Annotated in this window: 61 protein-coding genes, 2 tRNA genes and 2 pseudogenes (2 of these 65 cut by a window edge); 51 read left to right on the top strand and 14 right to left on the bottom strand. The window is 38.8% G+C overall.

Going from position 1 to position 57,671, the window contains the following annotated elements:
* From mtnK to BrL25_RS07470, 6 genes are all read left to right on the top strand, one after another.
* A protein-coding gene (gene mtnK / locus BrL25_RS07495; RefSeq protein ID WP_018670369.1) for an S-methyl-5-thioribose kinase crosses the window boundary here: on the top strand, positions 1-903 show its 3' portion. It extends 324 nt beyond the left edge of the window; the window shows 903 of its 1,227 coding nt (coding positions 325-1,227); its start codon lies beyond the left edge, outside the window; it ends in the stop codon at positions 901-903.
* Positions 904-1,028: 125 nt separating this feature from the next.
* On the top strand, positions 1,029-1,598 hold the full coding sequence (locus tag BrL25_RS07490) for a GNAT family N-acetyltransferase (RefSeq protein ID WP_018670370.1): 570 nt from the start codon (positions 1,029-1,031) through the stop codon (positions 1,596-1,598).
* 56 nt (positions 1,599-1,654) lie between these two features.
* A complete protein-coding gene (locus BrL25_RS07485) occupies positions 1,655-3,418 on the top strand; it encodes an ABC transporter ATP-binding protein (protein WP_018670371.1) in 1,764 nt (587 codons plus the stop codon).
* On the top strand, positions 3,415-5,529 hold the full coding sequence (locus tag BrL25_RS07480; RefSeq protein WP_018670372.1) for an ABC transporter ATP-binding protein: 2,115 nt from the start codon (positions 3,415-3,417) through the stop codon (positions 5,527-5,529). The genes BrL25_RS07485 and BrL25_RS07480 overlap by 4 nt, the downstream gene beginning before the upstream one ends.
* Positions 5,530-5,604: 75 nt before the next feature.
* Positions 5,605-6,807: an MFS transporter gene (locus BrL25_RS07475; protein ID WP_018670373.1), complete on the top strand. Its 1,203-nt coding sequence runs from the start codon at positions 5,605-5,607 to the stop codon at positions 6,805-6,807.
* A gap of 270 nt (positions 6,808-7,077) precedes the next feature.
* Positions 7,078-8,994: a heavy metal translocating P-type ATPase gene (locus BrL25_RS07470; protein WP_018670374.1), complete on the top strand. Its 1,917-nt coding sequence runs from the start codon at positions 7,078-7,080 to the stop codon at positions 8,992-8,994.
* Positions 8,995-9,086: 92 nt separating this feature from the next.
* Here BrL25_RS07470 and BrL25_RS07465 read toward each other — a convergent pair whose 3' ends face one another.
* A complete protein-coding gene (locus BrL25_RS07465; RefSeq protein ID WP_018670375.1) occupies positions 9,087-9,818 on the bottom strand; it encodes a polysaccharide deacetylase family protein in 732 nt (243 codons plus the stop codon).
* 136 nt (positions 9,819-9,954) lie between these two features.
* Between BrL25_RS07465 and BrL25_RS07460 the strand changes: the two genes are divergently transcribed.
* The 5 genes from BrL25_RS07460 (at position 9,955) to BrL25_RS07440 (ending at position 16,199) form a co-directional block, all read left to right on the top strand.
* Entirely contained in the window at positions 9,955-10,764 is an 810-nt protein-coding gene (locus tag BrL25_RS07460) for a DUF2797 domain-containing protein (RefSeq protein WP_018670376.1), read from the top strand.
* 185 nt (positions 10,765-10,949) lie between these two features.
* Positions 10,950-12,257, top strand: a complete 1,308-nt coding sequence (gene alr, locus BrL25_RS07455; RefSeq protein ID WP_018670377.1) for an alanine racemase — start codon at positions 10,950-10,952, stop codon at positions 12,255-12,257.
* Positions 12,258-13,158: 901 nt separating this feature from the next.
* Positions 13,159-14,448: a helix-turn-helix domain-containing protein gene (locus BrL25_RS07450; protein ID WP_018670378.1), complete on the top strand. Its 1,290-nt coding sequence runs from the start codon at positions 13,159-13,161 to the stop codon at positions 14,446-14,448.
* A 421-nt stretch (positions 14,449-14,869) separates the two neighbouring features.
* Positions 14,870-15,037, top strand: a complete 168-nt coding sequence (locus BrL25_RS07445; protein WP_018670380.1) for an aspartyl-phosphate phosphatase Spo0E family protein — start codon at positions 14,870-14,872, stop codon at positions 15,035-15,037.
* Between the two features lie 511 nt (positions 15,038-15,548).
* A complete protein-coding gene (locus BrL25_RS07440; protein WP_018670382.1) occupies positions 15,549-16,199 on the top strand; it encodes a hypothetical protein in 651 nt (216 codons plus the stop codon).
* A 99-nt stretch (positions 16,200-16,298) separates the two neighbouring features.
* Here BrL25_RS07440 and BrL25_RS26490 read toward each other — a convergent pair whose 3' ends face one another.
* Positions 16,299-16,505 (bottom strand): hypothetical protein, encoded by a 207-nt coding sequence (locus BrL25_RS26490; protein ID WP_418230121.1) that lies wholly within the window; start codon positions 16,503-16,505, stop codon positions 16,299-16,301.
* 366 nt (positions 16,506-16,871) lie between these two features.
* On the opposite strand from BrL25_RS26490, the gene BrL25_RS07425 reads away from it, so the two are divergent.
* The 24 genes from BrL25_RS07425 to sufB all read left to right on the top strand — a co-directional run bounded on the left by BrL25_RS07425 (position 16,872) and on the right by sufB (position 38,402).
* Positions 16,872-18,119 carry a helix-turn-helix domain-containing protein gene (locus BrL25_RS07425; RefSeq protein WP_051088570.1) on the top strand — a complete coding sequence of 416 codons (1,248 nt, stop codon included), beginning with the start codon at positions 16,872-16,874 and terminating at the stop codon, positions 18,117-18,119.
* Between the two features lie 445 nt (positions 18,120-18,564).
* Positions 18,565-18,726 (top strand): aspartyl-phosphate phosphatase Spo0E family protein, encoded by a 162-nt coding sequence (locus BrL25_RS07420; RefSeq protein WP_081621584.1) that lies wholly within the window; start codon positions 18,565-18,567, stop codon positions 18,724-18,726.
* Positions 18,727-19,047: 321 nt separating this feature from the next.
* A complete protein-coding gene (locus tag BrL25_RS07415; RefSeq protein ID WP_018670387.1) occupies positions 19,048-19,611 on the top strand; it encodes a PDDEXK family nuclease in 564 nt (187 codons plus the stop codon).
* A gap of 68 nt (positions 19,612-19,679) precedes the next feature.
* Positions 19,680-20,123, top strand: a complete 444-nt coding sequence (locus BrL25_RS24735; protein ID WP_140576832.1) for a hypothetical protein — start codon at positions 19,680-19,682, stop codon at positions 20,121-20,123.
* Positions 20,124-20,234: 111 nt separating this feature from the next.
* Positions 20,235-20,717, top strand: coding sequence for a hypothetical protein (locus tag BrL25_RS07410; RefSeq protein ID WP_140576829.1), 483 nt, complete (start codon positions 20,235-20,237; stop codon positions 20,715-20,717).
* 595 nt (positions 20,718-21,312) lie between these two features.
* Positions 21,313-21,441, top strand: coding sequence for a hypothetical protein (locus tag BrL25_RS26225; protein WP_018670391.1), 129 nt, complete (start codon positions 21,313-21,315; stop codon positions 21,439-21,441).
* A gap of 478 nt (positions 21,442-21,919) precedes the next feature.
* On the top strand, positions 21,920-22,273 hold the full coding sequence (locus BrL25_RS26485; protein WP_412679209.1) for a recombinase zinc beta ribbon domain-containing protein: 354 nt from the start codon (positions 21,920-21,922) through the stop codon (positions 22,271-22,273).
* Positions 22,274-22,410: 137 nt separating this feature from the next.
* The gene (locus tag BrL25_RS07400) at positions 22,411-22,782 is read left to right on the top strand and encodes an arsenate reductase family protein (protein WP_018670392.1); all 372 of its coding nucleotides are present in this window, start codon (positions 22,411-22,413) and stop codon (positions 22,780-22,782) included.
* A gap of 201 nt (positions 22,783-22,983) precedes the next feature.
* A complete protein-coding gene (locus tag BrL25_RS07395; RefSeq protein WP_003334553.1) occupies positions 22,984-23,529 on the top strand; it encodes a peroxiredoxin in 546 nt (181 codons plus the stop codon).
* A 91-nt stretch (positions 23,530-23,620) separates the two neighbouring features.
* Positions 23,621-24,073 carry a redoxin domain-containing protein gene (locus BrL25_RS07390; RefSeq protein ID WP_018670393.1) on the top strand — a complete coding sequence of 151 codons (453 nt, stop codon included), beginning with the start codon at positions 23,621-23,623 and terminating at the stop codon, positions 24,071-24,073.
* 150 nt (positions 24,074-24,223) lie between these two features.
* Positions 24,224-24,604: a glycine cleavage system protein GcvH gene (gcvH, locus tag BrL25_RS07385; RefSeq protein WP_018670394.1), complete on the top strand. Its 381-nt coding sequence runs from the start codon at positions 24,224-24,226 to the stop codon at positions 24,602-24,604.
* A 148-nt stretch (positions 24,605-24,752) separates the two neighbouring features.
* On the top strand, positions 24,753-26,108 hold the full coding sequence (locus BrL25_RS07380; protein WP_018670395.1) for a hypothetical protein: 1,356 nt from the start codon (positions 24,753-24,755) through the stop codon (positions 26,106-26,108).
* A gap of 48 nt (positions 26,109-26,156) precedes the next feature.
* A complete protein-coding gene (locus BrL25_RS07375; protein ID WP_018670396.1) occupies positions 26,157-26,852 on the top strand; it encodes a response regulator transcription factor in 696 nt (231 codons plus the stop codon).
* A 3-nt stretch (positions 26,853-26,855) separates the two neighbouring features.
* A complete protein-coding gene (locus BrL25_RS07370) occupies positions 26,856-28,244 on the top strand; it encodes a HAMP domain-containing sensor histidine kinase (protein ID WP_018670397.1) in 1,389 nt (462 codons plus the stop codon).
* A gap of 230 nt (positions 28,245-28,474) precedes the next feature.
* The gene (locus BrL25_RS07365; protein WP_018670398.1) at positions 28,475-28,906 is read left to right on the top strand and encodes a hypothetical protein; all 432 of its coding nucleotides are present in this window, start codon (positions 28,475-28,477) and stop codon (positions 28,904-28,906) included.
* Between the two features lie 57 nt (positions 28,907-28,963).
* Complete coding sequence (locus tag BrL25_RS07360) at positions 28,964-29,365, top strand: VOC family protein (protein WP_003334561.1); 402 nt, start codon at positions 28,964-28,966, stop codon at positions 29,363-29,365.
* A 422-nt stretch (positions 29,366-29,787) separates the two neighbouring features.
* Positions 29,788-30,150: an SCP2 sterol-binding domain-containing protein gene (locus BrL25_RS07355; protein WP_018670400.1), complete on the top strand. Its 363-nt coding sequence runs from the start codon at positions 29,788-29,790 to the stop codon at positions 30,148-30,150.
* Between the two features lie 278 nt (positions 30,151-30,428).
* Complete coding sequence (gene pckA / locus BrL25_RS07350) at positions 30,429-32,006, top strand: phosphoenolpyruvate carboxykinase (ATP) (RefSeq protein ID WP_018670401.1); 1,578 nt, start codon at positions 30,429-30,431, stop codon at positions 32,004-32,006.
* A 246-nt stretch (positions 32,007-32,252) separates the two neighbouring features.
* The gene (locus tag BrL25_RS07345) at positions 32,253-32,843 is read left to right on the top strand and encodes a DUF1802 family protein (RefSeq protein ID WP_018670402.1); all 591 of its coding nucleotides are present in this window, start codon (positions 32,253-32,255) and stop codon (positions 32,841-32,843) included.
* Between the two features lie 363 nt (positions 32,844-33,206).
* Complete coding sequence (gene sufC, locus BrL25_RS07340) at positions 33,207-33,989, top strand: Fe-S cluster assembly ATPase SufC (RefSeq protein WP_018670403.1); 783 nt, start codon at positions 33,207-33,209, stop codon at positions 33,987-33,989.
* Between the two features lie 24 nt (positions 33,990-34,013).
* A complete protein-coding gene (gene sufD, locus BrL25_RS07335; RefSeq protein ID WP_018670404.1) occupies positions 34,014-35,315 on the top strand; it encodes a Fe-S cluster assembly protein SufD in 1,302 nt (433 codons plus the stop codon).
* A complete protein-coding gene (locus BrL25_RS07330) occupies positions 35,312-36,538 on the top strand; it encodes a cysteine desulfurase (protein WP_018670405.1) in 1,227 nt (408 codons plus the stop codon). Before sufD ends, BrL25_RS07330 begins: the two co-directional genes overlap by 4 nt.
* A complete protein-coding gene (sufU, locus tag BrL25_RS07325; RefSeq protein WP_018670406.1) occupies positions 36,525-36,962 on the top strand; it encodes a Fe-S cluster assembly sulfur transfer protein SufU in 438 nt (145 codons plus the stop codon). Before BrL25_RS07330 ends, sufU begins: the two co-directional genes overlap by 14 nt.
* Positions 36,963-37,004: 42 nt before the next feature.
* Positions 37,005-38,402 carry a Fe-S cluster assembly protein SufB gene (gene sufB, locus BrL25_RS07320; RefSeq protein ID WP_018670407.1) on the top strand — a complete coding sequence of 466 codons (1,398 nt, stop codon included), beginning with the start codon at positions 37,005-37,007 and terminating at the stop codon, positions 38,400-38,402.
* A gap of 67 nt (positions 38,403-38,469) precedes the next feature.
* On the opposite strand, the gene BrL25_RS07315 is transcribed toward sufB, so the two are convergent.
* The 7 genes from BrL25_RS07315 to BrL25_RS07295 all read right to left on the bottom strand — a co-directional run bounded on the left by BrL25_RS07315 (position 38,470) and on the right by BrL25_RS07295 (position 42,738).
* Entirely contained in the window at positions 38,470-39,210 is a 741-nt protein-coding gene (locus BrL25_RS07315) for a site-specific integrase (RefSeq protein ID WP_018670408.1), read from the bottom strand.
* Positions 39,211-39,607: 397 nt separating this feature from the next.
* The gene (locus BrL25_RS07305) at positions 39,608-40,057 is read right to left on the bottom strand and encodes a class I SAM-dependent methyltransferase (RefSeq protein ID WP_018670410.1); all 450 of its coding nucleotides are present in this window, start codon (positions 40,055-40,057) and stop codon (positions 39,608-39,610) included.
* Between the two features lie 218 nt (positions 40,058-40,275).
* Positions 40,276-40,452 (bottom strand): IS3 family transposase, encoded by a 177-nt coding sequence (locus tag BrL25_RS25550; protein ID WP_236848101.1) that lies wholly within the window; start codon positions 40,450-40,452, stop codon positions 40,276-40,278.
* Positions 40,453-40,514: 62 nt separating this feature from the next.
* A complete protein-coding gene (locus BrL25_RS25545; RefSeq protein ID WP_236848100.1) occupies positions 40,515-41,126 on the bottom strand; it encodes an IS3 family transposase in 612 nt (203 codons plus the stop codon).
* 56 nt (positions 41,127-41,182) lie between these two features.
* Positions 41,183-41,377, bottom strand: coding sequence for a hypothetical protein (locus BrL25_RS25540; protein WP_236848099.1), 195 nt, complete (start codon positions 41,375-41,377; stop codon positions 41,183-41,185).
* 50 nt (positions 41,378-41,427) lie between these two features.
* On the bottom strand, positions 41,428-41,604 hold the full coding sequence (locus BrL25_RS25535; protein WP_236848098.1) for an HTH domain-containing protein: 177 nt from the start codon (positions 41,602-41,604) through the stop codon (positions 41,428-41,430).
* Between the two features lie 528 nt (positions 41,605-42,132).
* A complete protein-coding gene (locus BrL25_RS07295; RefSeq protein ID WP_018673404.1) occupies positions 42,133-42,738 on the bottom strand; it encodes a TetR/AcrR family transcriptional regulator in 606 nt (201 codons plus the stop codon).
* 174 nt (positions 42,739-42,912) lie between these two features.
* On the opposite strand from BrL25_RS07295, the gene BrL25_RS07290 reads away from it, so the two are divergent.
* Together BrL25_RS07290 and BrL25_RS07285 are read left to right on the top strand one after the other, a co-directional pair.
* Positions 42,913-44,367 (top strand): MDR family MFS transporter, encoded by a 1,455-nt coding sequence (locus BrL25_RS07290; protein ID WP_018673405.1) that lies wholly within the window; start codon positions 42,913-42,915, stop codon positions 44,365-44,367.
* Between the two features lie 89 nt (positions 44,368-44,456).
* Entirely contained in the window at positions 44,457-44,705 is a 249-nt protein-coding gene (locus BrL25_RS07285) for a hypothetical protein (RefSeq protein WP_018673406.1), read from the top strand.
* A gap of 481 nt (positions 44,706-45,186) precedes the next feature.
* On the opposite strand, the pseudogene BrL25_RS07280 reads toward BrL25_RS07285, so the two are convergent.
* Positions 45,187-45,396 (bottom strand): annotated as a pseudogene (locus tag BrL25_RS07280) (tyrosine-type recombinase/integrase); the annotation flags it as partial.
* A gap of 91 nt (positions 45,397-45,487) precedes the next feature.
* On the opposite strand from BrL25_RS07280, the gene BrL25_RS24730 reads away from it, so the two are divergent.
* From BrL25_RS24730 to BrL25_RS07265, 3 genes and pseudogenes are all read left to right on the top strand, one after another.
* Positions 45,488-45,643, top strand: coding sequence for a hypothetical protein (locus BrL25_RS24730; protein WP_018673407.1), 156 nt, complete (start codon positions 45,488-45,490; stop codon positions 45,641-45,643).
* An 837-nt stretch (positions 45,644-46,480) separates the two neighbouring features.
* Positions 46,481-47,461 carry an ETX/MTX2 family pore-forming toxin gene (locus tag BrL25_RS07270; protein WP_018673409.1) on the top strand — a complete coding sequence of 327 codons (981 nt, stop codon included), beginning with the start codon at positions 46,481-46,483 and terminating at the stop codon, positions 47,459-47,461.
* A gap of 167 nt (positions 47,462-47,628) precedes the next feature.
* Positions 47,629-47,963: pseudogene (locus tag BrL25_RS07265) on the top strand (YolD-like family protein).
* A gap of 37 nt (positions 47,964-48,000) precedes the next feature.
* Here the strand turns inward: BrL25_RS07265 and BrL25_RS07260 are convergent.
* Together BrL25_RS07260 and BrL25_RS07255 are read right to left on the bottom strand one after the other, a co-directional pair.
* Positions 48,001-48,324, bottom strand: a complete 324-nt coding sequence (locus BrL25_RS07260; RefSeq protein WP_018673412.1) for a hypothetical protein — start codon at positions 48,322-48,324, stop codon at positions 48,001-48,003.
* On the bottom strand, positions 48,321-48,593 hold the full coding sequence (locus BrL25_RS07255) for a hypothetical protein (protein ID WP_018673413.1): 273 nt from the start codon (positions 48,591-48,593) through the stop codon (positions 48,321-48,323). Before BrL25_RS07255 ends, BrL25_RS07260 begins: the two co-directional genes overlap by 4 nt.
* Before the next feature lie 466 nt (positions 48,594-49,059).
* Here BrL25_RS07255 and BrL25_RS07250 point away from each other — a divergent pair, with 466 nt between their 5' ends.
* On the top strand, positions 49,060-49,347 hold the full coding sequence (locus BrL25_RS07250; RefSeq protein ID WP_018673414.1) for a YolD-like family protein: 288 nt from the start codon (positions 49,060-49,062) through the stop codon (positions 49,345-49,347).
* Positions 49,348-49,417: 70 nt separating this feature from the next.
* On the opposite strand, the gene BrL25_RS07245 is transcribed toward BrL25_RS07250, so the two are convergent.
* The gene (locus BrL25_RS07245; RefSeq protein ID WP_236847669.1) at positions 49,418-50,071 is read right to left on the bottom strand and encodes an alpha/beta hydrolase; all 654 of its coding nucleotides are present in this window, start codon (positions 50,069-50,071) and stop codon (positions 49,418-49,420) included.
* A 183-nt stretch (positions 50,072-50,254) separates the two neighbouring features.
* Between BrL25_RS07245 and BrL25_RS07240 the strand changes: the two genes are divergently transcribed.
* The 10 genes from BrL25_RS07240 (at position 50,255) to BrL25_RS07195 (ending at position 57,197) form a co-directional block, all read left to right on the top strand.
* Positions 50,255-50,788 carry a nucleotidyltransferase family protein gene (locus BrL25_RS07240; protein WP_018673416.1) on the top strand — a complete coding sequence of 178 codons (534 nt, stop codon included), beginning with the start codon at positions 50,255-50,257 and terminating at the stop codon, positions 50,786-50,788.
* A gap of 177 nt (positions 50,789-50,965) precedes the next feature.
* The gene (locus BrL25_RS07235) at positions 50,966-52,057 is read left to right on the top strand and encodes a GerAB/ArcD/ProY family transporter (protein ID WP_018673417.1); all 1,092 of its coding nucleotides are present in this window, start codon (positions 50,966-50,968) and stop codon (positions 52,055-52,057) included.
* 401 nt (positions 52,058-52,458) lie between these two features.
* Positions 52,459-52,812 (top strand): hypothetical protein, encoded by a 354-nt coding sequence (locus tag BrL25_RS07230; RefSeq protein ID WP_018673418.1) that lies wholly within the window; start codon positions 52,459-52,461, stop codon positions 52,810-52,812.
* Between the two features lie 123 nt (positions 52,813-52,935).
* A tRNA-Ser gene (locus BrL25_RS07225) sits at positions 52,936-53,028 on the top strand.
* A gap of 28 nt (positions 53,029-53,056) precedes the next feature.
* Positions 53,057-53,132: transfer RNA gene (locus BrL25_RS07220), tRNA-His, on the top strand.
* Positions 53,133-53,298: 166 nt separating this feature from the next.
* Entirely contained in the window at positions 53,299-54,060 is a 762-nt protein-coding gene (locus BrL25_RS07215; protein WP_018673419.1) for a suppressor of fused domain protein, read from the top strand.
* A gap of 226 nt (positions 54,061-54,286) precedes the next feature.
* Complete coding sequence (locus BrL25_RS07210) at positions 54,287-54,796, top strand: NfeD family membrane protein (protein WP_018673420.1); 510 nt, start codon at positions 54,287-54,289, stop codon at positions 54,794-54,796.
* A gap of 36 nt (positions 54,797-54,832) precedes the next feature.
* Complete coding sequence (locus BrL25_RS07205) at positions 54,833-56,395, top strand: flotillin lipid rafts scaffold protein FloT (protein WP_018673421.1); 1,563 nt, start codon at positions 54,833-54,835, stop codon at positions 56,393-56,395.
* A gap of 208 nt (positions 56,396-56,603) precedes the next feature.
* Positions 56,604-56,810, top strand: a complete 207-nt coding sequence (gene copZ, locus BrL25_RS07200; protein WP_018673422.1) for a copper chaperone CopZ — start codon at positions 56,604-56,606, stop codon at positions 56,808-56,810.
* Between the two features lie 51 nt (positions 56,811-56,861).
* On the top strand, positions 56,862-57,197 hold the full coding sequence (locus BrL25_RS07195) for a metal-sensitive transcriptional regulator (protein WP_018673423.1): 336 nt from the start codon (positions 56,862-56,864) through the stop codon (positions 57,195-57,197).
* A gap of 132 nt (positions 57,198-57,329) precedes the next feature.
* On the opposite strand, the gene BrL25_RS07190 is transcribed toward BrL25_RS07195, so the two are convergent.
* A protein-coding gene (locus tag BrL25_RS07190; RefSeq protein WP_018673424.1) for a BMP family lipoprotein crosses the window boundary here: on the bottom strand, positions 57,330-57,671 show its final stretch. It continues 669 nt past the right edge of the window; only the last 342 of its 1,011 coding nucleotides appear in the window; its start codon lies beyond the right edge, outside the window — the gene reads right to left on this strand; it ends in the stop codon at positions 57,330-57,332.

The following is a 57,671-nucleotide window of genomic DNA, read 5'->3' as shown; positions in this document are numbered from 1 at the left end:
ATGGAGGATGTCGGTGATCATAAGCTACTCCGTGCAGGTCTAATTGATGGAGAAGTGTATCCACATTTCGCTAGGCATATCGGAACTTTTCTGGCCCATACCTTGTTCTTTACCTCTGATCTTGGGATACACCCCTTTGCTAAGAAGGCTAATGTGAGCAAGTTCATTAATCCAGAGCTATGTAAAATTACCGAAGATCTTGTATTTACTGATCCTTATGTGGACCATGAAACCAACGATTTTAATCCACTTATTCGTCGAGATATAGAAGCAATATGGGAGAATCAAGCATTACGTCGAGAGATTGCTAAGCTAAAATACGGTTTTTTAACACGAGCAGAAGCTTTGTTGCATGGTGATCTGCATACAGGTAGTATTTTTGTCACCCAAACGAGTACAAAGGTGATTGATCCAGAGTTTGCTTTTTATGGGCCGATCGGTTTTGACATTGGGGCGGTAATCGCTAATCTTATCTTAAATTATGCAGGTCAATACGGGCTGCAAGCGGACATAGAGAAACGGGAGAGCTATCGTTTTTATTTATTGGATACGGTAGAAAACGTATGGAATGAGTTTGTATCGAAATTCGTTCGTTTGTGGCATAAACAAGCGGAGGAGCGTAGTGCGCGTGTTCCCGATTTTTGGCAGGACTATGTATCTCAAGTCTTACAAGATACGGCAGGATATGCTGGATGCAAAATCCTGAGACGTGTGATTGGATTGGCGGGTGTGGCTGACTTAAATAGAATTGAACAAGTAGAGATTCGAGCAGAAGCAGAAAGACTTGCTTTGGAGATTGGTCAATCCCTCATTATCAATCGTAAGCATTTTACAGAAATCACAGATATAACTGCGAGCGTACGAGATATTGCCGCTGAACGGGAACGAGTTTTTCAAAAGTAAAATGGTATCGAAAACAGAGTCATCTGCTGTCCTACTAAATAGGGCAAGCAGGTGATTTTTGTTTTTAAGAGAATTAATGTTCAACCTATTGGAACAATCAGGGGCAAAAAAGAGGGAGGAGAAGTATGAAGAATATCGTGATATCACCTGATTTGGAACTAAAGGAAGTCCGTATTGAGGATGCAGTAGTCACCTTTGCTTTAATAGAAAAAAATCGAGATTATTTACGGGAGTTTTTACCGTGGTTAGATAATGTACGAGATGTAGAGGATTCAGAAAATAATATTCGTTTTGCCATTCAACAAGCAGCGAATATGCAAGGAACGCATTATTCGATTTGGTATAAAGGCCAAATTGCAGGGAGAATCGCCGCCAATTATATCGAATGGAATCATCGTAAAACGGTAATTGGCTACTGGCTAGGAGCCGAATTTCAGGGGAAGGGCATCATGACGCAGGCAGTACAAGCATATCTTGACTATTTGGTATTTGGGAAGTGGAATCTGCATCGAGTAGAGATTGCAGCAGCAGTACAAAATGAGAAAAGCCGTGCTATCCCTGAGCGACTTGGTTTTCAATTAGAAGGAATTATCAGAGGGAATGAATGGTTGTACGATCATTACGTTGATCATGCTGTGTATGGAATGCTACAGCAGGAATGGAAACAACAAAAAGGAGAGAGGGAAACGACATAATCCCTATTCTGAAATTGATTGAATTTTGAGATTTATAGGGAAGAAGGTGTTGAAGAGTGAGTTCATTTCGACAATTAGCATGGTTTTTTCAAAGACATTGGAAGCGATATGTCTTTGCCATTAGTGTACTGATTATTATTGATATCTTATTATTATTGCCACCACGTATTATTGGCAGTTTAGTCGATGAAATTCGAAACGGACTACTAACCCATAAAGGCTTAGTAATGATGGTCGGGATACTAGTAGGGATCGGTATTTTGTTATATGTACTCCGGTATTTGTGGCGTTATTTGTTGTTTGGTGGCTCACTTACGCTAGAAAAGACGCTGCGAAATCACTTCTTTCAGCATTTAAATCAAATGTCACCAAGCTTTTTTCAACGTCATCGAACAGGTAACTTAATGGCCATTGCAACTAATGATATTCCAGCGATCGAAACAACAGCTAGTATAGGGGTTTTAACCTTGGTCGATTCCATCTGTATGACCTTGCTAACACTTGGAATCATGCTGTTTGCGGTAGATTGGAAGTTAACACTCGCAGCCTTGTTGCCTATGCCGTTCCTGGCTTGGTCTACCGCTTATTATGGTAAATTGCTACATGAGCGCTATTATCTAGCACAAGAAGCGTTTGGCAAAATGAACGATCATGTGCAACAGTCGATATCTGGTGTACGTGTTTTACGTTCTTTTGTCCAGGAAGAAAAGGATGTAGAAGCATTTCAGGATGTTAGTGAAGACACCTTAAAGAAAAATGTCAATGTAGCAAAAATTGATGCGCTGTTTGAACCTACTGTGGCTATTATTATTAGCTTTAGTTTTTTAATTGCATTAGGGTACGGTTCTTTATTGGTGATCAGCAGTCAGATATCCTTAGGGGAGCTAGTGGCTTTTCAGCTCTATCTTGGACTATTGATTTGGCCCATGTTCGCATTTGGGTACTTAATGAATGTTTTACAACGGGGGAGTGCATCGCTCAAACGTTTATACGAGCTATTAGGTGAACCTTCTGATGTAGTAGAGGTAGCTGATGCTGTTACTCATGTGCCTTTAGGTACAGTAGAGATGCGGGATTGTTCCTTTACTTATCCACAAGCACACCGACCAGCATTGCAGCACATTTCCTTCACACTAAACAGTGGGGAGACGCTTGGTATTGTTGGGAAAACGGGTAGTGGTAAATCGACCTTATGTAGAACCTTACTGCATCAATATCCGGTTGAATCCCAACAAATATTTTTCTCTGGAATTCCCATTGAACAAATATCTTTGAATACAGTACGTGAAAAAATTGCCTATGTTCCACAAGAGCATATGCTATTCTCACGCACGGTCAAGGAAAATGTAGCATTTGGTGTTACAGAGGCTAATGACGCTGATGTGGAGCAGGTGCTTCGACAGGCGGAGATGCTAACAGATTTACAGCACTTATCACATGGTTTAAAAACGGTTATAGGGGAAAAAGGAGTCATGCTATCCGGTGGGCAAAAGCAGCGAATTTCTATTGCTCGTGCCCTATTAACTGACGCAGAAGTATTGATTTTAGACGATTCCTTATCGGCTGTAGATGCTAGGACGGAAGAGAAAATTATTCGCCATTTACGTGAAGCGCGTCTGGGGAAAACCACGATTATTACAGCTCATCGTTTGTCTGCTGTTGTCCATGCACATCACATTCTTGTGTTAGATGAAGGATTGGTTATAGAAGAAGGAACCCATACCGAACTGATGATCAAAAACGGCTGGTATGCCCAGCAATATCATCGTCAGCAGCTGGAAGAGCAGGTGTCAGGTGCGGAAGGAGGGATGCTAGAATGATTCAGGCTACTACCGAAATCAAACAGGGAGTATCGAAGCGATTAATCAATTATGCCAAACCCTTTCAAAGAAAAATAATTGTCGCTCTTTTCCTGTTAATCGTAGGAACAGCGGCCGATCTAGCTGGCCCGTTAATTGCTAAGGTGGCAATAGATAACCATATTTTAAGTATCCAGAAGAATTGGTATTTTGTAAAACCGGGTGATGCATCCCAAGCCACTGGAAATTCTTTTGAGAAGAGTGTGACTCTGTCCTTACCAGCTAAGGAAGCTTCCACATTAGTTCGTGAAGATTGGATTCCAAAAAGGACGGATCTTGATCAGTATCAGCTAGCACAAATCCTTGCTCAGGATAAAGAATATTATGTAGTATCGCCTCCAGTATCTACTGAGGGGAAGCGTAGCTTTTCAATAGATGCCTCCAATCAATCCGAACGGCAATTGTATCACATTCAGGTGGAGAACAAAGGAAAAATAGATCAAACAACAGGATATTTGTTGACGCCTGAGGAAGTAGAAAGTCTTTATATCTACGATCATATTCCCTTGTTTGGTCTGTTAGGTGGCTACGCAGGCTTAATTTTACTTTCAGCAGGGTTAAATTATATCCAGCTACTTAGCCTGCAAACGATTGCGCAGCGCATTATTCAGCGTATGCGTATTGACGTATTCACTCATTTGCAGAAGCTACCGATCTCTTTTTTTGACAAAACACCTGTAGGTACTATGGTCTCCCGGATTACAAATGATACCGAGGCAGTACGTGAGTTGTATGTAAGTGTAATGGCCAGCTTTGTGCAGAATGGTGTATATGTGGTTGGTATCCTACTCGCTTTATTTGTATTGGAACCTTCTTTAGCTTGGGCATGCATCATATTTGTCCCCATTCTGCTACTCTTGATTAAAACCTATCGGCATTACTCTTCCAAATTATTTGCTACCATTCGATCCAAGCTAAGTGAACTAAATGGGATGCTAAACGAAATGATTCATAACATGTCCATCGTGCAGGCTTATCGAAAAGAGGAAGAGATTCAGGCAGAATTTGCGGAGATCAATCAGGCATATTTTATAGGAAGAAAGAAAGAAAACCACTACGAGGCTCTGCTACTACGTCCAGCGGTCGATCTGCTAGAGAAGATCATGTTGACCTTGGTGATTTGGTATTTTGGCGCTACTTCTTTAACAGAAGTAATATCATTTGGAGTCTTATATGCGTTTGTTGATTATGTTACTAGATTCTTTGAACCAATTAATATGGTGATGGAACGCATGGCTCATTTACAGCAGGCATCGGTTTCTGCGGGGCGCGTATTCGAAATCATGGATACAAAAGCGACAGAAGAGTCGGGTAAAGAACAGATGGAGCGACCAAAAGGCGAAGTTGTATTTGATCATGTATGGTTTGCTTATCATGACGATCAGTATATTTTAAAGGATATTTCTTTTTGTGCCGAACCAGGTCAGACGATCGCATTAGTAGGGCATACGGGTTCTGGGAAGAGCTCACTAATGAACGTACTGTTGAAGTTTTATGAGTATCAGAAAGGGAGTATCACAATTGATGGGGTCGATTTACAAGCTATTCGTTCAAGCTCATTACGCCAACACGTAGGGATGGTATTGCAGGACCCGTTTCTTTTTACCGGGGATGTGAGCTTTAATATTCGACTCTATGAGGATAATATTAATGAAGAAAAGGTGCGAGAAGCGGCAAAAGCGGTACATGCTGATGAATTTATTGCTCAATTAGAGAAAGGCTATCACGAAGATGTTGTGGAACGTGGTGCGACGTTATCGTCTGGACAGCGTCAATTAATCTCCTTTGCCAGAGCATTGGCAGCAGATCCAGCAATCCTTGTATTGGATGAAGCAACAGCTAGCATTGATAGTGAGACAGAATCGGCAATTCAAGATGCATTGAAGGTCCTAGCACAAGGAAGAACAACTTTTATCATTGCGCATAGATTGTCAACCATTCAAGAAGCGGATGTCATATTGGTATTGTCGCAAGGAGAGATCGTCGAGCAGGGTAACCATGAGGCGTTAATGGACAAACAGGGCATCTATTATAAAATGTATCAACTTCAACAAGGGAAACCTATAAAGTAAACTGTGAAAAAGTAGAGGGTTGTGGAAGAGTAGGGATACGGTGTATGATCTTCTAATGGAAAGGAGATCGCATACATGAAATCTTCGCGCTTTACTTTTACAACATTGCTCGTAGTGGTCTTTATTGCTGGTATTACTCAGGGATTAACGCTCCCATTGCTTGCTATCTTGTTAGAGGAACGTGGCATTTCTGCTGTATCTAACGGTTTTAATGCTGCTGCTCTTTATGTCGGAATGTTCATTATGTCACCATTGATGGAAATCTTTTTACGAAAATGGGGTTATCGCACATGTCTATTTATTGGACTTGTACTGGTAACATTCTCAACATTGTTACTTCCATTGTTTACATCGCTTAGTGTATGGTTTGTCCTCCGCTTGATAATGGGAATGGGCGATTCTGCTCTGCATTATACCAGTCAGATCTGGGTGACGGCTACATCTACACCAGAGCGACGTGGGCGTGATCTTTCGCTATACGGTCTTTCTTATGGGGCGGGCTTTAGCGTAGGACCTTTGGCAATCAATTTAATGCCGTTTGGCTTGTGGGCACCATTTATGGCACTTGTTGCTTGTAACCTGGTGGCTTTCTTCATGTTGTTACAAATTCGTAACGCCTTCCCACCTGAAGTAAAAGCAAACGATGGGAAAAAGGTTGTTAAATCAAGAGAAAAGTACAAGATGGTTATTCAAATGACATGGCTGGCTTTGATTCCAGCTTTCCTATACGGCTTTATGGAAACGACGCTCAACGGTAGTTTTCCGATCGCGGCCTTACGTTCAGGAATTTCGGCAGAATCAGTTTCCATTATTTTGCCATCATTTGTAGTAGGTAGTTTATTCTTACAGTTGCCACTTGGTACATTAAGTGACAGAGTAGGACGCAAAAAAGTCATGATGTGTTGTGCAATAGGAGGCTGCATCGCGTTTATGCTGTTCCCATTAGCAACATCCTCAGTACCACTAATGATGCTGTTATTAGCTGCAGCAGGAGCAGCGGTGGGTTCGTTCTACTCGCTTGGATTAGCGTATTGTGCTGATATCTTACCACAAGGCTTAATTCCGATCGCGGGAATTATTGCAAGCATGAATTTTAGCGTAGCAAGTATTATTACACCGAGTGTGAATGGATTCTTAATTAATTATGTTTCCCCAACTTCAATCTTTGTGGCAATGGGTGCCATGTTCATTGTTTTCTTCCTCGCAGCTATTTTCTTCCGCCCAGAGAAAGCACGTGTTACATCTATTCAAGAGTTTGAAGGAATGGAAATGAAGTAGGATAAATGAGACCTAGCGATAGTAGCTAGGTCTTTTTTCTTTTCCAAAATTGTCCTTGACGCTTTGCAAAAAAGAATTATACTATGATTGTAATGATTATTAAAAAGTTTGCCTGATTCAATTATATTCACCTATGGAAAAATGCATAAAGCCGCATGAACGCTGTTACCTTCGGGTAGCAGCTTCGTTTGTTTTTAGAGGAATTTTAAGTATGATTCTCTTTCTCAACAGAGTACGTTTCTAACCAAAAAAGAAAGAAGGGTGATTGGTATGTTACAAAAAGGAAGTATGATTCTTTCAGGTTTGTGTGTTCTGATTAGTTGGCTGTGGGGGAGTATCGCAGGGATTGATCCAGCCTGGATTGCCATTGTGGTATGTGGAGTTCCCATTGCACTTACAGCGGGTAAGGAATTATGGACACAACGACGCCTAAATAGCGATGTGTTGGTTACAATTGCCATCATTGCTGCTACCTGTATTGGGGAGTTATTAGCTGCTGCTGAAGTAGCCTTTATTATGATGATTGGCATGTGGCTAGAAGAAAAGACAGTGGCGAAAGCGACTTCAGCTTTAAAAGAAATGGTAGAAATGGCTCCCGAACAGGCACGGGTAATGCGGGGAGGACAGTGGATTGAGGCAAAGGCAGATTCAGTGCTAGTAGGTGAACTGGTCCTGGTAAAACCAGGTGAGAGGATACCAGTAGATGGAATTGTAGTAGCTGGTCAGGCTGCGATTGATCAGGCGATTTTAACAGGAGAATCCTTACCTGTCGAAAAGCGACAAGGGGATGAAGTATTCGTAGGCACTACCAACACAAACGGCTCTCTAGAAATACAAACCACTCGTGTTGGTGAAGAAACAACGTTTGCTAAGGTAACGCGATTGGTAGAGGAGGCGATGGAGAAGAAAGCGCCTGTACAGCGTTTGTTGGATAAATGGGCAGTATGGATTGTAGGGGCTAGTTTATTATTGGCGATTCTTGTGTATCTGGTTACAAACGATATGGTTCGTTCTGTTACAGTTCTAATCGTCTTTTGTCCATGTGCTTTGGTGCTGGCTACTCCGACAGCGATTATGGCAGGGATAGGAAACGCAGCCAAAAACGGCATTTTAATTAAAAGTGGTGTAGCACTGGAGCAGTTAGGTTCTATTAATACGGTACTGTTTGATAAAACAGGTACGCTAACAAAAGGGGCATTGTCCGTTGCTGGGATTGCTCATGCAGAGCAAAGTGCCCAAGAGGTTATTCGTTGGGCTGCGGCTTTAGAACAACATTCAGAGCATCCCATTGCTACGGCTATTTTACATCAGGCAAAAAAGTGGGAATTAGAATTACCTGCTGTAGAATCCTTTATTATGCATGCTGGTAGTGGAATTGAGGGGATCGTTGAAGGCAAACGAATCTATGTGGGCAATCCTTCCTTTATTAAGGGAATGGGAATAGCTCTTGAACAGATGCAGAGCTTGCTTACAACCAAAGAAAATGAAGGGAAGACGAATGTTCTCATTGCATCGGAGCACAAGCTACTAGGAATGATTTCAGTATCAGATCAACTTCGCCCTGAAGCCAGAGAAACAGTGGAACAATTAACAGGAGCCGGTGTTGAGGTAGCGGTTGTCACTGGAGATAACAGTGGAGCGGCTCGGTTTATGGCAGAGCAGTTGGGAATTACGCAGGTGTATGCTGAACAAATGCCCGACATGAAGTATATACAAGTAGAGCGCCAGCTCAAAGCCGGGCGTAAGGTAGCGATGATTGGCGATGGGATTAATGATGCACCGGCGCTAACGTTAGCGGATGTAGGGATTTCAATGGGAGTACATGGTACACAAATTGCTGCTCAAGCGTCTGATGTGGTATTGATGTCAAATGATCTACGTAAGATTGCTGATGTCATGCGTTTGGGCCAAAAAGCTGTGCAAGTAATACGGGAAAATTTAATCATTTCTACAGCTATTAACAGTGCTGCTATCCTGCTTGCTTTATTAGGTGTGTTAGGTCCGGTATTCGGTGCGTTCGTGCACAACATCACTTCGGTATTAGTGGTAGTAAACTCTGCCAGACTAATCGGTTTTTTGTCTAGACATAAAGGCTCTCGTCCATCTTCACCGCATCATGGAGCGCATTCATCAGCCGGGTATTCTACTGATACAATAAAGTTCCATTCTGTAAATAAGTATATTTGATCTTAAAAAAGAGCAGATGGGAGCATTACAAGGGATAATGCAACGATCATGTTATCCCTTGCAGTCTACATCTGCTTTTTTATGCACTCTTATCAACGAACTTTATTTCCCTCGTCCAGCAATTGACTTACAGTAACGAACTTGTAGCCTTTAGAGCGTAAATCAGTGATAAGCTCCTGTAAGGCTTTTAATGTTTGCTTTTGATTCATCCCACCATCGTGGAATAGGATGATGTCGCCTCGTGAGGTATGCTTTTTAACACTATTAACAATAACAGATGAGGTGCGAGCTAAGGACCAGTCCCGCGGATCAACTGACCAATAGATGATATCATAGCCCGACAATTGAACAGCACTCATTACATCGGTGGTAATCACACCCCCAGGCGGACGATAGTATTGGGGGAGGACTCCTGTAGCCTTGTAAATGGATTTTTCTGCTTGTTTAATTTCATCATAAATCTCTTGTTCGGTTAACTTGTTTAGATCGTAATGATGATATCCATGATTTCCGATTTCGTGTCCAGCCTTTTTTATCCACTGCATAATGACAGGATATTTATCAGCCTGGGAGCCAAGGACAAAGAATGTGCCAAGAATCCCGTTCTTATGCAGAGTTTCTAGAATACGAGGTGTATAGACTGGATCTGGGCCATCATCAAATGTTAAAGCAACCACCTTTTTTTGCGTTTCAATACGGTGGATGGGTTCATAGGCCATTTGATTAGCAGTAAGTCCAAAAGAACCCCATAAAATTATCCCTAAGCATGCTAAACCTATGAGGGCAAGGCAGCATGTGAAGCGCCTTGCCAATCGCTTCCTCATGTGAAACCACTCCTTTCTCTAGTCATTCACTTTCCTTAGGGTGACCGAACAGGGATAAGAACATGCTGGAAGAAAAGCGCAAAGTTTGTTGGATATGATATCATGGAGGCAAAACGTTAAGCGTGAGAGGAGTGACATGACGTTGGAAAGAAGCGGCTTGCTGCATGGACTAGCACATACCTATCAAGGAAAAGAACAACCTGTCGATTATTATCTTCATATAGATGAGGACAAAATAAGCCTGAATGAGTGGATTGGACAACAAATCTCTATTCAGTATGATGGACAAAAAAATTGTATTACTTGTGGACGCAAAACCAACAAAACCTTTAACAGTGGGTATTGCTATCCTTGTTTTGTTAAATTACCAGAAAACGACCTTTGTATTGTAAAACCGCATGAATGTCATTTTGATCAAGGAACCTGTAGAGACAAAAGCTTTGGAGAATCGCATTGCATGATTCCGCATTATGTATATCTTGCGCTCTCCAGCGATGTCAAAGTGGGACTGACTCGCAAAAACAATGAGTTAAGACGTTGGGTAGATCAAGGGGCCATTCGAGCTATTCCAATTGCGGAGCTTCCAACTCGTCGAATGGCGGGAGAGCTGGAGGTGCACCTCAGCCAATTCATGCCAGACAAAACAAACTGGCGCAAAATGTTAAAAGGTGAAGTAAAAGAAGCGGACTTAATTCAAATTCGTGAAGAAACTTATGAGAAATTTCCTGAAGAGTTTAAGCCATTCCAATTGCGTGAAGATGAGTGGGTAGATATCACCTATCCAATCTTAGAAACATTGTCCAAAATTAATTCTTTATCCTTAGACAAGCTGGAATGTGTTTCTGGAAAGCTACTTGGTGTAAAAGGTCAATATTTAATTATGGATATTGGAGTATTCCAAGTACGAAAGCATGCTGGTTATCAAGTAACGGTGAAAACGGGATAAACGATGGTAACGGCAAAAAGCCATGATCGTAGAGGTCATGGCTTTTTTCTGTGCTCGAATACTTATACTTCAGCTTGCTTCTTTATATTTTTCGTGAAAAATATCGCATGATGTAGGACTATTAAATGGATATTGTGAAAGAAAGACTCACATACTTTTTGAAAAAAGTTATGAGGTGTTTTCTAATGGACAAATTCTATCGGGATACGTGGGTAGAGGTCAATTTGGACGACATACGAACGAACATACGAACCTTTCGAAAGCATATTCCTGAAAAAACTCAAATCATGGTGGTAGTGAAAGCAGATGCTTATGGACATGGCTCCGTAGAAGTAGCAAGAGAAGCTCTAGCGGCAGGTGCTACCGCTTTAGCGGTTGCGTTTCTAGATGAAGGTATTGTTCTAAGAAAGGCGGGTATCACGTGTCCAATACTAATCTTAGGGTACACGCCTATAAGAGCAGTGCAAGAAGCATATGAATGGAATATTTCGTGTACTGTGTTTCAAACGAATTGGCTAAAAAGAGCTGAAAAAATAATAAGTAAGAAACAGGGAAAGAAGAAGGTCAACAACCATGGAGACAAATCTGAAGATAAAAACGAAGATAAAAATGAAGATAAACCTGAAACCGAGAATACCAAAGATAAGAAGGAAATATCTACTCAGGAGCGTAAACGTTTGTCTGTTCATATTAACATTGACACAGGCATGGGAAGGATTGGAGTAAGGACAAAAAAAGTACTTCTTTCTGTCGTGAAGGGTGTCAATAAAAATGATGTTTTTCAATGGGATGGCATTTATACTCACTTTGCCACGGCTGATTCACGGGATATTACCTACTTGAATCATCAATTTGAACGGTTTCAAGACTATTTGGAATTTTTGAGGGAAAAAGGGTATAAGCTACCTGCTATTCACTGCTGCAATACTGCGGCTGCGATGACCCATCCTGAGTGGGGATTTAGTTATATACGATTGGGAATTGGAATGTATGGTTTATACCCATCTGTCTATATAAAATCTTTACATATACTTAACCTAGAACCTGCCCTTCAAGTAAAAACCCGTGTTTCAAATGTTAAGTTTATGCAAAAGCCGTTTGGCATAAGCTATGGAGTTACCTATATCGCTACACCAGGGGAACAGATTATTACTCTGCCGATCGGTTATGGAGATGGTTTCTCACGTTTGCTTTCGAATAAGGGAAGTGTCCTATTACAAGGCCAACGATTTAGCGTGGTAGGTAGGGTAACGATGGACCAATGTATGGTAAGTGTGGATAAAATAAAGGCAAAAGTAGGAGATGAGGTTGTTATTTACGGTCGATCTGGCAAAGAAGAGATAACGCTTGAAGAAGTAGCCGAACTAATAGGAACGATTAATTATGAGGTAGCGTGCATGCTTAATTATCGATTACCTCGTGTATATACCAAACAGCATAAAGTCGTCTCAGTACGTAATTTATTAGAGTCAATAAATTCTAAGCCAATGTAAAACATATTGAGAACTAGCAGATCAGATACGTTCAAAAGGTATAAATGCTGGATAACTTGAAAAAACTACCTCTGAGCAATTCTTGATAGAAGATTATGCCCGCTCAGACGTTCAGCGGTACATGGATTATCTAGTGGCAAAAAAAGTCAGCTTCAACCATAAACAAGATTTATAATGCCAATCAAATCATTCAGTCGATGGAATGGCAAACAAGAGATTGTGGAAGAATTCGAGTAATGAAACAAATGGACTATAAACAACAAGCCCCTAAAAGAAGTAAGAAGGGCGATAAAAAGATACATAGAGGAACGATCTGACAGTAACGATGCACTGTTTCTGAGTAACCGACAGCAGCGTATTAGTGTAAGAAGTGTTCAACATTTATTAGAGCAGTATTCAAGATATAGGAGTGATTCAGTCTCTTAGCGGACATAAGTCAGCAGATATGGTTTTACGTTATAGCAAGCCCACAGAGGAAGACAGACAAAAAGCGGTTGATAATTTGTTTTTAAACTAAGCTATCCTATATGGATGGCTTTTTGTTTCATAATGACTGAATAGTTTTTGGAAGGGGGATACTTTACATCCATTCAGCATGTGCATATTCGAATATGGGGATGAACACTTCCATAAATCCACCCTAGATGTTGAATTTACGATACGTTAACAGATGTAATCATAAAGTCGTTCATACTTCTCTTTTTTGATACCATTTGATGAAACATACATTTTATTAGAGCTATTTATAATCCTTGACTTTCAAAATCCTTTTCATAAAAGAAAGTAAATCAATCTATTATTTTTTATTGTTATTTACAAAAAAATACAATAAAGTTAGAATTAAGTTAAAATCAATAAAGGAATCAATGAAATTATTTATAAATTATGGAAGGGGATTAACATGAATGTAAGTCTAACTTTCACAACATTGGGGGAACTGATAAAGGAAAAAAGAATAGGTCTGGGAATTAGCTTATCGGAATTAGGAAGAGTAACAGGGATTAGTAAAGGGGTTTTATCGAAGATTGAATCTGGGGAAACGAAACGCCCAGAGCTACGGACATTAAAACCGATTGCAGATGTTTTAGAAATCCGCTATGAAGAGATCATTGAACGCTATGTTGATGTTGAGCACAGAATTGATATCTTAGACCAGATTCTTTCCGAATCTATCGAAATTTCTAATATATCACTGATTTCAAAAGTGGCGCAGCAGATTATGAAATCTCCTAGCGAGGATACTTATGTCATATTAGAACATCTATATAATCGCAGTTGTTCAATCGTAGATAACGAAGTTAGGCTAGTAATGTACGATGTTATTATTAAATATGCCAGATTACACGGGGTACCAAAGTATATAGCCAAAGGGCTATTGCAGAAATACTTGATTGAGAGAACAGATTTAATTCACCTTGAAGATACCTTCAAGAATGGAGAAGAGATTCTGCATTACATAGATTTTTTAGACAAAGAAGAAAAAATCAGTCTTTACTATAAAATGTCATTTGATGCACACGATATCAAAAAGTATGAAAAGTGCATTGAGCTTGGCAAGATGGGACATGCTGAAGACGAAACAGAAAATGAGCTAAAACAAAGAGTTGCTTTAGCGATATGCAATTCTTATTTCAGAATGAAAAACTTTTCAAGCCTAGAAGAACATCTGAAGATGTATGAAGAACTAGGCTATCGCTTTATAATTGACCGTACAAAAACTTTTCTTTCAGTTATACTGTCAAAAAAGGGGAAGTATCAGGAAGCTATACCTTTGCTAAAAGAGTGTGTAGAAGAAGCAACAAAAAATAACAGAATTCATAGGGTCAATGAACTATTAGAGGCATTACTCAACATAAATGATGTAGATTCTATCCAGCAGGTTATAGAAAGAGAGGAAAAGAGCTTTTCATTTGATTTTAACAACGTTTATAATTTTTCTGGCTTAGGGAAGTACTTTAAATATAAAGGTGCATTTCTTGTAGACTGTGATTTGTTTAATGAGGGAATGGAGTCTTATCTCCAAAGTATGTACTACTATAGCAAAATCAACGACAAGAAAGGCATTATGAAGTGCCAAGAAGACATTTACAAATATCACTATGAAAAAGGGAGAATAATGGAATTGCCCCTTCTGAAAAAGCTAACAGAAGTATATAATATGGTAAATAAAGGTGATGAAAAGGAGGAATAAGAAATGAAAAAATATTTAGCCATTTTCACAACTGTTTCATTACTTACGCTATTCACTGTAGCTAGTTATAGTATCTCGGAAAGTCAGACAGTATACAGTAGTACAAAAGCATATGTAGATAACCCACAAGGCTAATGTACCCTTGTATATTTATCCCTCTTTAGGACGCTATAAATTTAGCGTTCTTTTATTTTGTGAATTTTTGTCGTAATTTGCAAAATGTACTACTTTTTTGAATAAAAGGAATTTTATAGTACATATGGTAAAATAATACTCAGGAGGAAGAGAGGAGGGAGTAAAATTAGTTTGTTCAAAATTAAAGGGGCGTTCCCATTAGTTAGCACACCAGTGGAACGTCCCCGTCATGAATAACAAAAAATGTTATTCGAATCAATTGTATCACTTAAATAAGGAAAGAGAAATGGAAAATTTCAAATCAAAAGATGATTTACAGAAGCTTATAGAACTCCTCCGTAAAGAATTAGAGATGTTGTATTACAAAGAAGGCTCATTTGTACACCCAACCGTACTACAAATGAGCCAACAACTAGATGAGTACATTTTAATGTTTAAGAAGATTAGACACTAGTTGGTCGGGATGAGTAAGCTGTACGGGAAACTTTACGAAACCCAGTAGGGAAATAATTATATAGCCGTTGTTCAGCTTTTCATTTATGACAACTAGGTGGTTTACAACATGTTGGTTTGGGAAACTATTATCAAGAAACCGAAAGAGGCTACAGCTAGAAGACTTCGAAAATAAGAAATAAGGATCACTAATCAGATCGCCAAATGCAATTGGTTAGTGAAGCCAAGAGCGTTTTTCTGGAAACAAAAAAACATTAAAAAGGATGCAATGAGGAAATCCTAATCGATTCAGATACTTTAATTCCTTCCTGGCATACTTATTTCTTATTTTTTTTTACTATTAGTACTGCTACAAGGATCACTAATACTATAACAACTAGACCTAATAGGAAATAAGTTGGACCAATTCCATTCATATGAGAACCTCCAGTAAATATCTGATTTTTTCCTAATTATGTCATAAACAGAGTGATAAATAAATAAATTTACAGAAAAGGGAGAATTGATATTTAATGAAAAAATTTTGTGTTCCTTTGTTGTCTATGGCACTATTTGCATCTGTAATAGGATTTACTCCTGATTATGCTTCAGCTAAGAAAGTTACTAGCGTAAATGTATCAGAAGATAATCAGGACAAAGTTGATAAAAGATTTACTGAAATTGCGGAAAAATATGAAATAGGAGAAGCAATTAAAGGTGACGACCTAGAATTCATTAAAAAATACAGCGTCATAGTAGAAGACAACGATGAAATGAAAGCTAAAGCAGTATGGGACATTGAAAAAGTGTTTAAGATAACAGGTTCTGCCAGCAATGAAGATTTAAGTGCTAAACTCTCAGGAGAATTAACTGCGGTAGTGGGATTTTGGCACAATACAGTTGACGGCGATCTTAAACTAGCTGTGACTAAAGGAAGTCCAAAAAAATATAGATTAAAAGCAAATTTACTTGGTTTTGGCCTCGTTAATTCAGACGGTGATGTAGGAAAAACCGTAGATAAAACATTTGATAGTGATTGGAATGAAAGCACCAAAAAAAGCTATCCTTACACCTTCGGTGGAGATATATATGCAAATATAATATATTACAATGTGTCTGTAGATGGCTCAGTTAAAAGTAGCAACGGAACTTTAACTGTAAGAGGAAAAGAAGATAAAGATTGATAATAGCTATTGAATAAAAAGCGTCCGAACTCGATTGTACTGCACCCCAATTGTAAGACACACCCAACAATTGGAGGTGCAGTTTTTCTATGGCTAAATTTAGATAAAGGAAAAACAAAAAGAAAAGCTTAAAGAACGTCCAAAAGGATTTACAAAACAAATTAGATAAGGCTTGGAAATAGATGTTGTTTTAAAATCTTGCTGGAGTAGATTAGGTCTCTCCATAACTCTGTCTTTGCTTCCTTGTGGGCGGAATTTCTTACGCGTAATGGATCGAATATCGGCCTTATTCATTAATCGTTGCACTTTTTTCTGGCTAATAGAAAAGCCTTCTTTATTCAAAAGATAGTGATTTTGGAAGCACCATAATGTCCCTTGCTATCCTGATGAATTTCAATCATTCTTTTTGTAATCAGTTGGTTCTCTTTATGACGTGGAGAGGCCTCTTTCTTTTGGAATTGATAGTATGTACTTCTGGAAAGATTGAGTACCTCACACATGGTCTGTACAGAGTACTTTTCTCTGTTTGCTTCAATAAATTGATTCCGTTCTGCTGTTTTTACATATATATACAATAAAGTTAGAATCAAGTTAAGATTAATAAAGGAATCAATGTAATTATTTATAAATTATGGAAGGGGATTGACGTGGTTTCAAATCTAGGGAGAACTTATAAGGCAAAAAAGAGAAGAGTTAGGAATCAGTTTATCAGAAGTTTCCAGAGTGACAGGGGTTAGTAAGGGGGTTATTTCCAAAATAGAAAGTGGTGAGACTAAGCGCCCAGAGTTACGAACTTTAAAACCAATCGCAGATGTTTTAAACATTCCTTATGAGGAAATAATTGAAGGGTATATAAAAGTTGAACACCGATTCGGAATATTACATGACTTTTTAATGGAAGTCGCTGAAATTTCTAAACCTGATTTAATGGAGAAAGTGGCAGTAAAGTTCCTTGAGAGTTCAAAAAAGGATTCTGTCGAATCATTAGAAGATTTATTTCGAATAACCGGAACTTTCCGGAAAAACGATATCATGTTAACCCTTTATAATATCATAATCAGATATGCTAGAGCGCATGGGGAGTCGCAATACATAGCCAAAGGGTTATATCAAAAGTATATGATCGAGAGAGAAGAGCTTAAACATTTAGAGGAATCATTCAAAGTTGGAGAAGAGGTTCTGCATTATGTCGATTTTCTTTCCCAAGAAGAAAAATTCACTCTCTACTATAGAATGGCACTTCACGCACATAATATTAAAAAGTACGACAAATGTGTAGAGTTAGGTAAAATGGGGATACAAGAAGATGAAACAAAAAATGATCTTAAAGAAAGTGTAGCATTGGCAATGTGTAATTCTTTTGTAGAATTCGAAGACCATGCCAGTCTTCATCTACATTTAGATGAATGTGAAAAAAAGGAATATCATTTTATTGTTGAATGTATAAATTATTATCGAGCGATTATTCTTTCACAAAGAGGTGATTATGAAAAAGCCATTCCTTTGTTGCAGGAATGTTTAGAAGAGGTTAAAGGCATTAGACGCTTGTATCGATTAAACAGGCTGTTAGAAGCTCTATCTAAAGCAAGAAATATCGAACTAATCAGAGAAATAATACAGTCTGAGGAAAACCATTTTTCATTTAATCCAGTTACACCACATCAATATGCCCAGATAGGTATGTACTATAAATTTACAGGAAATTTTCTTATTGAAAATGGGCAATTCGATTTGGGTATAGAACAACTTCTTCAGAGCATATCCTATTATGCTTTGATAGGTTCCTATAAGGATATTATTGAATGTTCCAAGGAAATTTTTTATTATCATGCCCTTTTCATAAAACATACTAAATTTGAAATTGCAGGAAAGTTGAACGAATTGTATAATGAAGTTACCATGGGAGAAAAGAGGGAATAATGATGAAGAAAATTGTAATTTCTACTATTATCTTTTCAACCTTCTTATCACTTACATTTTTTGCTTGTGATAAATTTACGGAAGCTTATCCAGAGAAGTATTCAGCTTCTAAAGTTTATAACGAAGACCCCGGACATTAATCATTTGAAATTTTTCCAGTGGACGCCACACTTTTTACAGAGTGGTGTCTTTTTTATTTATAACAAAGTGTGGATTATGTAATAATTTGTCAGATTTTGTTGAACGTTTCGATTTTTTTTATTTTGCAGAAAAACCGATACGGTTGGTAAAATATTGAACAGGAGGAAGAAAGGAGGGTATCGCCTTCGGATTATATGATTTGTTAACTAAAAGGAGCGTTCCCATTAGTTTGCACACCATCGGAACGCCCCCACCTTGAGGAACAAAAAATGTTTCTCAAGTTTATTTTACCACTCACTTACAAGTGAAGAAAGTAGAGAGTTTCAGATTAACAAACGATTTACAGAAGATTATTGAACGCCTCCGTCAAGAATTAGAGCAGTTGTATTGTAAAGAAGGTTCGTTTTCAAGTCCAACAGTATTGCAGATGAGTCAACAACTAGATGAGTATATTGTTGCCTTTTAAAAGTTTACAAAACATTAAACTAGTTGTCGGATATGAGAATAGACTGTACGGAAACCTGCGGAATCCTTTGGGATAAAATGAGCCGTTTTTTAGCTGTTCATGAAGGTATCAAAGCCAGTATGATATTACACCTAATATGGAGTGTTATTTATGAATTTGTGGGATTTGGAAAAGAAAAAGTTGTTGAAAGAAAAGAAGAGGCAAGAATGGGGAGAACGAAGAGTTCAGCCTAAAAATGAAGCCAAAAAAATTTAAATCAACAAGGCTAATAGAAGCTAATGTAATAAATCAAAACATTTTGGAAGGTGATAACATTTGAATATGAAGGTGAAAAAGGGGATATTGTCTCTACTGACAGTTACATGCTTATCTTTAACTTTTACTTCCGTTGTTACAGCATCATCTACTAGTACAAATGTAGTGCAAGATACAGAATATTTTGATCCAAGTCAACATAATATGCAGTTTGATGAAAAAACAGGCTGGTATGTTGATACTCCTGGTAAGACAGTTTATGACCCGATAAACTTTAGACTTGTCATAATTGAAGCAGATGTCTATTTAGACTTAAAAACCAAGAAGATCGTCCCATTAGAAACACACAAAGGTATTATTGAAGAACAAAAGGTTGTCAGCGCCACTCTTAAAGCTATTAAAGGTTTCGGTAAAATCGTAAGAGCTGGTGGATGGGTGCTTGAGAAGACCATAGGCTTATGGAGCAAATCTAAGGCGGATTTAGTAAGGAAGTACTCAAGAGAAATTGCAGATGCTTGCGAAATGGTGGAAGCTGGCACTAAGAAGGCTATGATAAAAGCATTAAAGAGATTTAACGTACCAGAGGATGTAGCAAAGGATATTACTGATATCATTTTCTGGTTCATATAATTTAATTGAATCATAACCTAGATCATATATGGTCTAGGTTATGATTCAATTAGAACAAGGAAGGTGAGATGAAAATGAAGAGATATCCTTGGTTAAATGCTTCTGTTTTCTTTTACATTCTTGGAATAGTCGTAGCTGGTGTCGCAGTTGGCACTTTAATTCATACTGTATTTTTCTATTTAATGTCTCTAATATTTGACATAAGAATAGAGTCCTTTTTTTCTGTGATTTCTTTTTCGATAAGCGTGTATCTACTGATAATACCATCTTTTTTGTCCAGTTTTATCACTTCCGTGATCAATACAAAATTAGCTGTAAGTGGCATAAAATTAAGACTTCTAGAAACTGTAGTATCTTTCGTGCTTTACTACTTTTCAGTATCTTTTTTAGAAGCTATGTATTCAGGAATTTCTATTTCACCAGTGGGAATTGTAGCATTTGCGTTAATTTACGCTTTGTTAATAAGATACGATGAACTCTATAATTACTTGAAAAATAAAATAATATCATAATTACTTACAACTGGAAAAATTTATCTTATACTTATAAGGAGGCTGTGTAAAAAAATAGATAATGTTCCAATGATAGGTTTCAACAATCGGAAAGTAGAAAGGTTGACTAAGTTGCAGAAAAGAGCTTTAGTAGCAAGTCTAGCGGTAGTTGGCTTAACTTTAACTAGCTTTCAAGGTGTAGATGCTTCTATTGTCAACAAGGCAAGTCAAACTACGGTATCCCAAAGTGACTCTAAAGCAGTAGGCGAATCAAAAGGCGGTCGCTTTGAACCTATGAAAACGAGAAAGCCGATTGACGGACAGAAAATTGCTAACAATACTCAGGATGATTTTGAATTTGATATTCCTGCTGGGTTCTGCTGGGTTAAAGTATATGTATTTAATACAGGAGATGCTGATATCAATGTCTCAGTTACTAATGCAAAAGGTAAAGAGGTTATGAGTGGAAAAGTAAGATATGGAAGAGCTTTTGACATAAAAAGTAGTTCTCCTTGGAGCACTGGTTTGCATACAGTCTCAGTTACATCGGCTGAAGATATGTCTGGTAAAGTATCAGTAAAAATCGCAGAAAACAAAAGCGAACTAGATAATTAAACCTTGGATGGGGGTTCGTATCGGTAATACGCTAGAAGAATTACAAGGATACTAGGTTTAACATCTGGAAGCTTGTAGATTAAATAATTGGTTCTCAAAAAGTCATATGTGTAATACAAACGTCCGAACTTAAATTCGGACGTTTGTTCTTTTATTATCATTATTTATTCCATGAAAGATAAATTACTTATTCTGTGGCTCTTGCCCACTAGCAACCCTTACCCGATCAGCCAGCTCCCCCAAGTATTTGGCTTGCTCCTTCATCATTGCATTCCAAAAATCTTTTTCCATACAGATAATGTCCACATTACCGTTAATACCAGCCACTTTCCCACTATAGGAATCTTGACAGCTATTGTTGGAGAGTTTGGGTTACGTAAGAAACAACAAGATATAATGGAGGACATGATTGCACCTGCAAAAAAGCTGAACGAGCTTTTCAAAAAATCAAATCAAACTCTCCTAAGAATCTACAGAATTTGCTACCAATCCAAGGAGTAAGTGAAGTATCGTAAAATTATAGAACCGCCTTTTTATGGGCGGTTTTTTATTAATAGATAGTTTATATTTTATTAACTTATAGGAGGCGATAAAGTTGGCTGAGTATTTTTTTCAAGTGTTGTATGCTGGTTTGTTAATTGCTATTGCTTTTGGGATTAAGGAACTGAACAAACAAATTAAAACTGTAATTGAATTACTCAAAAAAAATAATAGCAAGGAGTAAAGCTAAGATTTTGATATTACTTACTTACTATTTATATGGAGCCCTGTTAAACATATTTCATATACCTTAACGTCCGAATCCCCCATACTCGGACGTTTTTTCTTGTATTAAATAAGACCTGTGTGTTAGCTGTAAGATTAATCAACAAAGTATAGCCTCTTCATAGAGGACTAGTTACAATAAGAATGCCCATGATTCTTGAAATTTTTAGGATTCATGGGTATTTTAAATGGATTTTTAAATATTAATTATAAAAGTTGTTAAGTTGTTTGACTGGGGCTATATTAACTTATTCGATCGCCCTTCTATATACAAAAGAAAAAATTTTAGAAACTAAGGTGCTCTTAATCAATTTTTTGTTATTTAAGAATATAATCAAAGTAGCAGTTATTGTACAAAAGAGGTGAATTCATGACAGTAACTACCCTCATCTGAATAAATAAGGGTATCATCTGTGTAATACAGCTCACCAAGGTTTCTGCTTACATACTCTCTAAGAAAAGAAACTTGGTGTTCAATTGAATCACCTAATGTAAGCAAAAGCAAAAAAATAGTTAAATCTAATGATCCTATAATTGTTGAAAATTGTCATGAGCCAATTATAGATAATGATACTTTTTTACGAGCAAATGAAATAATGAAAAAACGCAATAAACAACAGACCGTTAGTAATAGGGCAAAATATCCACTAACCGGAATATCCTTCTGTGCAAAATGTGGAGGTGCGATGGTTTGTCAAAAGAAAACATCCGAATGGCGAGGGAAAAGACATACGTCTAGATACTATAGATGCTCATCTACTCAAAACTATAGAGATAGAAAGTGTACTTAAAAAGTATAAATGCTGGGAAACTTGAAAAAACTACCTCTGAGCAATTCTTGTAGAGTTCACAAAAATGAAAGAAGGAAAATGTGTTACTAACCACGAAATTGAGGTTATGTCACATGTTTATAGAAGAGGTGAGGATTTTGACAAACGCACCAAATATTCGTTTGTATAGTTACGCAAAATGCAGTACATGTCGTAAAGCTAAACAATGGCTGGATACCAATGAGGTTACATATGAAGAGATTCCAATTGTAGATACTCCACCATCGAAAGAGGAATTACGACAAATCTGGCAAAATAGTGGAGTTGATATTCGTAAATTATTCAATACCAGCGGTCAATTCTATCGTGAGTTGAACTTGAAAGAAAAGCTGCCAACAATGTCAGAGGACGAGATGCTAGAGTTACTGGCATCCAATGGTAAACTCATTAAGCGACCTCTTATAACAAATGGTACGAAGACAACACTAGGTTTTAAAGAACAAACATTGGAAGAAATGTGGGGCAAATAGCGGATTCTTCTATACAAAAATGGAAGAGCTGGATACGAACCTTCATTACAATGGGTACTATACATAGAGATTGAGGATCATTGTCAAACAAAAACCACTGTTTAATAAAAATTATTACAAATTAATATTGACTATAATCTATTAGTTTTGATATCATAACTCTTGTAGATAATATTAACATTCCTTAAGGAGGTAATATATATGGCACAACGTATTATTGGTCTTCAAGCTCCTGATTTTTCAATGGAAACAGTATCCGGTGACGGAAAAGAATTCGGTCGTGTTTCCCTTTCTGATTATAAAGGTAAATGGTTGGTATTGTTCTTCTATCCATTAGATTTCACTTTTGTATGCCCAACTGAAATTATCGCTTTGAGCGATGCATACGAAGATTTCAAAGATTTAGATGCAGAAGTACTAGGTGTATCTGTTGACTCTGTACATTCTCACAAAGCTTGGATCAACACTCCACGCGACCAAAATGGTCTTGGTGGTTTGAACTATCCACTTGCTGCTGACTTTAACAAAACAGTTGCTCGTTCTTTCGGTGTGTTGGATGAAGAATCCGGTGCAGCTTACCGTGGTCTATTTATCATCGATCCAGAAGGCGTTGTTAAATACCAAGTAGTAACTGATATGAACGTAGGACGTTCTAACGACGAAACTCTACGTGTTCTTCAAGCTCTACAATCCGGCGGACTTTGCGCAGCTAACTGGCGTCCAGGCCAAGCTCATCTAAAAGGATAATTCCTGATTTAGATGGGGTATCGTTTTACACAAACAAAGGGTCTAACTTTACAGTGTTAGGCCCTTTTCTATATTAAAGGAGGCATGAACCATGCGTTTACGTGAAGAACTTCCAGATTTTCCAGGCATCACAGAATGGGTAAACGGTCAAGTTTCTAAGGCTGATTTGCAGGGGGAAAGAGCAGTTCTTGTACATTTCTGGTCCGTTAGTTGTTACATGTGCAAAGAATCTCTACCACAAATTAACGAGTGGCGTGACAAGTATGCAGATCAGGGCTTAAAAGTGATTGGTATTCATATGCCGCGTTCCGAAGCTGATACAGATATTGCTAAAATCAAAGAAACAATTGCTCAATATGAGCTTACACATCCAGTAGCGATTGATAACGAGATGGCAACAACAGATGCGTTCCAAAATGAATATGTTCCTGCCTACTATCTGTTTGACGAGACAATGGCACTTCGCCATTTCCAAGCAGGTGAAAAGGGCTTAAATATGGTCAAAAAACGTTTGCATCGAATTTTGGGTATTGAAGAGGATTAGGGTCCTTACATGTCCAATTATGTAGAGGGGTAACTCTAAAAAGACCCCGTTGCTCACAAACTCCACACGATAAGAGCAATGTCGGCTTTGCCGTCACCAGAAGTCTTGGAATAATCATCCGAGTGTTCTACGAAAAAAGGAGGAAGTTAGATGGATTTTCCAAAAGAGTTACGTTACAGCGAAGAGCATGAATGGGTACGTGTAGAAGGCAACAAGGCTTATATCGGTATTACTTCTTTCGCTCAGTCCGAACTAGGTGACATCGTATTTGTTGAATTGCCAGAAGTAGGTTCCACAATCCAACGTGATGAACCATTCGGTAGTGTAGAATCTGTTAAAACCGTATCTGAGCTATATGCTCCAATTACTGGTAAAGTATTGGAAATCAACGGTGCACTAGAAGATGAACCTGAATTGGTAAATACATCTTCCTATGACAAAGCATGGATGATCGTGGTTGAGGTGTCTGATTCCAGCGAGTTGGATAAGCTTATGGATGCGGATAAATACGAAGCAATGGTAAAAGAATAATCAGTAACGCTTATTAACGTTATGAACAGAAAGATCGGTTATAAGAAACCGATCTTTTTTTGCTTTCGTAACCTTTTTGCAAACATTTTAAAGTGATACTCTTTTATAATGAAAGAAAGGTATGTAGTAGCTGGAGGTTTTCTTACATATGGTTATGAAAATGAGACATTGGAGCGCTGGAATGCTGTTGATAGGGCTGCTGGCAGGTTGTACACCTGTTGCCTCCCCAAACGAATTGTTAAAGGCTCCTACTTTAAATGAAAATCAGGAAGAAGTAAAAAAGGCCGTATTAGCTAATTTGCCTCAAGGTAGTTCGCTCATGATTCCACGTAATAACCCAGGTGAAAATGGAGCCATTATCGAAAAAGACTTAAATGGTGATGGAAGTAATGAAGTCGTGGCTTTTTATAAATCGGGCGAGTATAACTTGGGATTTATTGTGATGCAAAAAACAGGGAATAGCTGGAAAAAGGTTGGGCAGATCGAGGAAACGGGTCAAGATGTGGATTATGTTGCCTTTGAGGATGTTTCAGGAGATAAGGAAAAAGAGATTTTCGTTAGTTGGATGGCAAGTGAAGATGTAGACAAAGAGTTTGGCGGTTATAAGTGGAAAGATGGACAAATGATTCAAATTTTAAAAACATCTTGCAAGGAAGCTCTCGTAGGGGATTTAGATAAGAGCGGGATATCGAAAGCTTATGTTTTCAAGCTGGATCGAGACAAAATGAAAGCTCCTGCGGAAGTGTACCATTATGACAAAGCGATTTCAAAAATGAAAATGGTTCAACAGTTAGAACTAGATTGGTCTATTAATGGGTATGAAAATGTTTTATTAGGCAAAGCAACCAGTGAACAAAATGGGATATTTTTAGATTCTGGTGTTGGGGCTCATTCGGGTCAAACAGCCCTATTAGTAAATAACAAGGATAAGCTGACGCAGGTAGACCTGACCAATTATGATAACGTGACGTTTAAGCCCTATTCTACTTTTAGTAAAGACGTTAATAATGATGGAATTATCGAAATCTCGACGTTAGTACAGCCGGTAGGAGCAGAAGATTTGTCCATGGTTGATACTCCTTGGATTACAGAGTGGTATCAATGGAATGGTCAAAAAGGCCTGATCAAAGTAAAAGAATCCTATGATGACGTTAACAATGGATTTCAAGTAAATATACCAAACTACTGGTTCGGGCATTACACGGTAAAGCTAGTTACTACGAAAGACGCAGGAACGATCACATTTTTATATGTAGACTCTCAGGGAAGGCCTTCTGCTGAGCTGTTTACCATTGATCCGATTAAAAAAACAGAATGGCCGAATACAGAGAGGGAGTTAAAGCTACAAAGAAAAGAGTATGGTGTTATTGATGAAAATGGAGAACACGTCTTTATTGTACGATTCCCGACTGATATGAGCAGAGTTCCAGCGAACGAGCAGTCTACTTATCGAAAAATGCTATTCAATTTGCAACAGGTTCAAGAGGTATTTCGCAAAATATAGATAGATTAGCAGAGCAGCTAGATACAGGGCAGGAAGGAGTAACGACAGATGAAAGTATTATTACTGGAAGATGAAGAATCCATCCGTGGATTTGTAAGAATTCAATTTAAACGAAATGGTTTTGAAGTGTTAGAGGCGGAGACAGGGGAAAAGGCCTTGGAAATTGCTAAGAAGGAGCCTGACATCGCGATAGCCGTATTAGATGTAATGCTCCCGGGAATCAGTGGTCTAGAGGTCTGTCAAGAATTACGGAAGATGTACCCGCAATTGGGGATTATTATGTTGACTGCTAAAGCTCAAGAAGTAAATAAAATAGAGGGATTAAATATAGGAGCAGATGATTACATTACAAAACCCTTCAGCGCCGCTGAGCTGATTGCTCGAATGAATTCACTTAAACGACGGGTAGAAACGGTACCTTCCACGGTAAAACCAGGTGAATTGATTACTACAGGTCCATTTACCCTGCGATTGACGGATAGAAAAATGATTAAAAACGAGCAAGAAATAGATTGCACGCCTAAGGAATTTGCTATTATCCAATTATTAATGGAACAAAAGGATCGTGCAGTCAGTCGCGATGACATCTTAAATGAAGTTTGGGGAAAACATTATATTGGGGATTTAAAAGTAGTAGATGTCAACATTAGACGCATTCGCCAGAAAATCGAGGATGATCCATCAAAACCGAAATATCTGGAGACAGTCTGGGGATTTGGTTATCAGTGGAAAGAAGGAACTTAGAACATGTATGGGATAAAAAAACGTCTAGTCATGAATTTTACCTTTGTCGTATTAATGGTAATTCTAGTACTAGGAAGTTCGTTTGTTTTAGGGGTACGTAGTTTTTATTATGGTGGTGCAGAACAAGCACTTCTTAGCCGTATCAATGTGTCTACGACCTTTTATAACAAATACATTCAATATTATAATCTGCAAAATAAAGCGAAATATATTTTTGAGCATATGTCACAAGATGATCTGGCACATGTTGAAATCATTGATTTAGATGGTAATGTGATTTTAGATTTTAACGGTTTTACCAAACGGAAAAGTGTACTTACGCAAGATGTGCAAGACGCATTAAAAGGCGACACAGGGGTTTGGATGGGGAAAAGTGAAGATACAGGTGAGCATATCCTTGCAGTATCTAAGCCGCTCACTTTTTATGATTCAACAGCAGGAGTCTTACGCTATGTGACCTCTGTTGAAGCGATTGACAAGGTTGTTAATCAAATAACTTTGCTTGTTTGGAGCATTGGAGCTGGTCTCGTCCTTCTATCTCTTATTTTAAATTTGATTTTATCTAAGCGGATTATAACTCCTATCGTTGAGCTTACGGGTGCGGCCAAGTCAATGGCAAAAGGTGATTTTAGTCAACGAGCTAGGAAGGTAGGAGACGATGAGGTTGGAACGTTGGCTGAAACCTTTAACTATATGGCTAGCGAATTAGAGAAGGCTGAGGAAATCAAGAACGACTTTATTTCTTCTGTCTCCCACGAATTGCGAACTCCCTTGACTTCTATTAAAGGTTGGTCTGAAGTGGTTTTGACGGGTGACATGGAAGACAAGGAAGAGACACGTATGGCCATGCAGATCATTGTTAAGGAATCCGATCGACTAACTGGATTAGTGGAACAATTGCTAGACTTTTCCCGTTTGCAGGCAGGAGGGATGGAGATTCATAAGACAGAGCTAGAGGTGAATCAGCTTTTAATGGATGTTCAGCAGCAATTTTCCGCACGTGCCTTCCAAAAAGAGATCCAATTGGTGACGGAAACTCCAGATGAACATTTGATCGTATTAGGAGACGAGAATCGATTAAAGCAAGTGGTGATTAATCTACTCCATAATTCAATGAAGTTTAGTGAGGAGCACACCACTATTACAATTCGCAGCTATCGGGAAGATCAGATGGTTATTATTGAAGTTATTGATCAGGGAGCTGGAATATCAGAAGAGGAATTGCCTAGAATTACGGATAAATTTTACAAAGGTAAGCATAAGCAATCAGGTAGCGGCATCGGATTATCTCTATGTTTAGAAATTGTAAAGTTACATCAGGGAACACTCCACATAACGAGCAAAGTAGGCATAGGTACAACGATTCAGGTCCGTTTACCTATGAATATATAATACGAGTAGTGAAGGAGAATAACAGGATTTCATTGAAAAATCATCAGAAACGGCTATAATCAAATACGGGATTGGTAGAATTATCATTGGTGAAACTGGTAGCATTTTAAACCTAGCATATCGGAAGCTTGTAAGATACAATCAAAGGACAATAACGATTTTGTACTTGTGTGTCTGTTCAGATAAAAACAAATAAGAGTTCGACCACATGTACATGGAAGGGAGAGCTTATGGGTTTTTGCTGTGGAGCAGGGATGATTGGCTCTTTTGGAACACTTCGTCACGAGGAAATTATGGTGCACAATGTACCAATCATGTATTGTCCGGTTTGTAATCGTACGAGGGTTCATCCAACCGTTGAAGGTGAGTATGAAATTCTTGTCGAATATGCTCAGGGAGATCACGCAGCAGAAGTAGATTTCGCAGAGTTTATAGATTTAGATAAGCTGTCCGAGCTGTTTGAGAACTGTTCAATGACAGATCAAGGTTCTTATGATGAAAGTCTGAAACGACAAATTGACATCGCCCTTGATTTGCTAGGTGTAGCCAAACAAATGAACGATTTGGAATGGCGAGAAGCTTTAACAAATAGATTAACAAATTTAAGCCATCGGTTACGACAACATCACGCCAATGAGCGAAAGACAAAAAAAGCCTTTTAATAGGGGCTAACCAGTGAACAGTTGATGGAGGTCAGCCGTTTAGGAGGATTGTATTCGATGCTTCAACTTCAAGGTGTTCATCATATTGCTCTTAGCTGTCGCAATGTGATGGGCGTAGCTCAATTTTTTCAAGAGATTTTAGAAGTACCGATTTCTCTTGATCAATCGGGAGAAGATGAGCCAGTTTATTTTAACATTGGGCCTTATACACGAATTGGTCTACATCCAACTACCAAAGAGCTAAATATAAATTCCGGTCACGTCGATCACATTGCATTTGCAGTGGCGACACGTGATGAATTAGACTATCTTGTTGATAAGTTGGAAGCGGAAAATATATGTTACCGTGGGCCGATTGAACGCCCGGGAAGTTATAATCTTTATTTTGAAACGCCAGACGGTCACCACTTGGAGATTCGGTTGGACAAGGATGAAGAGGATGAAACGGATGACGCCTAGAGAGGGCGTCTTTTTTCTTTGTGTATATTTCGCTAAACATCAACAAAAAAAAGGTCTGCCTTCACTTGGAAAAGGCAGACAGAAAGGAGTTTATAATGAAAAAGGGGGTACTAATGGGTGAGTAGTAGGTAATATACCTATCTACTAATTATTACCTATTATGCATTATTTTTCGGAAAATTTCAATCATTTTTTAATATTTTTTTAAAAAGTTAAATCAGTTTCCGCATATTCAACAAATTATCTTCTGGATTTTATTCGTGATATTTACTCCGTGAAGGAGAACGTAGAAATATGACGATAAAAACAGGCTTTGGTAGACAGGGAACGACAAAGCCTCCAATTCCTCGCCAAAGGTATCGACGGACCAATTTACGAATATGTAGTAGTGAATGGGTTGGATGTGAGCGGGGGGGATGACAATGGCTTCTCAATTAGAAGTGGTATTGTTTGAAGTACAAAAACGCTTGGAACGAAAAGGGCACTTACAAAATTTAATGAAGGATTGGGATCGTAAAATTGGATTCAAATTGGAAGACGGCACACGAGATTGTTGTTTAGTTTTTGGAAATGGAAAAATAATCGTAACAGAGTGGAATGCAAAGCAAAAGGTGGATGTTGTTGTAAAAGGGGAAATTCAAAGCTTACAGATGCTTTTGACAGGAGATGAGCTTTCCTATCGATATGCTAAGGGGAACATTGAGATGAAGGGGCACGTCCGGGATCAATTAAAATTAGACTCACTGCTACGATTGTCTTTGGGAAATGAGCAAAAACTAGCCTAGTTTCTGATCGTAAATATGCTCGTAGATATCAATACTATATAGATTACATCTGCCGCTTTTTAGAAAGGGGCTATTTGTTTTGACTACCGAAGCTGAAGATAGAATTCCATTTACTAGTCACATACCCAATTTTGAACGAATTATCTATAGTTATTCACATCTTTTTTAAAAAAAGTCGCAAAATCTTGTAGCTTAATTAATCTAATGTGATATACTAATTAAAAATAAAACTTGATATAGCCCACATTTTTTACGGTTGGGGAAGGAGATACACTTACATGGAAGCCAAAACGGTTAAGCGTCTATCTGAAGTTCTTGCTGGTGCCAATGCTCATTATAATTTGGCTGTACCCAAGTTGATTGAAGAAGCAATTAAACGTGGCGAAGGAGTTCTGACAGATAAAGGCGCTTTAAACGCGCTAACTGGCAAATTCACAGGGCGCTCTCCGAAAGATAAATTCATAGTTGATGAACCCTCTGTCCATGACAAAATTGATTGGGCCAATAACAACCCCATTCAAATCGAAAAATTTGAGCAATTACATGCAGAAGTTTTAGCTTACCTAGAGAACAAGGAACTTTATGTTTTTGACGGATTTGCTGGAGCGGATCGCAACTTTCGTTTGCCAATTCGTGTGGTAAATGAATTTGCTTGGCATAATTTATTTGCTCATCAATTATTTATCCGCCCAACAGTGGAAGAATTAGAAGGGCATCAAGCCGATTTTACTGTTATCTATGTTCCGAACTTCAAAGCAAATCCAGAGGTTCATGGAACCAATTCTGATACATTCATTATTATTAGTTTTGAACAGAAAGTAGTATTAATAGGCGGAACAGAATATGCCGGTGAAATGAAGAAGTCTATTTTTAGTGTGATGAATATGTTGTTACCTGAACGTAATGTGTTATCTATGCATTGTTCTGCTAATATTGGACGTGATGGCGATGTTGCTTTATTCTTTGGTTTGTCGGGTACAGGGAAAACTACCCTATCTGCTGATACAGACCGCCGCTTGATTGGCGATGATGAACATGGGTGGTCTGATCAAGGTGTTTTTAATATTGAAGGAGGATGCTACGCAAAATGCATTCGGCTTTCTGAACAAGGAGAACCACAGATTTGGAATGCAATTAATTTTGGTGCCGTGCTAGAAAATGTAGTGGTCGATCAGGCTAGTGGTATCGCAAATTATGATGATGATCGTTACACAGAAAATACGCGCGCAGCTTATCCTGTAGAAGCGATTCCAGGAGCTGTCATACCTGGTGTGGGTGGTCACCCTAATGTGATTCTTTTCCTAACAGCAGACTCTTTTGGGGTAATTCCTCCCATCTCTAAATTAAACAAAGAACAGGCGATGTATCATTTCTTATCTGGCTATACGAGTAAAATGGCTGGTACAGAACGCGGTATAACAACGCCACAAAGCGAGTTCTCTACTTGCTTTGGCTCTCCTTTCTTACCGTTACGTCCTGTGGTCTATGCAGAAATGCTAGGTAAAAAGATTGATGAGTCTAATGCGCTTGTATATCTGGTTAACACGGGCTGGACAGGTGGACCTGTGGGGGTAGGAAGCCGTATGAAATTGGCATTTACGCGTGCTATGGTAACGGCTGCTCTGCACGGTGAGTTGGAAAAGGTTGAGTACGCCACTGATCCCGTTTTTGGAGTACAAGTGCCAACCACTTGCCCAGGGGTACCTAGCGAAGTGTTACAACCACGTGATACATGGGCAGATAAGGATGCCTATGATCAGCAGGCAAATGAATTAGCAAAGCTGTTCCAGGCTAACTTTGCTAAAAAGTTTCCCAAAGCACATGATATTTCACAGGCTGGCCCTGTCGTTAAATAAGAAAGAGTAGTAGAAGACCCGGGAGTTTCTCCGGGTCTTTTTGTATGTTGCCTGATTGTGTGTCGAGTCCATGACAAATCGAACTCGTTAACTTTGCTAGGGTAGGGAATTCTGCTACACTGTGAGGAGTGACTAATAGAGAAAACTTCTCAAGTCTGAATCAATAGACACGTACACCTAGACATAAAAGATAAGAGTACGTAGCAAAAGAGGATGGAATACTTAAAAGGGAAGGGGCAACTACACATGAGTAACGATAAAAAACAACCTGAATCCACACTTTCTTTAAAAGAGTGGGCAGTTGCGATTAAGGCATTAGGAGAAGGAAAACAGATTATTACTGTCCGTAAAGGCGGTTTATATGAAGAAACAAGAGATTTTAAACTAGAAAACGATACATTCTATTTGTACCCAACCTATGAGCACCAAAAAGCTGAGATGATTAAACCTGAGAATCAGTCTGATTTGGAAGCAACTCTTGTAGGCTGGAGCCTTGATAAGCCGACTGTTGATATCGAATACTTTGCTCATATTACCGATGATATTGAAATCTTAGATGAAGCAAAAATTCGTGCTTTGAACCCATACCATATCTGGACGGATGACTTCGCTGATGTCCGCTTGCACTGGAAAAAGAAAAAACCACTGCATATTCTATTTGCGCGAGTTTATAAATTAGACAAGCCAGTAACGATTGAAATTGCTGAAGAATATAAAGGCTGTAAATCTTGGCATAACCTATTGTCAAGCATTCCGCAAGATGGTTATACACCAGTACTAAGCGACGAGGAATATGCACATAATCGTCAAGTGATTATGGATGTATTAACCAAATAAGTTTAAAATTTCTTTTTGACTGTAAGATTTGGAAAATCCCACTATGGCTAGTAGTGGGCTCTTTTCGTACTAGAGGAACGGTAATTTCACAAAATGGATAGGCGATTTAAACTACTGCTATGCGGCAGGAAAAACAGCATTACAAACAAGGAATTCTGCCGCGTAAAAATAGGCTTTTCTGGATTTAAGAAACATTCATGTTTTATAAATATGGCAATAGTTCTTTCCTTGCTTTCTTAGAATTATTATTATAAAATGTATTGAGAATGAATTGAGAATGCACAGGTTTTTCGATAGGATAGTATAGTGCTTGTCTACAACATCGTGAAGACTGGTTGATCATAATATATGGAGGTATGCAAGATGGCTGCTGTACATCTACAGATTAAGAATTTACGCGCAAGGATCGAAGAAAAGGAAATCCTAAAAGGTTTGAACCTAGAGATTAAAGGTGGAGAAATCCACGCGATCATGGGACCAAACGGAACAGGTAAATCTACATTAGCATCTACGCTAATGGGACATCCTAAATATGAAGTAACTGATGGTGAAGTTACATTAGATGGTGAAGATCTATTGGAAATGGCTGTAGACGAGCGTGCTCGTGCAGGTCTGTTCCTAGCTATGCAATATCCATCCGAAATCACAGGTGTAACAAACTCCGATTTCCTACGTTCAGCAATGAATGCAACTCGTGGCGAAGGAAATGAAATTTCCTTAATGAAATTCATCCGTGAGATGGATAGCAAAATGAGCACATTAGAAATGGACGAAGCTTTTGCTCATCGCTACCTAAACGAAGGTTTCTCTGGTGGGGAGAAAAAACGTAATGAAATTCTACAAATGATGATGATTCAGCCTAGTCTCTGTATTTTAGATGAGATCGACTCTGGGTTAGATATCGATGCTCTTAAAATCGTAGCAAAAGGTGTTAATGAGATGCGCTCTGAGGATCGCGGTTTCTTAATCATTACTCACTATCAACGTCTACTAGACTATGTGAAGCCTGATTTTGTTCATGTAATGATGCAAGGTCGTATCGTAAAATCAGGTGGTCCTGAATTGGCAGAGCGTCTAGAAGCAGAAGGTTATGATTGGATTAAAGCTGAGCTCGGTATCGAAGACGAGACCGTTAACGCAGAATAAAAGGCGAAGGAGGTCGAGACTATCATGAGTACAGAAACACAACTTCGCTTTGGTAAAGAAGCGATTAAGCAATTTTCCCAAGCGAATCAAGAACCAGCCTGGTTTTTAGAAAAGCGTCTAGCTGCATTTGAACAAGCACAGACGCTAGATCTACCTGTGTTGGAGAAAAGCAAAATTGATAAATGGAACTTCGATCAATTTCACCCGTTCCAATTAGAAGCCCGTGTAGACAACATCGAACAATTGGATGAAGTCGTAAAAGAACAACTGGACGATAAAGATATAACCAGCTTACTCGTACAGAAAAATGCGTCTGTCGTCTACCATAAGGTGGATGAAGAGTTGAAAAGCCAAGGCGTTATTTTTACTGACCTTGCTACAGCGCTTCGTGAACACGGTGAACTTGTGAAACAATATATCTATTCAATTGTCAAAGAAGACGAGCATCGCGTAGCTGCTTTGCATGCAGCAGTAGTAAATGGTGGGGTATTCTTGTACGTTCCAAAAAACGTAGAAGTGAAAATGCCATTGCAAGCTATTTATGAAGTAGCAGGCGAAGAATCCTTGCTAGCTCCCCATGTTGTTATCGTAGCAGAAGCTAATGCGCGTGTAACCTATGTAGATTCATTTGTATCTGCTGAGGGAACCAACATGGTAGCAAATAGCGTTGTGGAAGTACACTTGGGAGCTAACGCTCACGTACAAGTGGCGTCTGTTCGTTCCTTCTCCACTGAGGTTCACGATTATACGTTCCGACGTGCCGTGATTGGTCAGGATGCTAACATGGAATGGATTTTAGGCGAGATGAATGATGGTAACACAGTTGCGAACAATACCTCCATTATGGAAGGTAAAGGTGGAAACGCTGATACCAAATCCATCACAGTAGGAACAGGTAAACAACGCCAAAATCTGACTTCCCAAGTTCAGCATATCGGAACACATACTGAATCCAATATGTTGAGTAAAGCGGTAATGACAGATGAAGCGATTGCCATCCTAAACGGAATTACCAAGATTGAAAAAGGCGCAGAAAAAGCAAACGGTGTGCAAGCAGAAAACATTTTGATGCTATCTGAAAAAGCTCGTGGGGATGCAAACCCAATCCTTTTGATTGATGAAGACGACGTAAAAGCTGGTCACGCTGCTTCTGTAGGTCGCGTGAGTGAGGAAAGCTTATACTATCTTATGTCTCGTGGTATTGAGAGAAAAGAGGCTGAGCGTCTTGTCATTATTGGATTCTTGGACCCAGTGGTCGCCGAGATTCCGATTGAAGGAGTGAGAAGCAAGCTACGCCAAGCATTGGAAAGGAAGTTAGGACGATGAACGCACATGAAGTCCGTAAATTGTTTCCTATCTTACATCAAGAAGTAAACGGTCATCCATTGGTATATTTGGATAGCGCCGCTACTTCGCAAAAGCCGATTCAAGTTCTTGAAGTGGTAGATAAATATTATCGTAGCTATAACTCTAACGTTCATCGCGGCGTACATACGCTTGGTACGTACGCGACGGACGCTTATGAAGGAGCACGTGAAAAAGTACGTGCGTTCATCAATGCGAAGGAAACAGCTGAGGTAATCTTTACTCGTGGTACGACTACTGCGTTAAACACCATTGCGATTGGGTATGCTCGTACGTTCCTTACTGAAGGGGACGAAATTGTAACCACGCTGGTTGAGCATCACAGCAATTTTATTCCTTGGCAACAAGCAGCAAAGGCAACTGGAGCAAGTTTCAAGTTTATCCCGTTAGCTGAAGATGGTACGATTACCTTGGAGGCAGTGAAAGCAACGATCACACCACAAACCAAAGTGGTAGCGATCCATCACATCTCTAACGTTCTAGGTGATACAACTCCCATCAAGGAAATTGCTAAAATTGCACATGAAAATGGCGCTATTTTGGTTGTGGATGGTGCCCAAAGCGTCCCGCATAAAAAAGTTGATGTTCAGGATTTAGACTGTGATTTCTATGTGTTTTCCAGTCATAAGATGTGCGGACCTACAGGAATCGGCGTATTGTATGGAAAGCGTGCACTCTTGGAAAAAATGGAGCCAGTTGAATTTGGTGGCGAAATGATCGATTTTGTATATGAACAGGATTCCACATGGAAGGAGCTCCCTTGGAAGTTTGAAGGGGGAACGCCGATTATCGCCGGAGCCATCGGACTTGGGGCTGCGATTGATTTCCTAAATGATCTGGGCATGGACGAAATTGAAGCACATGAAAAGAAACTGATTAACTATGCAATGGAACAAATGAAAGAATTGGATGGACTTACGATTTACGGTCCTGTTGAACATAGAAGCAGTTTAATTACTTTTAACCTGGCGGACGTTCATCCGCATGATTTGGCAACGGTTTTGGATACAGAAGGTATTGCTGTACGTGCGGGTCATCATTGTGCACAGCCGTTGATGAGATGGTTGAAAGCTACAGCTACTGCCCGTGCCAGCTTCTATCTGTATAACACAGAAGAGGATGTGGATGCCTTAATCGCTGGGTTGAAAAAAGCGAAGGAGTATTTTGGAAATGTCTTCTCTTGATGATCTCTATAGACGTGTCATAATGGATCATTATCAAAAGCCACGGAATAAAGGTAAGCTAGAGGATGAAAACGGATTGGTTATCAATCTAAATAATCCAACCTGTGGAGACAGCATTTCGTTATCGTTACAAGTAGAGAACGGTGTAGTTGTGGACGCAAAATTTCTTGGAGAAGGATGCTCCATCTCTATGTCTTCCGCTTCTATGATGACGGAAGCTGTAAAAGGAAAAAACGAAGAGGAAGCGTTACGCTTGATTCAAATTTTCTCTGATATGATGCAGGGAAAAGAACCGGATGACTCTATTGATTTAGGCGATATTGAAGCTCTGCAAGGTGTCTGCAAGTTTCCAGCGCGCATTAAGTGTGCAACGCTCGCCTGGAAGGCATTGGAGCAAGGTATTAACCAGACGGACGCAAAGTAATATACCCTCCAACTGAATGGTGAGGCAAAAGGAGTGAACGATATGGCGAAGAAAGCCCCTGAAATCCAAGAGTATCAATATGGATTCCACGATAAAGACGTTTCGATCTTCCGTACGAAAAAAGGTTTAACTCGTGAAATCGTAGAAGAGATTTCTAAAATCAAAGAAGAGCCAGAATGGATGTTGGAATTCCGTTTGAAAGCATTAGACATTTTCTATAAAATGCCGATGCCTAAATGGGGTGGCGACCTCGACGATTTGGATTTCGACAACATTACTTACTATGTAAAGCCATCTGAAAAAGCGGGTCGTAGCTGGGATGAGGTACCAGAAGAAATCAAAGCTACCTTTGATAAACTAGGTATCCCAGAAGCAGAGCAAAAGTTCTTAGCTGGTGTATCTGCACAGTATGAGTCTGAGGTTGTTTACCATAACATGCAAGAAGATTTAGAGTCTCTTGGTGTTTTATTTACTGACATGGACTCGGCGGTGCGTTTATACCCTGAGATCGTGAAAGAGTATTTTGCGACAGTTATTCCGCCAGCAGATAATAAATTCGCGGCGCTTAACTCTGCTGTATGGTCCGGTGGTTCCTTCATTTACGTACCAAAAGGTGTAAAAGTAGAAACTCCGCTTCAAGCATACTTCCGTATTAACTCAGAGAACATGGGTCAATTCGAGCGTACGCTGATCATTGCAGACGAAGATAGCTTTGTTCATTACGTAGAAGGCTGTACGGCGCCAATCTACAGCACAGATTCCTTGCATTCTGCTGTAGTTGAAATCATTATTAAAGAACGTGCTCGTTGTCGTTATACAACAATTCAAAACTGGTCTAATAACGTATATAACCTAGTTACAAAACGTGCTGTAGCTTATGCCGATGCAAACATGGAATGGATTGATGGAAACATCGGTTCCAAGTTAACGATGAAATATCCTGCGGTTATCATGAAAGGACCACGTGCGAAAGGTACAGTTCTCTCTATCGCAGTAGCAGGTAAAGGTCAGCATCAGGATGCTGGGGCGAAGATGATTCATTTAGCACCTGATTGCACTTCCACAATCGTATCTAAGTCTATCTCTCGCGATGGTGGTAAAGTAACGTATCGTGGTTTAGCTCAATTTGGTCGTAAAGCAGAGGGAGCTAAATCCAACATTAAGTGTGATACATTGATTTTGGATAAATTATCTACTTCTGATACGATCCCATACAATGAGATCATGAATGACTACGTGACGCTTGAGCATGAAGCAACTGTGTCTAAAGTATCTGAAGATCAATTGTTCTACTTGATGAGCCGCGGTTTGAGTGAAGCAGAAGCAACAGAAATGATCGTAATGGGCTTTATTGAACCATTTACAAAAGAATTGCCAATGGAATATGCCGTTGAGATGAACCGTCTGATTAAGTTCGAGATGGAAGGTTCGATTGGTTAAGCCCTTGATATACCAAGGGATTAATGGTTCATAAAATGTGTTTGCCCACATTTTGCCCACAATTTTTTCAAATATAGTTGGAGTAGAGGGCTAATGCATCGTCCTCAATCTTCTTTGTAACGTGTAAATACGTGTCTGCTGTGACTTTGACGCTTGCGTGTCCGAGTCGCTCAGACACGTATTTTATATTTGCTCCCGCTTCTAATAAGTGAACCGCGTGGGAATGTCTGAGTGCATGAGGAGAGAGAACGGGGATACCTACTCGCTTGCAAACCTCTTTGAAGTAATCACGTACCACATTGGTACGGAGCCAGCGGCCGTCGTGCTGGTGAAACATGAGGCTACTCTCTGATGCTAGATAGTTCTCGTAACGTAAAATAACCTCGTTCTGATTAATCTTGTGCCGACGCATGACCTTGACAGTATGACCATCCAGCTTTATAGTACGACCGCTTGTTTTGGATTTAGGTGTTGAAATATATGGCTCCGAATTAAGCGGATACACAAGCGTTTTGTTGATTGTTAGCCGGTCACCCGCTAAGTCATCCCAGGTCAATGCAAGAGCTTCCCCGATTCTGATGCCTGTTCGAGCAATCAAAGTAAACAAGGCGTAATACTGCTGTGAGTGTTTGTATTTAGCTTTCTTCTGAGGTGTCTGAAGAGATTCAAGGAAGTGGTTAAGCTGCTCTTTAGTGAAATGACGTACATCATTTTCTTTGCTAACTTCTTTCGGTATTTTTATTCGTTGAATAGGGTTCTCGCGGATTATACGAAATTCATACACAGCGTCATTGATTGCATTTTGCACCGAGTACGTGATTGGTTTTACGTTAGGTTTCTTGTAAACTTCAAGCCAATCATCAAAATACCTCGAAACAATCTCATCACCATTTTCCGCAAAACCGTACTGGTTAATTTTTGATTCCTCTTCGTTAGCTGCAAGTTGGGCTTCTTTTTTTGTCCGGAAACCACCTTAGGATTTTTCTTTAAACTTACCAGTCTGTCGATCTGTGTACCGGATGCGGTATTCCCATGTGTCACCGCGCTTTCGGAATGATGCCATTTTGGGGTTACTCCTCCTTGTTTACGAATGTTTGTTCGTGTTTGAGTGTATAGTAAACAGCCTTGCGGCTGGAAAGCGCAAAGTTATTCAAATAGTTCAAGTACACCTAATGGCTCAAAAATAACAGTTGAGAGACCAACAGTCACATGTGTGCGTGGGGCTCAAATGCTATTACCTTACCGTCTCCCTTTACGCAATTTGCCATTTTTTTGAGCAAAAGTGTGGGCTCTGCCAAATGTAGTAAAACGCCATGGCAAACGGCAATGTCATACATCTTTTCGAGCGAAACAGAGTCAAAATCGCCAATGATAAATTCAACCTCGTAAGGCAATTCTTTAAATAATTCTCGTGCACGCTCTATTAGCTTGGCGCCAGCATCTATTCCAGTATACTTGGAACCTTCGGCTAGTAATGGTAGTAGTCGAAGACCCATATGACCGAAACCGCAACCAAAATCGATAATGTGGACGGGATTATCAAGCTGCCATACAGTATCCACAAGAAACTTTATGTAATCATCGTTGTAGTATAAGCTTGCAGACTTATACAAATAATCTATTTGACTGTCCCAAAAATATGGTTCCTTTATCATTCCATTTAGCACCCCCCTTGGGTTTCATTCCTATATTTCATTCTACAATGAAAACAATATGCCTTTTTCTCCATTATCCTGCCCGTTAGTTGAATAACCTACTGTCACATTAACACCCTATTTGCATGGAGCAACAACCATTTCAACTAATGCGGAAACCCTCCCTCGGACATATGAACTGTGACCCTATTTGTAGACAGTTTTAAAAGAATACCTAACTAGGCAGCTAAAAGGTGACTTCTGAATTCATCAGGGGTCATCTTTTTTAATGACCACTGGTAACGTTCAGAATTGTAATAATCAATGTAACTGTCTACTCGATCCCTCAACTCTTGTATCGTTTGACATGTCTTATATTCCAAATCGTCTTTCATATGACCAAAAAAAGTTTCCATTGAAGCATTATCCCAACAGTTTCCCTTACGGGACATGGACTGCCTAAAGCCTGCTTTCTTGATTAAGCGACGGGTTTTAAAGTGGGTATAATGCAAACCTTGGTCTGAGTGTAGAATGGCTTCGGGTGAATGTTGCCATCTAGCCGTTGGAACAGTCGTTTCAAAGTAATCCTCACCAATGGAAGCTTTAAAGATGAAGAAAGATAGTGAGCTAAAATCTGTTTTGTTGCCCCATCCTTGACTACCGACAGGTAGGCACATTGACCATTACCGTAATACATATACGTAATATCGGTGAGCAGCACTTTTTCAGGTTCCCCCTGATCAAACTGACGTTGCAACAGGTTGGGACATGTTTGGTACTCTTGTGTTGCCTTAGCTAATTTTCTATAGGGATTGGCTTGGCGAATGGTAGCAACAAGTTTATACTTTCGCATCAATCGACGAATCTTTTTATGATTCATGATCACTCCACTTTCACGCTCAAGTCGCATCTTAATAACTAATGCTCCTGCTTTACCATGAAGAGCGTCAAAGTGCTTCTTGATAAGTTTAATGTCATGCTCGTCCGCATCCTCTCGTAGCTGTCGAATTTTCTCCGCACGAAGCCAACGGTAGTAGCCACTCGCACTAACACATGCAAGTTTACAAAGATATCGTGTTACATCACGCAAATTGTACTGACGTATGGTGCGATTAATGATTTGATAGCGCTCGGAGGGGGATAACGTTACCTCTGCAACTTCTGCTTTTCGAGCGCGTCGAGCTTTTTTAAAAAGTCGTTCTCCGCCTCTAAAAACTTGATACGTGCCTCAGCTCGTTTAAGCTTTTCCTCTACGGACAACTCCGTTGTCGAGGGTCTACCCGTACTTTTCTTTCCACGTTGTTCTTCTAAAAGGCCGATCTCTCCATGAATTTGATACACATTACGCCAACGTTTTAAGCATGTTTTTGGTTTGTCATGACCAATAACGTCTATGTCAAAACCAGCACACAAAAAATTTCCATAGGTGTTTGCCCCTCTTGATACGCTTTGACAGCTGCTACCTTAAATGCTGGTGCATAAGTAATACTTTTGTACGTTACATGCTGAACATAAGGGTTAGCTTCAAGATATTTCATTTCTTGTTCCGTGAAAACTGTTTTTCCCATAATTCTTTCCTCGCTTTATTTTAATAAGTTGATTAAAACACAAAAGACCCGTAAGAAGGTCACTTTTTTCAAAGTGTCCATCTTACGGGTCACAGTTCATTTTTATTTAAACAATTTCTTAATCAGCGAGAAGACATCAAACGTTTTTCGCTGGCAACTTTGTTGGTTCCTCAGCCATCACCAGCCGCGGGGCATTTTCATCCTCCCGGCTAAACCATCTGCTGCTTTATTATCACTGTAATCTATTTAGTTATTCCAAGCGTTAAAGGTTTTTACTATCTTTTGCCTTTCCATAGTGTTCTGATTTTTGTATATGAAAGAAAAAGCACCCAGAACTTCGTTTTTCCACTAAGTGGGTAGCCGAGCCTACGCAAATGAACAGGAGGTATTGCGGAAGTTCAAAAAATGGGATTCGAATTGTAAAAGAGAAAGCAGGAAAGGAAGAACTATTCGTGATCGGACACACCGTGGAATTATGGATCTTCCCTGGATTTAGGGAGACTCTGAGAGCTTTATGTGGGATTGGATTTAGAAATTAAAATTCAGGTGCGCCGATCCGAGGCGTGAGATTTGTGAGAATAATATGGTCAATTCTGTTGGTGACAGGTCGAGATCTCGCTGTATCCAGAAGTGAATGGTTCCCACATAGGCAGAGGAAAGGTAGGCAAATAAATATTGCTGTTTGACGGGGATCTCACTCAAGTTTTCGGTTTTGAAATAGCGATATGAACCATGAAACTGTTCACGTATTAATTGGGTCAATCGAGATCCGAAGGACGTGTCTCCATTTGGTCTCATGAATACCTGAAAGAATCGTTTGTGTTCAACCACGTATTCAAAGGGGCGAACATAGCCATAAGGTGGTGGGGCAGCAAAAGGCTCTTCCCGATCGATATCGTGACCAAGCTTTTTAATTATTGAATAAAAGCCTTCCAGTATTTCGTTCTTAAATTGTTCAACAAAATCTTGTATATCCTGATAATGCAAATAAAAGGTGCCCCTGTTCAAACCAGCTCTATCGGTCAGTTCTTTTACGGTAATGTTGTCTATACCGTTTTCTAACGACAGATCAAGAAACACTTCGCGTAACAGTTGACGAGTCCTGAGAATTCGGCGATCAATTCTATTTGTCATATTATTTTCCTCCAAAATTTCAGTAACTTACTGATCATTCTTCTAGTTGCCGTTGATTAATGAACACAAGGATAGCGGATGAACATTGGATATCCGAGTCAATCAATTATAATTTCATTATCAATGTTAATCAACACTGTGTTCATTATTTCAATATGAATTGGAGAGGGGTACATGTTTAAAAGAGACGCATCTGCTGCAACTTCAAATATGAATACTGTAGTTACGTTAAATCGTAAATCGTTTATTTATGCCATGATTGCAATTATTCCTGGCATGATGATGGTTATGCTCAATAGTACAGCGATGAATGTAGCTATTCCAAGCCTGACACAGGATTTTCAGGTTTCATTTGAGACATTACAGTGGGTCATCAACGGTTATATGCTGGCGATGGCAGCTACCGTTCCAATCTCAGGGTGGTTTTCTGACAGAATTGGCGCAGGCCGGGCTTATTTAATGACGATTATGTTATTTATCTTTGGTTCACTGCTATGCTCGATGGCACAAAATTCGGAACAGCTTATCGCTTTCCGTATCATTCAGGGACTGGGTGGGGGGATGATCCAGCCGATTGGCATGGCAATGATTTATAGGCTGGCGCCTCCAGACAAAAAAGGACAGATTATGGGGATGATTGGTATACCTATGCTGATTGCACCAGCAACAGGGCCGATTTTATCCGGTTGGTTTCTTGAGGCTATGGGTTGGCAATGGATCTTTCTGATCAATCTTCCGATCGGAACGCTTGCTGTTTGGCTTGGCTTGCGCCATCTGTGTAAACATGTACATCTTCAAAAAACTCACAATAAACAGCAGCCGTTTGATCGACTTGGGGCTATGTTTGCACCAACAGCTTTTGTACTTCTTGCTTTGAGTATAAATCAGCATAGTTCCAATAAGTGGGGATCCATTGTGATGGGGGGGACAGGAACTTTATTGCTGATTTGGTTGTGTATCCATGAGCTCCGTCATGAAAATCCCATTCTAGAATTAAGGGCATTTCGTGCCTATCGCTTTCGCAGGGGCATGATTGTCAGTACAATTCAATATGCAGTTCTAAATGGGTCGCTAGTATTTATTCCGATATTTTTGCAAAAATATCGTTCTTACAGCCCTTTCGATGCGGGAATAATTATGAGCATGCTTGCTATAACCTCTGGTTTGCTGATGCCAGTAGGTGGGAAAATATACGACCGTTTCGGGATCCGGCCATTAGCTTGCTCTGGTATGGGAACGATTGCTGTGGCTTTATTACTACTTTCCCGGATAAGTGACATAACACATTATCTACAAATTGCAGGAATAGTCGGTTTGCTTGGGATTGGAATGGGATTATGCATGATGTCATTAAACACATATATTCTACAATCAGCTCCGGCTTCGATGATCAGTAGAATCACACCTTTAACTGCAGCAGGAGCTAATCTAATCATACCGGTGGCGATTGCCTGCTTGAGTAACTTTCAAGCAATGCGTACCTTTAGTCATACAGTAAATGAATATAAGGATAATCCGGTTGCTGCTGAAATGGCTGCTTATTCTGACACCTTTTTACTGACAGCATGCATTGCTTTAGGCGGAGCATTTGTCAGTCTGCTGTTGAAGCCACCTCAAGATCCTATCTAGCGAGTCACCATTATGACCATTAGGGATGGAAACATTATGAATCGATTGAAAAATGAGAAATAAAGCGAAGTTGGGGTGTTGAATGAAAAATGGAAAAAGAAACAAAAGCAGATATGATTCTTTCTGGCAATGCAGTTTTTACATTCCTAGAGGGTGAGCCCAAACCAGCCTCCATTGTGATCGTCGCAAGTAGAATTGTAGCGGTAGGTTCGCCACAAGAAATGAAGGCATTCATCGGTCCCGAAACAAAAATATATCAATTTGATGATCAGTTAATAATTGGTAACAGTTCCTTTTTTGAATTATTTATGAAAGAAAAGCATAAAAGTAGGACATAGAAAACATTGTTCTTTAGACTCATTTTGTTAATCCCATGCAGTTTTTGAAGTGAATATATTGGCAGGTATAGAACAAGAGGTAAGCTACGAATAAAAGTACAATAAGATGATATTGGACATTACTAAGAAGACTGGACAAAAAAAGCAGCACCCTTGAAATAATCTCAAAGGGTGCTACTTGTACCATAAAACATTTATTTTACAACCATAACTGGGCACAGTATTTTTTCACTACCTTACAACTAACACTGCCTAACTTAAATTATGTAAAGAATTTTGCCCACAGAAACATAAAAAGCTATTCAAGTATGTGATATGTTATTTATGAAAAGCCTTGATAAATCAGTTTTGTATCAAGTCGTAACAACTTATTAAAGCCGCCAGCAATCAAGTTCGAGATGGAGGGAAGTATCGGATAACCTTGTTGTATCAAGGGTTTCCGGCTTCGGAAATACGGTTTGTCCGTAATTTGCCCGGAATTTTAAAATTGAACATACCGTTCGTACAGACTCAAAGCGTCATCCTCGATCTTCTTGGTGACGTGGAGATATGTATCGGCGGTTACTTTAACACTTGCGTGTCCGAGTCTCTCGGACACGTATTTTATATTTGCGCCCGATTCGAGAAGATGGACGGCATGAGAGTGCCGTAAAGCATGTGGTGATAGGACAGGAACACCTGCACGTTTACAAGCTAAATGGGAGACGTATGCGGAGGCTGTTGTCAAAGCATTTTGTGGATACATTAGACATCCTTACAAACCACAAGAAGGAGCTGTATCTATGGGAGATTTAGATAAATCATTAGAAGTACTTGTGAAAGCTGGCATCATCAAAACACCTGAGTATTGGCAAAACAACGCCGTTAAAGTCGGGAATGTAAAAGGTGAGAATGCTGCAACACTAATTCATAACATTGCTAAAAAACTGGGGGTATAAGAATATAAATAGCAATTGTGAATGGTAAAAAAACCCTTTGCTTTTCGGCAAGGGGCTAATTCCAGATACCAATGGAGGTGAGTGTGTCATTTACTATCTCTATAAATCTATGCTAGATAATAAAAAAAGTTCGCCCTTAGTTAAAAAAATAGGTACAAACCTAGTAACAATAGATTATTACGAATAACTTTAAATCAAAAAAACAATAAGATCAAATGCCGTCCAAGTGATAGGCATTTTTCTTTTCCCTACTGCGCGCACACATAATCTACTACAACAAGGGAGCTGTTTACGGTGATCTTTAACATGGATTGCATAATTGGAGCAAAACAACACTTACAAGACGATTCTATCGATCTACTCATTGCCGATCCACCTTACAATCTAGATTTTAGGGGCACAAACATGACAAAGGGGTACCGCCAACATTTTAACGAAAATATACCTTAAGGACTGTTCAGCAGTTAAAAATCCGGTTTTTCCTACTCTAAGGAGTATCGACTTATTTCTTGTTAAATGATTTTCTATTTAGGAATCTCTATAGTAGCATTATTAAATTCTTTTTCTAGTTTCTGTTTGAGTTCAATCCGTTCCGTGAAATGACCTCTTAATAATTCTTTTAGGACTTGGTGACAGGGTAGTAGCTACTCTAGACCGCAAAGTAGATTTTTAAGGGTACCACCATTCCCCCACTTTTAACTTTTAACGTTTGTATAAAAAAAACCAACAAATCATTCTTCACAAAACATTCGAATTTCAAAAAAAGTTAATATAAAAATTATGTTAAAATTTTCATGAAAACGTTTTCAAAAATAGAATGTTAGGAGCGATTTCAAGATGAAGGAAAAAATGAACAAAAACCGATTGAAAAAACCTATGGTAGCAATCATGTTAGCCACCTCAATTGGCATACCTTGTCTATCTGCATCTGGTAGTGCATTAGCAGCAGAAAATACTCCAACTAGTGTTAATGAAAATGTAAGAGCTGGTATTACTGATGTTCAATCTGAACTAAAAAAAATAGGAAACTACCATTATTCTAATAACATTGCAGGTACAAAAATTGAGTCATGGCCTACACTGACTTTTAAGAACAATCCAGATAGTGTTGAGACAAAAGGTAACTTCAGTATTACGGGTACTGTAAATAAATTGAACTTTGATAGTGCAATCGTTGAATACGTAGGAGAAAATGTATTTGAGAATACTACAAATGAAACCCAGAAGTTTTCAACAGCTAAATATACTAAGAGTGTAACAGAGTCAATAGCGACAGCGACAACAAAGGGTTTTAAAGTGGGAGGTTCGGGTGACGGTAGTAACATATTTACCATTCCACTGCTCTTAAATAACGGTATAAAAATAAATGGAGAATTCAACTCTTCTACTACAGAGACACAAACAAAATCCGAGACAAAAACAATAGAAGCATCTGCACAAACTGTAGAAGTTCCACCGCATAAAAAATATAAAGCAGACGTTGTATTGGAACAAAGAAATTTTTGGGGTGATGTTACGTTTACCGGTGTATGGAGTAATCCTGTGACTACAATAAAGGCAACTGCATCATATTGGGCTCCAAATGGTATGGGTGCTTGGAAAGAATACACTTTTAGTGATAAAACTCAAAATTATTGGAAGGGACTAACTACTTCTCAAAAAAATAGTATAAATGGAATCAAATTTGAAAATAGTAATGTAAAGGCAGAAGGGACAGCTAAAGTCGAAGGTATATTTGGTAGTATGCTAAATGTAAAAATTTATGATATTACAGATAAATCAAATCCTAAGTTAGTGGAAACAAGAAGTTTCAAATAATATTTTGAGGAGGTTCCATACCTTTCAATAAGAAAAAGCCTTCTAACGGAAAAATAATCCGTTGGAGGGCTATTTTTATTGGTAAACATGTAATTTTACCCATTGCATAATCTCTTCAAGATTTAATAAAACAAGAACATACATTCGTATTTTAAGGAGATGTTTTGATGGCTAGCAAAATTCTTGATCCACTTGTAATGAAATTCATCTTGCCAGAACATGCAGAGATGTTACGACAGCTTCATGAGGATAAGAAACTGATCGAGAAACCGATCATTGAAGAGGATGAACTAGCAGAGTTTTGGAATATCTGAATCACGTCAGCATGACTACGCCCTTACAATTAGCTGGTGGAAAGAGACAAAAGAGGGTAGAGGCGTGATAGAATCAGCTTGGGGATGGGTGGAGAAGTTTGATTCCCAATTCAAACGGATCAAGCTAAAGAATGATGAGGATTTTTGGTGTACCTGTTGAGGATGTAGTGAGAGTAGAGAATAAATAAATCCTACTCTCACTTTGGTTTCACGTCTGATTGTTAATCAATCTTCTTCACAATGGACAAATATATATTTAAAGTCGTCCTCTTTTAATAAATGGTTTATTATTTCCTCTATTCTTTTTCTACTAACGTTATCAACCAAAACCATATCACTTGCCCATAGATAAGCACCTTTTAAATTCTCACCAGTTTTTTTATTTTTTTGTTGGAGTGTCTTTATATTTTCATAGGTGAAGAATGTTGCGACCCATTTTGAATTGTCTGATAACGTTACCATTACATCGACATTGTTATCGTATATGTCGTAATTTTTAACTTCTGACTGCTCTACATTGATCCAAATTTCTTTTACTACATGTTTCATATCTTTCTCCTTGTGATTGTGTTATTTTCTTTTTTTCCGTATATTTCTTCTAGACGCTCAATAACTTTAGCTTGATTTTTTTTATCTGACTTTGCCAGTATTTCGACGGTATCTCCTTCAGTTCTTAGATATACTCTAGCTCCATTTTTTGAACGAAGCTCAAAAACCCCATTAAAAAGATAGTTGTTCCCGGAACCAGGATTACTATTTCCTTTTAAATACTCATTGAGTAAATGATTTGCTTCAGCTTGAAGCTTTTTATCTTTCATTGCTTTTTCAGTTTCGCGTATAAGAAAGGAATCTTCATTGATTCTTGAATTAACATAATATTTTCCAATTTTCTTTCGGCCATTTAGAACCTTATTAGCAAAACTAGCTATATCATCACCATGCTCTTTTAAAAGATTATATGCTTTCTTACCGGCCTTTGCACCTTTTCCGGCAGGGAATAAAGAGAGAATTGCGAATCCTTTCTCTGCATCACTAGCTTTTGGATCAAAAATGGTTTTTACATCATCTAAAATTAAGAAGTCCAGTCCTGCTTTGGCAGCGTCTAATAAAAAATTACCAGCATCAACTAGCCATCTCTTACTAGAATCAATCCAGTCAGAGGCCGTATCTTTTAAATCATCCCACCATGAATTAGAACTAGCTGAAGCGCTAGCTAGATATAATTGTTTACCTTCTTTTGATATTTGTACCCTATCGCTTTGAATATTACCTTGCAGATGATCATTGTTACGTCAGCTTCACGAGGATAAGAAACTGATTGAGAAGACAATCATTGAAGAGGATGAGCTAGCCGAGTTTTGCTACAGGATATCTGATTCACGTCAGTATGACTATGCCTTTACAATTAGCTGGTGGAAAGAGACAAAAGAGGGTAGAGGCGTGATAGAATCCGCTTGGGGATGGGTAGATAAGTTTGATTCAACGTTTAAACAAATCAAGTTAAAGAATGATGAGGATTTTTGGTGGGTACCTAACAGTAACTTCTTCATTTACATACAATATATGGACTGAGGAACAGGGTTACAGAACAACGTTAATGAACAGCGGTAAAAGGGGGTGTCATATTTTTAGTGATTTAATTTCACCTATTCCTATGCTTATTCAAAAACTCGATTGTTTTTTCTAATGTTTTTTCAGCATGAGAAGAGGAAAAATCAAATTGATACTCATGACCTAATTCAGACTTGGTTCCTTCAAATAAAACACTCTCCACTTCTACGTTATTTATTTGGAGAACATCTATAAGATCTGCTGAATGTGGTGCAAGAGGATCAGCATCTCCAACTGTCAAAAAGACAGGTGGATAATTAGGGGTTATCTGTTTAACTGTTGATATTTCATCTATTTTAGAGAATGATTTGATATCTTTTTCCCCTGTATATGACCAAAACATTGTATTAAAAAAAATCTTTCCTAATGTAGATGCATGAGGGTTATCAAATCTAATAACAGGAAGATTTTTATTGGAATTTTTGGGATAGTAAATATCTAAAATACTATTTTCAAGTCCAGCATCGTTATAAACAATATCTTTTTTTACAACAACTTGCTTTTTAATCGTTTCAATGTTTTTAGGTGATGCAAACGGTTTGGCTTCGAATATTTGTTTGATTACTAGAGCTTTCAGGGCAGGAGTAAGCTGATTAGTAACGGATATAAGTAATATAGGAATGACAATGATAGAGATCAGAATCATCCATCGTTTTTTCTGGTAAAACTTTTTCTTTGTTGTCAACTGTGTTTCACCCCATTTTCTGTTAGTTATTATCTTCCACGCACCCATCAAACATGTATCGATGTAGCTACGATACTCTATCATGTACGATTTCCATTGTTAATGTTGAAAGGGGGGCTGGATATTATTTATGCTAAACAAGTGTAAGAATAGATTGAACCTAGAAAATGGAGGCTTGTCTCAATGGAAGAAATTTTGGAACAGGTAGCAAGGCTAGCAGAGCAACTACATCGGAAAAATATTTCTTTTGCCTTAGGTGGTAGTACTCTGTTATACAGCTTAGGACTGGAAAAGGAATTTCGCGATATCGATCTCACCACTGATGCATCAGTAGAACAGTTGAGGGAAGCATTAACGGAGTATCCTGTGAAAGTAGAGAATTCTGGTGATGGTATTTATAATACTCATTATCGTTTATCAGTGGAGTTAAATGGGAAGGATATTGATTTTATGGGGAGTTTTTCAGTGAAAACAAAGACAGGTATATGTTATCTCCCTTGCTTACCAGCTTATGAATGGAGAGGTATTCCAGTATGTGCTCCTGAGGTTTGGGCTGTAGCCTATCAGCTGATAGGACGTATTCAAAAAGCAGAAAGAATATATGGATATCTGGAAGAGCATGGTACCAATCAAGAGGTTTGTAAACGATTATTGGAGGAACCGTTGCCTGAAGAGGTGAAACAAAGAGTACTTTCTTTAACCGATTATAGTTCATAACCTTATCCTAGGCTCTAACAATCAATGCTACTGTCTTACATAAGCTTATTTCTTGTCTAGTGATAGGAATATCCTATCCTTTTTCTGCGGATATTACTTTTATACACAGGTTATACTCTCAAATTTCCTGCTAGCGAACGGATAAGGAAGATGTTTAGAAATAGGAGGGACATGTTAGTGCCTACGTTCATGAAGAAAGAGATTTCTCTCCTACATTTTATTTTAATCTTAACTAGCATCGAGCTGGGAGCAAGCATTTTGACGCTTCCTGCAGAGCTTGCGCAGGAAACTGGAACGGATGGCTGGATCTCCATTATCATTGGATATGTTCTTGCTACAGTCGTTAGTTTATGTATTATTAAGGTCATGTCAAAACATCCAGAAAAGACAATGCAACAAATACTCAATATCTATTTCTCCTCTTTAGTAGGGAAATTTATTATAGTTGTCTGGATTATATATGCCTTTATCAGTGCATTCTCAATTTTTATTTCGAGTATCTACATTATTAATGAATGGATACTCCCAAATACATCTAATTATTTTATTGCTGTTCTATTTCTTGTTCCCATCTTTATGGCAGTACGTGGTGGCATCCGTATGATTAGCGGATTTCAGGTTGTCGTGTTTTTTTCAACTCTATGGTTATTACTGGTTCTCCTTTTTCCGTTACATCATAGTCATATCATGTTTCTGTTACCAATCCTAAAAGAGGGCTGGGGACCTGTTATTCAGGGCGTAAGGATCTCAGTTTTTGCCTTCTTAGGCTTTGAATTGTCATATATCTTTTATCCATATATCAAAAATAAACAATATGCAGTAAAGGGCATTATTATTGCCAATTCAATCACTTTGCTTATTTATTTACAAATCACATTAATTTGCTATGTAGTTTTTAGTCCTGATGAAATTACAAAGTATATTTGGCCTACCCTAACATTGGTGAAACCGATACGCTTCTCATTTCTGGAGCGTTTTGAAATTGTCTACGTTTCTTTTTATATCCTAATCTTTTTATCATCGGTTATTCCTTATCTATTTTTTGTTACAGAAAGTATCTCTGAGCTTATGAAAAGAAGAAGTCGGTCACATTTATATATGGTTTTAGGTATTTTTATAGTGAGCTATTTGTTTTATCAACCGCATTTTACGAACATAAACTTGTTTAATACCATTTTGCCTCCTTTTTCTTATATCGTAGCTTTTGCTTTTCCTGTCTTCTTGTGGCTATATGTGATGATCGTATCGAAGAAAACAGACAAAGAGTAAGTAATGAAAACAACCGGTTCCAGTAAGAAATAATCTGTAAGCGAGGTAGCTCATAGAATGAGCTATCTCTTTTTAATGGAATAGGTGAAAGAATGCGCAGGATTGATTTGCAGTAGGATGCGCCATAACGAAATCTCTGTACCGATTTTGCTATACAATCCTCAAGTAGTGACACAAGAACAGTGATCTAATCTGGTCACTGTTTTTTTTTTGCATCCGATGCCGTATACAGAAACAGAGGGAGTATATATTCAGGAAGCGCTAGCTGTATATAGTCAGCGTTAGGTATCGGGAATGGCTGGAGTAGACATCTAACATATTTGAACTGTTAATCTGCTAGTGAATTCCGGAAGAATATGGTAGAATATTGAAAAAGTGTTAATGACAAGGTGTTGGTTAGCATGAAATTTATTCAATCTCCTATATGGAATTTACTGGCAATAACTTTTTGTTCTCCGTTATTATTTCTCACAATGTATATGGATTACAAACAAGGTAGCGCATGGATGTATTTAGTGTCCATGATCTTATTGCCCTTGTGTGTGAATAAATTCAGATATATTCTGGGGGGCATTGCTATTTCAATGGCTGTAACCATAGTCCTTTCTCACTATTTTATGGGTGGAAGCGATGCTTACTTTGAGCCATTGACAGCAGAGCTGGTCGCACTAATCCTTTCCGTGTTGTTTGCTTTTCCGCAATTGCTGATATACCAGGTGATTAAGCTTGTTTTTCAAAAAGAAAGATCAGAATAAATTGAAAAAAATGGCGGTTACATCTTATTCGGTAACCGCTTACACTATTTATTTTAGAAATTCAATAAAAACCCTTGTATTTTTAAAATAAATCTGCTATATTAATTCTTGTATGAAACATATGGACAGGTGTCCGAGTGGCCGAAGGAGCACGATTGGAAATCGTGTAGGCGGGGTCGACCCGTCTCGTGGGTTCAAATCCCACTCTGTCCGCCATTTTACTTTATCTCTAATTTCATACATGGCGGTCGTGGCGAAGTGGTTAACGCATCGGATTGTGGCTCCGACACTCGTGGGTTCGATTCCCATCGATCGCCCCATCTTATTTTAAAGACATATAACTGCTACGATTAAAACCCCTTTGTTGTTCAAGGAAACTTGAAGACAAGGGGTTTTTTGATGAATTCGAGTTTCTTTTGGAACTGTATTTATGCTGTAGCATAGGCTTATATAAGGAGAATAATGATTAGTGAGAGGGGGAGACAGATGTTTGTACTTAAAATAATGCTACTGATAATCTCGTTTCTGCTACTTCTTTTCTTTCTCTATCTCTTATCTAAGAAGAAAGAGTGTACCAAACAGCCAGAAATGCTAAAGGTCTGGATGGGTGTAGTCGAGCAGGCGGTTGCCGAGGTAGAACCTCACCCCGCACAACATTCTCAGAAACACAGGTACCCAGAGATTGATAATGACGAGCCGAAAAATAAGCAAATAGATGTGACTTTGCGAAAGTGGATCAAGTCACATTATCAAGCATTCTTTCATGACCAACCAGTTGACCAGTTTTCTATCCACCAAAATAAAGATGAGATAGCAGTGCTTCTTTACCCGTGTAATCGCAATCGCGGATGGTTTACTTATGCAACTTGTGGCTGCGCAACAAAGAATGGCTCAGAGTATATAATTAGCACCTATGAAAAACATCAAGAATTGCCGATACTTATTGAACAGATTATACAGCAGGCAATAGAAATAAGTAACTCTACTAACGAGCAACTCTTTCCTAGTAGTCGTTCATTTGGGACCCACAATGGCTTTACACATGTTATTTGTTTACCTCCTGTTTTTGAAACAGAAGGGTTTGCGCATTTTATGGATGGAAAAAGGCTTGTAAGTATATACATGTTGGTTCCTTTATGGCGCACTGAAGCCGAGTTTGTAAAACAAAATGGTTGGTCTGAACTGGAAGCCATCTTCATAGAAAATGATGTAAACACATTAGAATGGAATCGAGCCTCTGTCATCTAAATTAGATGATTCAGAGGTTTCTTTTGTATGATGAGAAAGTATAGAATGAAATAGGTATGATAAAAGTACAAACGACCTCACATTAAAAGGAAGGAAAACACAAAAAAAGATGGGAATTATCTGGGAATTTTGAAACCGTATGCCAATCGAAACGTATAAACAAGTGCAAGATAAAATTATTGCACCCTTTTACGCACTTGACTCAATTATAGGATGAGGTGTTTACATGGGGACATGGGATATTATTTTTCTTAGTTGTATAGGAATTGGATTCTTGTTTGCTATTGTGCTGCTGTTTGTTGATCATAGTCACGCTCTAACAGGTGGTGTTGAGAGCCCTGTTTTACAACCAGTTTGTGTTGTGAGTGCGATTACGGCTTTTGGTGCTTGTGGTTTTCTTCTACATCGTTTTACATTGCTTTCAATTACAAGTGTAGTATTGCTTTCAGCTGGTAGTGGTCTATTACTTGCTGCAGCGGGGTATTTTATCTGGATTCGCCCAATGAAAAACGCTGAAAATTCTACAGGTTACTCAATTTCCCAACTAGAAGGGCAAATTGGAGAAGTAATTACAACTATCCCTGCAAGTGGATATGGTGAAATTATTATTACAATGCTGAGTGGGACTAGTAACCAAATCGCGTCCAGTCAAGATCAGGTTATTATTCCTCAAGGTTCTCGTGTCATAGTTGTCAAAGTAGAGGATCATGTTCTACAAGTGATTCCCTTTGAATAAATGCTTTATGACTACATATAGGAAGGATGTTTGCTGATGGATTTTGACATCATTGTGCTTGGACCGATTATTGCTGTAATCGCTGTTTTTGTAATCATTGGTATTGCGTTTTGGGCAAGATACAAAACGGTAGGTGCAGACGCAGCAATGATTGTAACAGGGAGTGCACTTGGAAGTAAGAACGTATTAACTGATGAATCAGGCAACAAAATTAAAATTGTACGAGGTGGAGGTACGTTTGTCCTACCAATTTTCCAGCAAGCGAACTTTTTAAGCTTATTATCACATAAATTGGATGTATCTACGCCAGAGGTTTACACTGAGCATGGTGTACCTGTGATGGCCGATGGTGTGGCAATTATTAAAGTTGGTGGATCTATCGAAGACATTGCCACAGCAGCAGAGCAATTTATGGGTAAGCCAGACGAGGCGCTACGCTCTGAAGCACAAGAGGTACTAGAGGGGTATCTACGTGCTATCCTGGGAAGTATGACAGTAGAGGAGATCTATAAGAATCGAGAGCGTTTTGCCCAGGAAGTCCAGGCAGTGGCTGCCAAAGACTTGAAAAAGATGGGTTTGGCTGTCGTTAGCTTTACCATTAAAGACGTTCGCGATAAAAATGGTTATTTGGCTGCACTAGGTATTCCGCAAATCGCAGCAGTGAAAAGAGATGCTAGTATTTCTCAAGCAGAAGCTGATAAAGAGTCTCGTATCAAGCAGGCCCAAGCCGAAGAGCATGCTAAAAAGGCGGAATTATTGAAAGAGACCAACATTGCTGAAGCAGAAAAAGAGAAGGAGCTCAAAATTTCGGAGTTTAAGCAAGAACAAGACAGAGCACGTGCTACAGCCGATCAGGCGTACTCCTTGCAACAGGCTAAAATGAAACAACAGGTTACCCAAGAGGAAATGACAGTAGACATCGTACGCCGTGAGAAAGAGATCGAACTAGAGGGAAAAGAAATTCTGCGTAGAGAGCGTCAGTACGACGCAGAAGTGAAGAAAAAAGCGGATGCCGATCGCTACGCTGTAGAGCAAGCGGCTGAAGCGGAGAAAGCGAAAAAAATGCGTGAAGCAGATGCTAAAAAGTATAGTATCGAGGCAGAAGCGAAGGCTCAAGCAGAGCAAAAGCGCTTAGAAGGTCTTGCTTATGCTGATGCAGAAAGAGCACGTGGTACAGCGGAAGCGGAGGTAACTCAACTCAAGCTGGAAGCTGAAGCAGAAGGGAAGCGTAAACTGGCTGAAGCTTATGAGAAGTTTGGTCAAGCGGCTGTATTAGATATTGTTGTGAAGATGTTGCCTGAATTAGCAGAGAAAGTCGCTGAGCCAATGAAAGCAATCGATAAGGTAACAATTATTGATACTGGTGGTGGGCAAGGAGACGGTGTAAATCGTTTAAGTACCAATGTCACTAAATTAATGACTCAATTACCGGAAATGCTAAAGGATGTCTCTGGCTTAGATATGAATGAGATGATTGAAGGCTTCATGAAAAAAGGGAAAGCATCAGTACCAGCAGATGTAAATCATGCTGACGTAGAAATGATTCAAGGAGCTCCTGATGTTAGTAAGCTAGATGATCAGATTCAACAAGAGAAATAGGATCGTTTTCAAATGGCTGAAGCTATAGCGTTTTTTAGAAATTTATTGGTTGTACGAACCCTTCTACCGCGTTTATTGAGGTAGGAGGGTTTTATTATGTATAATAAAATCTAACAAGAAGGAAATACCCTTTACATACACTAGGGGGGTATAGTACTATATAAGAGAATAATATCGGAAGTAACAAAAGGAAGGGAGTCTGAGCAAGATGGAAAATGTCGTATTACAAGTACAAGGTATGTCATGCAACCATTGTGTGCAAGCGATTGAAAAAGCTGTAGGTAGTTTAGCAGGTGTTGCTTCAGTAAAGGTTAGATTGTCTGAGGCAGAGGTGGATGTAGCATTTGATTCGGCAAAAATAACAGTAGAAGCGATTAAAGAAACAATTGATGACCAAGGATATGATGTAGAATAATATAGAATAACGTATACAAAATAGAGAATAAGAGAAAAAGGGGGGAGTGAAATGGAGGTAGATAATCAACAGCTTCTACCTGATGAAAAGGAAAAGGGATGTTGTAAGGAGCGAACTAGTCATCATTCCGAAAAGCTAAAGGGTAATCTGCAATCACGGCTGAATCGAATTGAGGGACAGGTTCGCGGCATTAAAGGTATGATTGAAAAAGACGTCTATTGTGACGATGTATTAAACCAGATCGCTGCTGTTCAGTCTGCGCTCAACTCCGTAGGTAAAATGCTTTTGGAGGGTCATATGAAAAGCTGTGTAGTTGAACGCATTCAGGAAGGCGATCAGGAAGTTATCGATGAGTTGCTAAAAACAGTGGCAAAGCTAATGAAATAAATAGTACGGATATTAGCCTGCTATTAAAAAGAAAAGCTCTCTTTCGTGTGTATTTGAAGTCACAGAAAGAGAGCTTTTTTATCAGGAGTAAGTATAACAAGAAATCTGTGGTATAAGAATAATCAGCCTATGCTATTGAATCTTAATTTCACCGCTGATAATCTTGTTGCGGAATTCCTCTACTTTTTTCCAAACATCCTCAGAAATATTTTTACGGGAAGACTCAGATAAGCCTACACCATTTTCTTTTAGACCAAGGGAAAGGGTTTTACCACCTTCAAATTTACCAGTCATGTAATTGGTAGCAACTAGATAAGCTGCTTCGTCTACACGCTTCATCATTGATGTAAGCGTTACGTCATCCCCGAATACAAGAGATTGGTCCATATCTACGCCAATAACCCACACGTTCTCACCTTTGCCTTTACGTGCTTTTGCCTCATTAAATACGCCGTCTCCGGACGCACCAGCCGC

The organism is Brevibacillus laterosporus DSM 25 (genome assembly GCF_002706795.1).
Taxonomy (GTDB): Bacteria; Bacillota; Bacilli; order Brevibacillales; family Brevibacillaceae; genus Brevibacillus_B; species Brevibacillus_B laterosporus.
Note: the sequence above shows the minus strand (reverse complement) of the source record. Positions and strands in the feature narration are given on the sequence as shown.

What these genes read in the sequence shown, in the direction of transcription:
- BrL25_RS07490 (WP_018670370.1), top strand. Translation starts at nt 1,029, where the DNA reads ATGAAGAATATCGTGATATCACCTGATTTGGAACTAAAGGAAGTCCGT.
- BrL25_RS07480 (WP_018670372.1), top strand. Translation starts at nt 3,415, where the DNA reads ATGATTCAGGCTACTACCGAAATCAAACAGGGAGTATCGAAGCGATTA.
- BrL25_RS07475 (WP_018670373.1), top strand. Translation starts at nt 5,605, where the DNA reads ATGAAATCTTCGCGCTTTACTTTTACAACATTGCTCGTAGTGGTCTTT.
- BrL25_RS07470 (WP_018670374.1), top strand. Translation starts at nt 7,078, where the DNA reads ATGTTACAAAAAGGAAGTATGATTCTTTCAGGTTTGTGTGTTCTGATT.
- BrL25_RS07465 (WP_018670375.1), bottom strand. Translation starts at nt 9,818, where the DNA reads ATGAGGAAGCGATTGGCAAGGCGCTTCACATGCTGCCTTGCCCTCATA.
- BrL25_RS07460 (WP_018670376.1), top strand. Translation starts at nt 9,955, where the DNA reads ATGACGTTGGAAAGAAGCGGCTTGCTGCATGGACTAGCACATACCTAT.
- alr (WP_018670377.1), top strand. Translation starts at nt 10,950, where the DNA reads ATGGACAAATTCTATCGGGATACGTGGGTAGAGGTCAATTTGGACGAC.
- BrL25_RS07450 (WP_018670378.1), top strand. Translation starts at nt 13,159, where the DNA reads ATGAATGTAAGTCTAACTTTCACAACATTGGGGGAACTGATAAAGGAA.
- BrL25_RS07445 (WP_018670380.1), top strand. Translation starts at nt 14,870, where the DNA reads ATGGAAAATTTCAAATCAAAAGATGATTTACAGAAGCTTATAGAACTC.
- BrL25_RS07440 (WP_018670382.1), top strand. Translation starts at nt 15,549, where the DNA reads ATGAAAAAATTTTGTGTTCCTTTGTTGTCTATGGCACTATTTGCATCT.
- BrL25_RS07415 (WP_018670387.1), top strand. Translation starts at nt 19,048, where the DNA reads ATGAAGGTGAAAAAGGGGATATTGTCTCTACTGACAGTTACATGCTTA.
- BrL25_RS24735 (WP_140576832.1), top strand. Translation starts at nt 19,680, where the DNA reads ATGAAAATGAAGAGATATCCTTGGTTAAATGCTTCTGTTTTCTTTTAC.
- BrL25_RS07395 (WP_003334553.1), top strand. Translation starts at nt 22,984, where the DNA reads ATGGCACAACGTATTATTGGTCTTCAAGCTCCTGATTTTTCAATGGAA.
- BrL25_RS07390 (WP_018670393.1), top strand. Translation starts at nt 23,621, where the DNA reads ATGCGTTTACGTGAAGAACTTCCAGATTTTCCAGGCATCACAGAATGG.
- gcvH (WP_018670394.1), top strand. Translation starts at nt 24,224, where the DNA reads ATGGATTTTCCAAAAGAGTTACGTTACAGCGAAGAGCATGAATGGGTA.
- BrL25_RS07380 (WP_018670395.1), top strand. Translation starts at nt 24,753, where the DNA reads ATGGTTATGAAAATGAGACATTGGAGCGCTGGAATGCTGTTGATAGGG.
- BrL25_RS07375 (WP_018670396.1), top strand. Translation starts at nt 26,157, where the DNA reads ATGAAAGTATTATTACTGGAAGATGAAGAATCCATCCGTGGATTTGTA.
- BrL25_RS07370 (WP_018670397.1), top strand. Translation starts at nt 26,856, where the DNA reads ATGTATGGGATAAAAAAACGTCTAGTCATGAATTTTACCTTTGTCGTA.
- BrL25_RS07365 (WP_018670398.1), top strand. Translation starts at nt 28,475, where the DNA reads ATGGGTTTTTGCTGTGGAGCAGGGATGATTGGCTCTTTTGGAACACTT.
- BrL25_RS07360 (WP_003334561.1), top strand. Translation starts at nt 28,964, where the DNA reads ATGCTTCAACTTCAAGGTGTTCATCATATTGCTCTTAGCTGTCGCAAT.
- BrL25_RS07355 (WP_018670400.1), top strand. Translation starts at nt 29,788, where the DNA reads ATGGCTTCTCAATTAGAAGTGGTATTGTTTGAAGTACAAAAACGCTTG.
- pckA (WP_018670401.1), top strand. Translation starts at nt 30,429, where the DNA reads ATGGAAGCCAAAACGGTTAAGCGTCTATCTGAAGTTCTTGCTGGTGCC.
- BrL25_RS07345 (WP_018670402.1), top strand. Translation starts at nt 32,253, where the DNA reads ATGAGTAACGATAAAAAACAACCTGAATCCACACTTTCTTTAAAAGAG.
- sufC (WP_018670403.1), top strand. Translation starts at nt 33,207, where the DNA reads ATGGCTGCTGTACATCTACAGATTAAGAATTTACGCGCAAGGATCGAA.
- sufD (WP_018670404.1), top strand. Translation starts at nt 34,014, where the DNA reads ATGAGTACAGAAACACAACTTCGCTTTGGTAAAGAAGCGATTAAGCAA.
- BrL25_RS07330 (WP_018670405.1), top strand. Translation starts at nt 35,312, where the DNA reads ATGAACGCACATGAAGTCCGTAAATTGTTTCCTATCTTACATCAAGAA.
- sufU (WP_018670406.1), top strand. Translation starts at nt 36,525, where the DNA reads ATGTCTTCTCTTGATGATCTCTATAGACGTGTCATAATGGATCATTAT.
- sufB (WP_018670407.1), top strand. Translation starts at nt 37,005, where the DNA reads ATGGCGAAGAAAGCCCCTGAAATCCAAGAGTATCAATATGGATTCCAC.
- BrL25_RS07305 (WP_018670410.1), bottom strand. Translation starts at nt 40,057, where the DNA reads ATGATAAAGGAACCATATTTTTGGGACAGTCAAATAGATTATTTGTAT.
- BrL25_RS25550 (WP_236848101.1), bottom strand. Translation starts at nt 40,452, where the DNA reads ATGGAAACTTTTTTTGGTCATATGAAAGACGATTTGGAATATAAGACA.
- BrL25_RS25535 (WP_236848098.1), bottom strand. Translation starts at nt 41,604, where the DNA reads ATGGGAAAAACAGTTTTCACGGAACAAGAAATGAAATATCTTGAAGCT.
- BrL25_RS07295 (WP_018673404.1), bottom strand. Translation starts at nt 42,738, where the DNA reads ATGACAAATAGAATTGATCGCCGAATTCTCAGGACTCGTCAACTGTTA.
- BrL25_RS07290 (WP_018673405.1), top strand. Translation starts at nt 42,913, where the DNA reads ATGTTTAAAAGAGACGCATCTGCTGCAACTTCAAATATGAATACTGTA.
- BrL25_RS07285 (WP_018673406.1), top strand. Translation starts at nt 44,457, where the DNA reads ATGGAAAAAGAAACAAAAGCAGATATGATTCTTTCTGGCAATGCAGTT.
- BrL25_RS24730 (WP_018673407.1), top strand. Translation starts at nt 45,488, where the DNA reads ATGGGAGATTTAGATAAATCATTAGAAGTACTTGTGAAAGCTGGCATC.
- BrL25_RS07270 (WP_018673409.1), top strand. Translation starts at nt 46,481, where the DNA reads ATGAAGGAAAAAATGAACAAAAACCGATTGAAAAAACCTATGGTAGCA.
- BrL25_RS07260 (WP_018673412.1), bottom strand. Translation starts at nt 48,324, where the DNA reads ATGAAACATGTAGTAAAAGAAATTTGGATCAATGTAGAGCAGTCAGAA.
- BrL25_RS07255 (WP_018673413.1), bottom strand. Translation starts at nt 48,593, where the DNA reads ATGAAAGATAAAAAGCTTCAAGCTGAAGCAAATCATTTACTCAATGAG.
- BrL25_RS07240 (WP_018673416.1), top strand. Translation starts at nt 50,255, where the DNA reads ATGGAAGAAATTTTGGAACAGGTAGCAAGGCTAGCAGAGCAACTACAT.
- BrL25_RS07230 (WP_018673418.1), top strand. Translation starts at nt 52,459, where the DNA reads ATGAAATTTATTCAATCTCCTATATGGAATTTACTGGCAATAACTTTT.
- BrL25_RS07215 (WP_018673419.1), top strand. Translation starts at nt 53,299, where the DNA reads ATGTTTGTACTTAAAATAATGCTACTGATAATCTCGTTTCTGCTACTT.
- BrL25_RS07210 (WP_018673420.1), top strand. Translation starts at nt 54,287, where the DNA reads ATGGGGACATGGGATATTATTTTTCTTAGTTGTATAGGAATTGGATTC.
- BrL25_RS07205 (WP_018673421.1), top strand. Translation starts at nt 54,833, where the DNA reads ATGGATTTTGACATCATTGTGCTTGGACCGATTATTGCTGTAATCGCT.
- copZ (WP_018673422.1), top strand. Translation starts at nt 56,604, where the DNA reads ATGGAAAATGTCGTATTACAAGTACAAGGTATGTCATGCAACCATTGT.
- BrL25_RS07195 (WP_018673423.1), top strand. Translation starts at nt 56,862, where the DNA reads ATGGAGGTAGATAATCAACAGCTTCTACCTGATGAAAAGGAAAAGGGA.